The organism is Pseudomonas sp. P1_C12 (assembly GCF_056406435.1).
In genome coordinates, this window is record NZ_JBFUAE010000024.1 from 1 (window position 1) to 56,703 (window position 56,703).

Annotated in this window: 50 protein-coding genes and 4 pseudogenes (1 of these 54 only partly in view); 29 read left to right on the forward strand and 25 right to left on the reverse strand. The window is 58.8% G+C overall.

Features of this window, described 5'->3' with window-relative positions:
- The first annotated feature begins 649 nt into the window (after positions 1-649).
- Positions 650-1,471, forward strand: a complete 822-nt coding sequence (locus AC1D19_RS27575; protein ID WP_477765227.1) for a DeoR/GlpR family DNA-binding transcription regulator — start codon at positions 650-652, stop codon at positions 1,469-1,471.
- A 53-nt stretch (positions 1,472-1,524) separates the two neighbouring features.
- Here the strand turns inward: AC1D19_RS27575 and otnI are convergent, their stop codons facing one another.
- The 6 genes from otnI to AC1D19_RS27605 all read right to left on the reverse strand — a co-directional run bounded on the left by otnI (position 1,525) and on the right by AC1D19_RS27605 (position 7,016).
- Entirely contained in the window at positions 1,525-2,307 is a 783-nt protein-coding gene (gene otnI / locus AC1D19_RS27580; protein ID WP_477765228.1) for a 2-oxo-tetronate isomerase, read from the reverse strand.
- Positions 2,308-2,328: 21 nt separating this feature from the next.
- Positions 2,329-3,789, reverse strand: coding sequence for a GntT/GntP/DsdX family permease (locus AC1D19_RS27585; protein ID WP_477765229.1), 1,461 nt, complete (start codon positions 3,787-3,789; stop codon positions 2,329-2,331).
- Positions 3,790-3,994: 205 nt separating this feature from the next.
- Complete coding sequence (gene otnC / locus AC1D19_RS27590; RefSeq protein WP_477765230.1) at positions 3,995-4,645, reverse strand: 3-oxo-tetronate 4-phosphate decarboxylase; 651 nt, start codon at positions 4,643-4,645, stop codon at positions 3,995-3,997.
- Positions 4,642-5,940 carry a 3-oxo-tetronate kinase gene (otnK, locus tag AC1D19_RS27595; RefSeq protein ID WP_477765231.1) on the reverse strand — a complete coding sequence of 433 codons (1,299 nt, stop codon included), beginning with the start codon at positions 5,938-5,940 and terminating at the stop codon, positions 4,642-4,644. The genes otnC and otnK overlap by 4 nt, the downstream gene beginning before the upstream one ends.
- A gap of 10 nt (positions 5,941-5,950) precedes the next feature.
- Positions 5,951-6,856: an L-threonate dehydrogenase gene (ltnD, locus tag AC1D19_RS27600; RefSeq protein WP_095945035.1), complete on the reverse strand. Its 906-nt coding sequence runs from the start codon at positions 6,854-6,856 to the stop codon at positions 5,951-5,953.
- A complete protein-coding gene (locus AC1D19_RS27605; protein WP_477765232.1) occupies positions 6,849-7,016 on the reverse strand; it encodes a hypothetical protein in 168 nt (55 codons plus the stop codon). Before AC1D19_RS27605 ends, ltnD begins: the two co-directional genes overlap by 8 nt.
- Before the next feature lie 357 nt (positions 7,017-7,373).
- On the opposite strand from AC1D19_RS27605, the gene AC1D19_RS27610 reads away from it, so the two are divergent.
- From AC1D19_RS27610 to AC1D19_RS27620, 3 genes are read left to right on the forward strand one after another with little or no spacing between them, the layout of a single operon-like run.
- Complete coding sequence (locus AC1D19_RS27610; RefSeq protein ID WP_477754346.1) at positions 7,374-8,693, forward strand: MFS transporter; 1,320 nt, start codon at positions 7,374-7,376, stop codon at positions 8,691-8,693.
- 24 nt (positions 8,694-8,717) lie between these two features.
- Entirely contained in the window at positions 8,718-9,470 is a 753-nt protein-coding gene (locus AC1D19_RS27615; protein ID WP_477754345.1) for a maleate cis-trans isomerase family protein, read from the forward strand.
- Between the two features lie 21 nt (positions 9,471-9,491).
- Entirely contained in the window at positions 9,492-10,409 is a 918-nt protein-coding gene (locus AC1D19_RS27620; protein ID WP_477765233.1) for a LysR family transcriptional regulator, read from the forward strand.
- A 37-nt stretch (positions 10,410-10,446) separates the two neighbouring features.
- On the opposite strand, the gene AC1D19_RS27625 is transcribed toward AC1D19_RS27620, so the two are convergent.
- Positions 10,447-11,337, reverse strand: coding sequence for a LysR family transcriptional regulator (locus AC1D19_RS27625; RefSeq protein ID WP_477765234.1), 891 nt, complete (start codon positions 11,335-11,337; stop codon positions 10,447-10,449).
- Between the two features lie 180 nt (positions 11,338-11,517).
- Here AC1D19_RS27625 and AC1D19_RS27630 point away from each other — a divergent pair, with 180 nt between their 5' ends.
- Positions 11,518-12,507, forward strand: a complete 990-nt coding sequence (locus AC1D19_RS27630; RefSeq protein ID WP_477765235.1) for a zinc-dependent alcohol dehydrogenase family protein — start codon at positions 11,518-11,520, stop codon at positions 12,505-12,507.
- Positions 12,508-12,755: 248 nt separating this feature from the next.
- Positions 12,756-13,856 (forward strand): Gfo/Idh/MocA family protein, encoded by a 1,101-nt coding sequence (locus tag AC1D19_RS27635; RefSeq protein ID WP_477765236.1) that lies wholly within the window; start codon positions 12,756-12,758, stop codon positions 13,854-13,856.
- Positions 13,857-13,860: 4 nt separating this feature from the next.
- Here the strand turns inward: AC1D19_RS27635 and AC1D19_RS27640 are convergent, their stop codons facing one another.
- The gene (locus AC1D19_RS27640) at positions 13,861-14,745 is read right to left on the reverse strand and encodes a LysR family transcriptional regulator (RefSeq protein WP_477765237.1); all 885 of its coding nucleotides are present in this window, start codon (positions 14,743-14,745) and stop codon (positions 13,861-13,863) included.
- Between the two features lie 147 nt (positions 14,746-14,892).
- Here AC1D19_RS27640 and AC1D19_RS27645 point away from each other — a divergent pair, with 147 nt between their 5' ends.
- The 5 genes from AC1D19_RS27645 to AC1D19_RS27665 all read left to right on the forward strand — a co-directional run bounded on the left by AC1D19_RS27645 (position 14,893) and on the right by AC1D19_RS27665 (position 19,793).
- Positions 14,893-15,993 carry an alkene reductase gene (locus AC1D19_RS27645; RefSeq protein WP_477765238.1) on the forward strand — a complete coding sequence of 367 codons (1,101 nt, stop codon included), beginning with the start codon at positions 14,893-14,895 and terminating at the stop codon, positions 15,991-15,993.
- Between the two features lie 141 nt (positions 15,994-16,134).
- Positions 16,135-17,046, forward strand: a complete 912-nt coding sequence (locus AC1D19_RS27650; protein WP_477765239.1) for a LysR family transcriptional regulator — start codon at positions 16,135-16,137, stop codon at positions 17,044-17,046.
- Positions 17,047-17,183: 137 nt separating this feature from the next.
- Entirely contained in the window at positions 17,184-17,942 is a 759-nt protein-coding gene (locus tag AC1D19_RS27655) for an SDR family oxidoreductase (protein WP_477765240.1), read from the forward strand.
- Between the two features lie 68 nt (positions 17,943-18,010).
- Positions 18,011-18,412, forward strand: coding sequence for a nuclear transport factor 2 family protein (locus AC1D19_RS27660; protein WP_477765241.1), 402 nt, complete (start codon positions 18,011-18,013; stop codon positions 18,410-18,412).
- 208 nt (positions 18,413-18,620) lie between these two features.
- Positions 18,621-19,793 carry an acetyltransferase domain-containing protein gene (locus tag AC1D19_RS27665; RefSeq protein ID WP_477765242.1) on the forward strand — a complete coding sequence of 391 codons (1,173 nt, stop codon included), beginning with the start codon at positions 18,621-18,623 and terminating at the stop codon, positions 19,791-19,793.
- Between the two features lie 13 nt (positions 19,794-19,806).
- Here the strand turns inward: AC1D19_RS27665 and AC1D19_RS27670 are convergent, their stop codons facing one another.
- Genes AC1D19_RS27670 through AC1D19_RS27680 form a run of 3 tightly spaced genes read right to left on the reverse strand, consistent with a single transcriptional unit; the run spans position 19,807 to position 22,934 of the window.
- A complete protein-coding gene (locus AC1D19_RS27670; protein ID WP_477765243.1) occupies positions 19,807-21,237 on the reverse strand; it encodes an LLM class flavin-dependent oxidoreductase in 1,431 nt (476 codons plus the stop codon).
- Positions 21,238-21,270: 33 nt separating this feature from the next.
- A complete protein-coding gene (locus tag AC1D19_RS27675) occupies positions 21,271-22,116 on the reverse strand; it encodes an amino acid ABC transporter permease (protein WP_477765244.1) in 846 nt (281 codons plus the stop codon).
- A complete protein-coding gene (locus tag AC1D19_RS27680; protein WP_477765245.1) occupies positions 22,113-22,934 on the reverse strand; it encodes an ABC transporter substrate-binding protein in 822 nt (273 codons plus the stop codon). Before AC1D19_RS27680 ends, AC1D19_RS27675 begins: the two co-directional genes overlap by 4 nt.
- Positions 22,935-23,183: 249 nt before the next feature.
- Between AC1D19_RS27680 and AC1D19_RS27685 the strand changes: the two genes are divergently transcribed.
- A complete protein-coding gene (locus tag AC1D19_RS27685) occupies positions 23,184-23,639 on the forward strand; it encodes a glycine zipper 2TM domain-containing protein (RefSeq protein WP_477765246.1) in 456 nt (151 codons plus the stop codon).
- 86 nt (positions 23,640-23,725) lie between these two features.
- Here AC1D19_RS27685 and AC1D19_RS27690 read toward each other — a convergent pair whose 3' ends face one another.
- Positions 23,726-24,643, reverse strand: coding sequence for a pirin family protein (locus tag AC1D19_RS27690; RefSeq protein ID WP_477765272.1), 918 nt, complete (start codon positions 24,641-24,643; stop codon positions 23,726-23,728).
- A 118-nt stretch (positions 24,644-24,761) separates the two neighbouring features.
- Here AC1D19_RS27690 and AC1D19_RS27695 point away from each other — a divergent pair, with 118 nt between their 5' ends.
- From AC1D19_RS27695 to AC1D19_RS27705, 3 genes are all read left to right on the forward strand, one after another.
- Positions 24,762-25,673, forward strand: coding sequence for a LysR family transcriptional regulator (locus AC1D19_RS27695; RefSeq protein ID WP_477754334.1), 912 nt, complete (start codon positions 24,762-24,764; stop codon positions 25,671-25,673).
- A gap of 89 nt (positions 25,674-25,762) precedes the next feature.
- Entirely contained in the window at positions 25,763-26,578 is an 816-nt protein-coding gene (locus AC1D19_RS27700) for an AraC family transcriptional regulator (RefSeq protein WP_477754333.1), read from the forward strand.
- Positions 26,579-26,691: 113 nt separating this feature from the next.
- Positions 26,692-27,762 (forward strand): threonine aldolase family protein, encoded by a 1,071-nt coding sequence (locus AC1D19_RS27705; RefSeq protein WP_477765247.1) that lies wholly within the window; start codon positions 26,692-26,694, stop codon positions 27,760-27,762.
- 621 nt (positions 27,763-28,383) lie between these two features.
- Here AC1D19_RS27705 and AC1D19_RS27710 read toward each other — a convergent pair.
- A complete protein-coding gene (locus AC1D19_RS27710) occupies positions 28,384-28,824 on the reverse strand; it encodes a DoxX family protein (RefSeq protein ID WP_108215679.1) in 441 nt (146 codons plus the stop codon).
- Between the two features lie 195 nt (positions 28,825-29,019).
- Between AC1D19_RS27710 and AC1D19_RS27715 the strand changes: the two genes are divergently transcribed.
- On the forward strand, positions 29,020-29,937 hold the full coding sequence (locus AC1D19_RS27715; RefSeq protein WP_477765248.1) for a LysR family transcriptional regulator: 918 nt from the start codon (positions 29,020-29,022) through the stop codon (positions 29,935-29,937).
- Positions 29,938-29,954: 17 nt separating this feature from the next.
- On the opposite strand, the gene AC1D19_RS27720 is transcribed toward AC1D19_RS27715, so the two are convergent.
- Entirely contained in the window at positions 29,955-30,413 is a 459-nt protein-coding gene (locus tag AC1D19_RS27720) for a winged helix-turn-helix transcriptional regulator (RefSeq protein ID WP_477765249.1), read from the reverse strand.
- Between the two features lie 135 nt (positions 30,414-30,548).
- On the opposite strand from AC1D19_RS27720, the gene AC1D19_RS27725 reads away from it, so the two are divergent.
- From AC1D19_RS27725 to AC1D19_RS27735, 3 genes and pseudogenes are all read left to right on the forward strand, one after another.
- Positions 30,549-31,781, forward strand: a complete 1,233-nt coding sequence (locus tag AC1D19_RS27725; protein WP_477765250.1) for an MFS transporter — start codon at positions 30,549-30,551, stop codon at positions 31,779-31,781.
- Positions 31,778-31,903: pseudogene (locus AC1D19_RS27730) on the forward strand (EamA family transporter); the annotation flags it as partial. The gene AC1D19_RS27725 and the pseudogene AC1D19_RS27730, both read left to right, overlap by 4 nt.
- Positions 31,904-32,297: 394 nt before the next feature.
- Positions 32,298-32,927 (forward strand): LysE family translocator, encoded by a 630-nt coding sequence (locus AC1D19_RS27735; RefSeq protein ID WP_477765251.1) that lies wholly within the window; start codon positions 32,298-32,300, stop codon positions 32,925-32,927.
- Positions 32,928-32,947: 20 nt separating this feature from the next.
- Here the strand turns inward: AC1D19_RS27735 and AC1D19_RS27740 are convergent.
- A pseudogene (locus AC1D19_RS27740) lies at positions 32,948-33,292 on the reverse strand (helix-turn-helix domain-containing protein); the annotation flags it as partial.
- Between the two features lie 468 nt (positions 33,293-33,760).
- Positions 33,761-34,402, reverse strand: coding sequence for a LysE family translocator (locus AC1D19_RS27745; protein ID WP_223458943.1), 642 nt, complete (start codon positions 34,400-34,402; stop codon positions 33,761-33,763).
- A 188-nt stretch (positions 34,403-34,590) separates the two neighbouring features.
- Here AC1D19_RS27745 and AC1D19_RS27750 point away from each other — a divergent pair, with 188 nt between their 5' ends.
- A complete protein-coding gene (locus tag AC1D19_RS27750) occupies positions 34,591-35,331 on the forward strand; it encodes an NAD-dependent epimerase/dehydratase family protein (protein ID WP_477755263.1) in 741 nt (246 codons plus the stop codon).
- A 130-nt stretch (positions 35,332-35,461) separates the two neighbouring features.
- On the opposite strand, the gene AC1D19_RS27755 is transcribed toward AC1D19_RS27750, so the two are convergent.
- Positions 35,462-36,376, reverse strand: coding sequence for a LysR family transcriptional regulator (locus AC1D19_RS27755; protein ID WP_477755262.1), 915 nt, complete (start codon positions 36,374-36,376; stop codon positions 35,462-35,464).
- A 235-nt stretch (positions 36,377-36,611) separates the two neighbouring features.
- On the opposite strand from AC1D19_RS27755, the gene AC1D19_RS27760 reads away from it, so the two are divergent.
- The 3 genes from AC1D19_RS27760 to AC1D19_RS27770 are packed head-to-tail and all read left to right on the forward strand — an operon-like array spanning position 36,612 to position 39,484.
- The gene (locus AC1D19_RS27760; RefSeq protein WP_477765252.1) at positions 36,612-37,787 is read left to right on the forward strand and encodes a M20 aminoacylase family protein; all 1,176 of its coding nucleotides are present in this window, start codon (positions 36,612-36,614) and stop codon (positions 37,785-37,787) included.
- Positions 37,788-37,833: 46 nt separating this feature from the next.
- Entirely contained in the window at positions 37,834-38,613 is a 780-nt protein-coding gene (locus AC1D19_RS27765; RefSeq protein WP_477765253.1) for an ABC transporter substrate-binding protein, read from the forward strand.
- 10 nt (positions 38,614-38,623) lie between these two features.
- Positions 38,624-39,484 (forward strand): phytanoyl-CoA dioxygenase family protein, encoded by an 861-nt coding sequence (locus AC1D19_RS27770; RefSeq protein WP_477755259.1) that lies wholly within the window; start codon positions 38,624-38,626, stop codon positions 39,482-39,484.
- A 626-nt stretch (positions 39,485-40,110) separates the two neighbouring features.
- Here the strand turns inward: AC1D19_RS27770 and AC1D19_RS27775 are convergent.
- The 4 genes and pseudogenes from AC1D19_RS27775 to AC1D19_RS27790 all read right to left on the reverse strand — a co-directional run.
- Positions 40,111-40,811 (reverse strand): annotated as a pseudogene (locus tag AC1D19_RS27775) (MFS transporter); the annotation flags it as partial.
- 121 nt (positions 40,812-40,932) lie between these two features.
- Complete coding sequence (locus AC1D19_RS27780; RefSeq protein ID WP_477765254.1) at positions 40,933-41,511, reverse strand: eCIS core domain-containing protein; 579 nt, start codon at positions 41,509-41,511, stop codon at positions 40,933-40,935.
- Positions 41,512-41,593: 82 nt separating this feature from the next.
- Positions 41,594-42,025 carry a GFA family protein gene (locus tag AC1D19_RS27785; protein WP_477765273.1) on the reverse strand — a complete coding sequence of 144 codons (432 nt, stop codon included), beginning with the start codon at positions 42,023-42,025 and terminating at the stop codon, positions 41,594-41,596.
- 23 nt (positions 42,026-42,048) lie between these two features.
- Positions 42,049-44,985, reverse strand: coding sequence for a sensor domain-containing phosphodiesterase (locus AC1D19_RS27790; protein WP_477765255.1), 2,937 nt, complete (start codon positions 44,983-44,985; stop codon positions 42,049-42,051).
- A gap of 510 nt (positions 44,986-45,495) precedes the next feature.
- On the opposite strand from AC1D19_RS27790, the gene AC1D19_RS27795 reads away from it, so the two are divergent.
- The 3 genes from AC1D19_RS27795 (at position 45,496) to AC1D19_RS27805 (ending at position 48,801) form a co-directional block, all read left to right on the forward strand.
- Positions 45,496-46,368, forward strand: coding sequence for a TauD/TfdA dioxygenase family protein (locus tag AC1D19_RS27795; RefSeq protein ID WP_477765274.1), 873 nt, complete (start codon positions 45,496-45,498; stop codon positions 46,366-46,368).
- Positions 46,369-46,481: 113 nt separating this feature from the next.
- A complete protein-coding gene (locus AC1D19_RS27800) occupies positions 46,482-46,961 on the forward strand; it encodes a 2,4'-dihydroxyacetophenone dioxygenase family protein (protein ID WP_477765256.1) in 480 nt (159 codons plus the stop codon).
- Positions 46,962-47,070: 109 nt separating this feature from the next.
- Complete coding sequence (locus tag AC1D19_RS27805; RefSeq protein WP_477765257.1) at positions 47,071-48,801, forward strand: 3-(methylthio)propionyl-CoA ligase; 1,731 nt, start codon at positions 47,071-47,073, stop codon at positions 48,799-48,801.
- Between the two features lie 80 nt (positions 48,802-48,881).
- On the opposite strand, the gene AC1D19_RS27810 is transcribed toward AC1D19_RS27805, so the two are convergent.
- A complete protein-coding gene (locus AC1D19_RS27810; protein WP_477765258.1) occupies positions 48,882-49,964 on the reverse strand; it encodes an alpha/beta hydrolase in 1,083 nt (360 codons plus the stop codon).
- 359 nt (positions 49,965-50,323) lie between these two features.
- On the opposite strand from AC1D19_RS27810, the gene AC1D19_RS27815 reads away from it, so the two are divergent.
- A complete protein-coding gene (locus tag AC1D19_RS27815; protein WP_477765259.1) occupies positions 50,324-51,367 on the forward strand; it encodes an AraC family transcriptional regulator in 1,044 nt (347 codons plus the stop codon).
- 371 nt (positions 51,368-51,738) lie between these two features.
- Here AC1D19_RS27815 and AC1D19_RS27820 read toward each other — a convergent pair whose 3' ends face one another.
- From AC1D19_RS27820 to AC1D19_RS27830, 3 genes and pseudogenes are all read right to left on the reverse strand, one after another.
- The gene (locus AC1D19_RS27820; RefSeq protein WP_477765260.1) at positions 51,739-52,749 is read right to left on the reverse strand and encodes a YeiH family protein; all 1,011 of its coding nucleotides are present in this window, start codon (positions 52,747-52,749) and stop codon (positions 51,739-51,741) included.
- Positions 52,746-52,868, reverse strand: a pseudogene (locus AC1D19_RS27825) ((2Fe-2S)-binding protein); the annotation flags it as partial. The gene AC1D19_RS27820 and the pseudogene AC1D19_RS27825, both read right to left, overlap by 4 nt.
- A gap of 136 nt (positions 52,869-53,004) precedes the next feature.
- A complete protein-coding gene (locus tag AC1D19_RS27830) occupies positions 53,005-54,336 on the reverse strand; it encodes an MFS transporter (RefSeq protein ID WP_477765261.1) in 1,332 nt (443 codons plus the stop codon).
- A gap of 255 nt (positions 54,337-54,591) precedes the next feature.
- On the opposite strand from AC1D19_RS27830, the gene AC1D19_RS27835 reads away from it, so the two are divergent.
- Together AC1D19_RS27835 and AC1D19_RS27840 are read left to right on the forward strand one after the other, a co-directional pair.
- Positions 54,592-55,629 carry an AraC family transcriptional regulator gene (locus AC1D19_RS27835; protein ID WP_477765262.1) on the forward strand — a complete coding sequence of 346 codons (1,038 nt, stop codon included), beginning with the start codon at positions 54,592-54,594 and terminating at the stop codon, positions 55,627-55,629.
- Positions 55,630-55,980: 351 nt separating this feature from the next.
- On the forward strand, positions 55,981-56,703 hold the 5' portion of the coding sequence (locus AC1D19_RS27840) for a TauD/TfdA dioxygenase family protein (RefSeq protein ID WP_477765263.1). 138 nt of this gene lie beyond the right edge of the window; the window shows 723 of its 861 coding nt (coding positions 1-723); the start codon lies at positions 55,981-55,983; the stop codon falls past the right edge of the window.

Here is a 56,703-nt window from a genome sequence, read left to right on the forward strand (position 1 = left end):
AGCCTCCGGCAGCTCCTACAGGGGAACGCGTGCACCACCAAACAACGAGGTCGAGCGTTAGCTCGCCTCGCGGTGCTGTTGCGGTGCACGCCCCCTCGTGAGGCCGAGCGCAGGTTCTGCGCAGTGGGCAACCCGGCATGGATGCCGGGTTAGCCGCGCACGGCCATGGATGGCCGATCGCGGCGGGCCCACGGAGCAGGACCGGAGCGAGGCACCGAATGTCAGGGGCAAGAGCCCTTGGTTACTTGGGGCTTTTCCAAGTGACCCGCCGTAAGGGCGGAACCAATAGTGGCCGTAACCGCAACAATGGATATGTACACCAGGAAGAAAATGCTCGGCCGTCAGTTGCCATCGCTGGCAAGTCGGATCGCCGCACCGCAGCTTCTACAGGTATCGGTGTTCCCCGGAATTCCGTGAAGAACCTTATTATTACGCTGAAATAGACAGAACGACTTCTGAACCTCTACTCAGTTGCTCTTCATATGCAACTGATAAAGCTCATTGGCAATGGCGATATCCTCCAGCCCCAGTCCGATCGAGCGAAAGAAGAATGTGCTCGACATCTCCTCCCGCTACTGATCCAGCCGCAGATTCGCTACTATGGTTCCCCGCCTTCCTTGTCCGCGGATTTCTTCATTCTGGAGCCCGAATGCCTAGTCAAAAGGACATCGCCGCCGAAAGCGGCGCACCGATGATCCCTGAACAGCGCCGTGAATTGATGCTGCGACAGTTGCGCAAGCATCAGGTGCTGAGCGTTCATCAATTGATGGAAATGTTCGACTGTTCGCACATGACCATACGCCGCGACATTGCATTGCTGGAGCAGGAAGGTCGTGCTTACTCGGTAACGGGTGGGGTGCGGATCGCCAGCCAGCTGCACAGTGAGCCCAGCCATCAGATCAAGGCGGTGGTCGAGTTGCCGCAGAAGCAGGCCATGGCCAGGCTCGCCGCCCGGCTATTGCATGCCGACATGACGATTTACCTGGATGCGGGAACCAGCACGCTGGAAATCGTCCCCTATATCAAGGCGCTGTCCGGCATGACCGTGGTGACTAATGACTTCGGCATTGTCCAGGCACTGATCGAAGCCCCCCATGTCACGGTGATTCATACCGGCGGGCAGCTGGATCACTCCAATCAATCGTGCGTGGGCGGTCTGGCGGTTGCCACATTGCGTCAGGTCGTCACCGACATCGCATTCATATCCACCAGCTCATGGGATTTGCGGCGCGGCCTCACCACCCCTTCGGCGTTGAAGGTTGAGGTCAAGCAAGCCGCGATGCAATCGGCTGCGCAAGTGGTGCTGGTGGCCAGCAGTTCGAAATACGGCACCTTCAGCATGTACAGGATTGCCGGGCTCGAGCAGTTCGACATCATCCTCAGTGACGACGCATTGACCCATGCCGCGGCCGATGGCATCCGCAAGCAGGGTGTCGAACTGTTGCTGCCGGCTGACAATACACCGGCGTGAAACAACGGGCTCCTGCATCCTGCGGAGCCCGTCGCCGCCCTCCTCTATAGTGCTTAACGCGCCTTCCAGTCGCGCAACCACTGCAAGCCGGCAGACGTATTGCCTCGTGGCCGATACTCGCACCCTACCCAGCCGTCATAACCCAACTGGTCGATCAGCTCGAACAGATAGGGATAATTGACTTCCCCCAGGTCCGGTTCATGCCGGTCCGGCACGCCGGCGATCTGGATATGCCCGATACCGTCGAAGTCGCGACGCAGTTTAGTCGCCAGGTCGCCCTCGACGATTTGGCAGTGGTAGCAGTCGAACTGAACCTTCAGGTTACTGGCGCCCACTTCCTTGCAGATGGCTTGGGCCTGATCCTGGCGGTTGAGGAAAAAGCCTGGCATGTCTCGTGTATTGATCGGTTCGAGCAAGACGATGACGCCTGCCTTGGCCGCCTGGGCGGTGGCGTAGGCGAGGTTTTCCAGGTACACGCCGTGATGCCGTGGGCGATCGCTTTCCGACGGCAACAGCCCGGCCATCACATGGATGCGCGAATTGCCCAGCACACCGGCGTACTCCAGGGCACGATCAAAACCGCTACGAAATTCACCCTCCCGACCGGGCAACGACACCGTGCCCCGCTCCCCCGCAGCCCAATCACCGGGCGGCGCGTTGAACAGTGCCTGCACCAGGCCGTTGTCGCTCAAGCGTTGCTTGAGCTCTTCAGCGCGGTAGTCGTAGGGAAACAGATATTCCACCGCTTCGAAACCGTCAGAGGCAGCGGCGGCGAAGCGATCCAGAAACTCATGTTCCGGGTAGAGCATGCTGAGGTTGGCTGCAAAACGAGGCATGGTAGCTCCTGAGATAAAGGGTTAGACAAAGGGCCAGATCAGCAGGGTAATACAGAAACCCAAGGTGCCGAGCAAAGTGGTCATCACCGTCCAGGTGCGCAGACCGTCGGCCACGTTCAGGCCTGACAGCTTGGTGAAGATCCAGTAACCGGCATCATTGATATGGGACATGGCCAACCCGCCACCGCCCATGGCCAGACACAGCAGCGCCATGTGGTTCGGGGTGAGATCGAGGGTCGCAATCAGCGGGCTGATGATGCCGGCAGTGGTCACCAGCGCCACAGTGGTCGAGCCCTGCACCGCGCGCAACAGCATGGTCAGCAAAAAGCCCAGGGCCAGCACCGGCAGACCGGTGGTGCGCAGCATGTCGGAGACCACGGCACCGATTCCGGTATCCACCAGCACCTTGCCGAACACACCGCCGGCACCGGCAATCAGGATCACCATGGCCACACCGGGTAAGGCCGAACCGATCACGTCAGACACCTGAGTGCGGCTCCAGCCCCGACGCGAACCCAGCAGCCAGGCACACAGCAAGGTGTCGATCAGCAGCGCCACCAGCGGCGCACCGAGCACGGTCATGATGCCGCGCAGAGTCGATTCGGCAGGCAGCAACGAGGTGGACAGAGTCCCCAGCAGAATCAGAATGATCGGCAGCAGGATCAGGCTGACGATCAGGCCAAAACCCGGTGCGGGGGCCGGCGGCAGTTTGGAAACGATGCTGCTGGTCGACTCTTCCAGGCCCATGTGTGATACGGCTTCAGCCGCTCGATCAGCGCTGATGTCGTTGCCATTGGACCAGGCAGCCAGATCCTCGTTGGTGACATGCGGGCCATAGACCTCGGCACGAATATCGTCGGTCATCGGGTACGCCCGACGGGTCATGCGCCCGGCCACGCGGTAGCCGACATAGCAAAGGAACGCGGTGATCGGCAAACCGAACATCAGCACGCGGCCCAGGTCCGCGCCCAATTGGCTGGCAGCGGCCACTGCACCCGGGTGCGGCGGCAGAAAGGCGTGTACGGTCAACAACGCAGCACACATCGGCAACGCAAACACCAACAGCGGCTTGCGCGCACGCCGGGCAATACCATAGGCCAGCGGCATGAGGATGATCACGCCAACCTCGAAGAATACCGGCACCCCGACCATGAAGCCGGCAATCGTCAACGCCAGGGGCGTACGCCGGTTGCCGAAACGGGTGATCAGCGTCTTGGCCAGCGCTTCGGCACCGCCGGAAAGCTCGATGATTCGCCCGATCATCGCGCCCAGGGCAATGATGATCGCGATATGACCCAGGGTCTTGCCCATGCCGCCTTCGATGGTCGCGACCAGATCGGCCGGTTTCACCCCGGCCACCAGGGCCACCAGAATGCTCACCAGCATCAAGGCCACGAAGGGCTGGAACTTGTACTTGAGCACCAGGAACAACAACAGCGCGATGCCCACCCCGGCAGTAATCATCAGGATTAACGGGCTCATTTCAGAAGCCCTCCACACCGGGTGAACGAAAGGATTCTTCTGAAAATGCCACAGTGAAGGCGAGTCATGCCTGGAGTTCCTCTTGTTATTGTATTTTTAGGCAAGCCGGGGCCATCGAGAGTCGCTGAGCGTCTCCCGGACAGGGCCTGCGTTATCTATCTGTCGTGTTCTATCGTGTTCTATCGTTTTAAAAGAATTCAGCGCACTACCAGTGCGCACCGAATGTCTCTCGCAGCTCGTCCAGCGCCGCCTGATCCAGCGGTTCAGGCTTGGGATTGCTCATCAGCCAGAGTCGCGCGGTTTCCTCGAGCTCTTCCAGGGCGTAGCTGGCCCTGGAGACCGAACTCTCCCAGACCACCGGCCCAAGCCGCTCGAGCATCACGCCGCGAACGCTGTTAGCCAGCAGCGCGACCTGTTCGGCAACCTTCGGCGAACCGGGTCGCTGGTAGGCAATCAACGGGATATGCCCGACTTTCATGACCTGATACGGCGTCAGCGGCGGCAGAATGTCGTTCGCCTGCCAGACACCTGCGAGCGTCAACGCCACCAGATGGGTGGAGTGGGTATGCACCACGCCGCCGACATTCGGGTTGCGGTCGTAGACCTGGCGATGCAACGCCAGGGTCTTTGAAGGCTTGTCACCGGACACCCATTCGCCGGCCAGATTGACCTTGGCGATGGTTGCCGGATCGAGGCGCCCGAGGCAGACATCCGTCGGCGTGATCAACCAGCCGTCATCCAGGCGCGCGCTGATATTGCCGGCGCTGCCGACGGTATATCCACGCTGGTAAAGGCTGCGGCCAACCTCACAGATCTCTTCGCGCAGGGCGTTCTCGTTATTCTTTGCGCAGCTCATTGTGCACCCCCGGCCTGGGCGAGTTGGTTCAAGGCTTTACTGAAGAAATCCCGGCCACCGAAGTTGCCCGACTTGAGTGCCAGCGCCAATGGTTCGTCAGTACTGCTGACGGTCGCCGGCACACCCGGATCGATCTGCGCGCCGATCTGCAGCAGCTGCACCCCCAGCGCCTGAACCACAGCGCCCGAGGTTTCTCCGCCGGCAATCACGAAACGGCGCACGCCGCTCTGGCGCAGACCCTGTGCAATTTCGCCAAAGGCGTTTTCCACCAGACTGCCAGCCTGCTCGACGCCCAGTTGCAGTTGCACCGACTTGACCTCATCCGGTGAGCTGGTGGCGTAGATCAATACGGTTTGCTCGTTATCACGGGCGAAGGCCAAGGCTTGCGCCACCACCGGTTCCCCCGCCGCCAAGGCCAACGGATCAATCCGCAACGCTGGCCGGCCGGCTTCGAGCCAGGCGGCCACTTGCCCATTGGTGGCGATCGAAGCGCTGCCGGCCAACACCACTTCCCCACCGGAAACCGCCGGAAGTTTCGAGGCGTCGAGGTCGCGCAACTTGCCGGCGCGACGGAAGTTTTCCGGCAGGCCCAAGGCCAGCCCCGAACCACCCGTCAACAACGGCAGATCGGCGCAGGCGGCACCGAGGGTGTACAGATCGCTGTCCGACAAGGCATCAGCAATGGCCATGCCGACACCTTGAGCCCTCAGCTCGGCGATTCGCGCCCGCACCTGCTCTGCGCCACGGGCAATCGTGTCGTAGCGCAACAGACCGACATTCAGGCGGGTCTGCGATTGCAGCACGCGCACCAGGTTGGCATCGGTCATCGGCGTCAACGGGTGGTTCTGCATGCCCGACTCGCTGAGCAGTTGATCCTGCACAAACAGGTGGCCGCGAAAGATCGTCCGGCCATTTTCCGGGAACGCCGGGCACGCCAGGGTAAAGTCGCTACCCAGTGCGGCCAGCAGCGCTTCGCTGACCTGGCCGATATTGCCGGCCGCGGTGGAGTCGAACGTCGAGCAGTACTTGAAAAAGATCTGCTCGCAGCCTTGTTCGCGCAGCCAGGCCAGCGCGGCGAGGGACTGCTCGACTGCTTCGGCGACCGGCGTGGTACGCGACTTCAGGGCAATGACGATCGCATCGGCATCAAGCCCGGCAGCCACTTCCGCGCTCGGGATGCCAATGCTTTGCACGGTGCGCATACCGCCGCGTACCAGCATGTTGGCCAGGTCCGTGGCGCCGGTGAAATCGTCGGCGATGCAGCCCAGCAGCGGGCGGGCGGTGGAGGTAGTCATGGGGTGTTCCTCAAACAGGCTCAGGCTTGGCAGTCGGCAATTCGATGCCCGGGAAAATCTTGATTACCGCCGAGTCGTCCTCACGACCGAAGCCTGCACTGGAGGCCTGCATGAACATCTGGTGAGCGGTGGCCGACAGCGGCAGCGGGAATTTGCTGGCCCGGGCGGTATCCAGCACCAGGCCCAGGTCCTTGACGAAAATATCCACGGCGGACAACGGCGTGTAGTCCGCCTTGAGAATGTGCGGCACGCGGTTTTCGAACATCCAGGAATTACCGGCGCTGTGGGTGATCACCTCATACAGCGCATCGGCATCGACCCCTTCACGCAGGCCCAGCGCCATGGCTTCGGCAGAAGCGGCAATATGGACCCCGGCCAGCAGTTGATTGATGATCTTGACCTTCGAACCCAGGCCATGGACGTCGCCCAGGCGATACACCTTGCCGGCCATGCCAGCCAGGATCGACTCGGCCTTGGCGTAGGCGTCGGCCGGGCCCGAGGTCATCATGGTCATCTCGCCAGCGGCAGCCTTGGCGGCGCCACCGGAAATCGGTGCATCCAGATACAGCAGGCCCAACGCGGCCAGGCGCTGGCCCAGGTCCACCGCGTAAGTCGGGGCGACTGTGGCGCAGCCGATCACCAGGCTGCCCGGCCGCAGAGAGGCCACGGCACCACCCTCACCAAACAATACGGTCTCGGTCTGCTCGGCGTTGACCACCACGGTAATGATCACGTCACACTCAGCGGCCATGTGCGACGGTGACAGGCAAGCCACACCGCCCTCCCCGGCGAACTGCTCTGTTACAGCAGTGCGCACATCACAGGCATGCACATTAAAACCGCTGCGCAACAACGAGCGGGCAATGCCCAGCCCCATCGCGCCCAGACCGACCACACCGACATTCTTGTTATTCATGGGGTACTCCAGAGAAAAGCAGCGATTGCTTCCACGCCTGCAAGGCGCAGACGTTGGCTGCGTTGTGAACAGGGCAGCGGTAGACAGAATCAGCACCGAGCGGATAAGCCAGCTGAGGGGCGCTGTGATTCAGGGCGTGAGTCGGGATCTCATCGAACATCAAGGCAATCCTGTTCTGTCGTGTTATCAGGTTGTCACACCGGCTGATGGAGATCATCTACCAGTGATCAGATTATGTGAAGTATTTTTTATCAATAACATTTTTTAACACCGCTTTCGCCGCGCAGAAAAAACAAGTCGTGTGATGCCCACAACAGCACTGCCGGTGCAAAAGGCAAAGCAGGTGTTCCTGCCCCTCCCCACTGCCATCGCCACCCGCGATGGCAGGCTCGTGAATGGCTGATATACGAACGGCTTTTACCTCTCCTAACATCGGTCGCACATGACCACTCGGGTGCCGATCACCTTTCGGCACACGGGCTCCAAGAATAAAAACGCAAACCCGCGAGGTTGAACCATGAAAACCCTAGCCGTCAGTTCCACGGCGCAAGCTTCTGTCGTCGACGGAGTCGGTCAACTGACCGCCAACCAGCGTTACGTGACGTTGGGGGGCTCCTGGGCCGCCTGGCTGTTTGACGCGCTGGATGCCACCATCTTTGGCTTTGTCCTCCTGGCGGTCGCCAAGACCTTCGCCGTCGGTCTGGGCGATGTGGTCTCCACGGTTGCCTGGTTTCTGCTGGCCACCGGTATCGGTGGTTTCTTCCTCGGCAACATTTCCGACAAGATCGGCCGCAAGAAAACCATGATGCTGTCGGTGTTCGTCTATGGCACCGGCACCTTGCTCTGTGCTTTTGCCGACAGCCTGTGGCAGCTCAACGTGTTTCGCTTCTGCGTGGGGATCGCCGTGGGTGGCTTGTGGTCCGCCGCGGCGGCACTGGTGTCGGAGATCTGGCCTGCGGCCGGGCGCGCCAAGGCCTTTGCGGTGATGCAGACCGGCTGGTCGGGTGGTGGTCTGCTGGCAGCGATTTTCGCCTGGAGTTTCCTCGATGGCGGGAATCCTGAATCCTGGAGAAGCCTGTTCATCTATGCCTCGATCCCGGCGTATTTCACCCTGGTGTTCATCTGGTTGTTCGTCAAGGAATCGCCGGTGTGGCTGGCCAACCGCGAGTTCATGCGCCGTAACGCCGACAAGGGCCGGCTGATGGAAATCTTCCGTCCGCAGTATCTGAAAGTGACCTTGCTGGGCCTGAGCATTTCGGTACTGGGCATGTACGGCTACTGGATCATCACCACCTTCATGCCGGCTTACCTGCAGAGCATTCTGAACGTGCGCATCGATCAGGCTCCGGTGTTTGTCATCTGGATCGGCATCGGCGCCACCATTGGTTACCTGGCCTACGGCTACCTGGCCGAAAGCATCGGTCGTCGCTTGTCGTTCGCGGTGTTTTTTGGCGGCATGGCGATCATGGTGCCGGTGTTTGCCTACTCGGCGACCTTGATGCCATTGACCGACGGCAAGCTGCTGTTCACCACCCAGAACGTCATCGCCCTCGGTTCGCTGGCGGCACTGCTGGGCTTCTTCACCGGTTATTTCAGCGGATTCGGCGCCTGGTACTCGGAGTTGTTCCCGACCAGCATCCGTTCGACCGCGTCGGGTTTCTGTTTCAACTTCGGCCGGGTCGGCGCCATCGCCGGCATCAAGCTGGTCCCGGTGCTGATCCCGCTCATCGGCTTCACCGCCACCATTTCCCTTGCCTCCGTTTCCTACGTCATCGCCGCTGTCATGGTGTTCACGCTGCAGGAAACCAAAGGCGTTCAACTCACCAGCGGCAACTGACCCGACCGTTCAAAGGAAAAATCCATGAAAAATTTTCGCATCGGCCAAATCGTCCCCAGCTCCAACACGACGATGGAAACCGAAATCCCGGCCATGCTGACTTCGCGCTACGAACTGTTTCCCGAAGAGCATTTTACCTTTCACTCCTCACGCATGCGCATGATGCACGTCAGCCCCGAAGAGCTGAAAAAGATGGACATCGACAGCGACCGTTGCGCGCTGGAACTGAGCGATGCACGAGTGGATGTCATGGCCTATGCCTGCCTGGTGGCGATCATGTGCCAAGGCGCGGGCTATCACCAGGTCTCGCAGGATCGCCTGAGTAAAACCGTGGCCTCCAATCAATCGACCGCTCCTGTACTCAGCTCCGCCGGTGCGCTGATCGATAGCCTGCACATGCTCGACTACAAGAAAGTCTCGATCATCACGCCGTACATGAAGCCGCTGACCCGGCAGGTCATCGACTACATCGAAGCGGCCGGAATCGAAGTGGTCGACTCCATCAGCCTGGAGGTTTCCGACAACCTCGAAGTCGGGCGTCTGGACCCGATGAATCTGCTGGCTCACGCCGACAAGCTGAACATAGGCCAAGCCGATGGCGTGGTGTTGTCCTGCTGCGTGCAAATGCCATCGCTACCCGCGATCCAGCTTGTCCAGGATCGCCTCGACAAACCGGTGCTGTCGGCATCGATCGCCACCGTTTACCAAATGTTGAAAACCCTTGGCCTCAAGGCGCAAGTGCCCAACGCCGGCCACCTGTTGTCCGGGGCGTTCTGAGCCGATGCCGGAGGAAGTACTATGCTGGCCATTCAGGCCAAACCGGTACTTCCCATGAAACTCGATCCGGTCTCGTTGCGACTCTTTGTCAGTGTCGTTGAAGAAGGCACCATTGCTGCCGCCGCCAAACGCGAACACATCGCCGCGGCGGCGGTCAGCAAACGGCTGAGCGAGCTTGAAGAACTGCTCGATTCGAAACTGCTCAACCGCACCAACAAAGGCATCACCCCGACCGATGCCGGTCTGTCGCTACTGTTCATGGCGCGCAGCGCCTTGAACAACCTCAATGAAATCGTCGTGCAGATGCGTGACTACTCCCACGGCCGCCGTGGCTCGGTGCATGTCCTGGCCAATATTTCCGCCATCACCCAATTCCTCCCGGGCCTGATCAAGTCGTTCATGGAGCTGTACCCACTGATCAACATCAGCCTCGAAGAAAGGCAAAGCCTGGCCATCACCAAGGCGGTGTCCGAAAATCGCACCGACATTGGCATCTTCACCCGTCTTCCGCACGGAGCCGATATTGAGGTTTTCCCGTTTCGTACCGATCGACTGGTGTTACTGGTTCCCCTTGGGCATCCGCTGGCGACACGCCGTTCCGTCAAATTCAGCGAAACCCTGGATCACGAATACATCGCCTTGCGCAGTGGCACTCATCTCAACTTTCAGTTGATCAAGGCGGCCAACGACCTGGGGCGTTCGCTGAAAATCCGCATGGAAGTCTCCAGCTACGACGCGCTATGCCTGATGGTTCAGGCCGGCCTGGGCATTGGCATCATGCCGGAGGGGAGCGCGGCGATTTACAAAATGGACGGTGCGAAGGCGATCAGGCTGGATGAGCCGTGGGCCTCCCGCGAACTCAGCGTGTGCGTGAGGTCGCGAGAGGCGTTGTCGGTCGCGGCGGGATTGTTCCTCGAGCACTTGCTCGAAAGGGGGTGAGCGATATCAGGTTCAAGGGCTCGAAGGTGCAGGTCGATCATGGATTTGGGCCAAACGCAGCACTGGCAAAGTCCAGAAAGCTTCGCAGCTTGGGAGTCAACCGGCGATCAGGCGCATATAAAAGGTTCATGGGTGAGACCGGCACCTCGTAGTGAGGCAAAAGACTGACCAACGTTCCATCTCTCAGTGCGTCCTTGACCAGTTCCAATGGCTGAAGCATCACACCCAATCCAGCGACGGCGGCTGCGAGTAGCGGATCGCCCTGATTAATCGTCAATCTGCTTGTAATGGGAACGTCCAACCGCCCTTCTTTTCCGTCGAAACTCCAGTGTGAGCGCCCGTCGGAATACGCAAAGCCCAGGCACTCGTGCTGTTGCAGATCCCAGGGTGTAGTGATGAGAGGCCGCCGTGCCAGATAGGACGGCGCAGCACAGAGCACCATCTGGTAGGGTCTCAATGGCAACGCTTTCAAACCGCTGTCCGAAAGCTCACCTACCCGAAACACTGCGTCATAGCCGTCTTCAACGAGGTCTACGATCTCGTTTGATAACGTCAGGTCCACTGAGACCTGCGGATACTTGACCATGTACTCCAGCAGGCGCGGCGACAGCGTACGCATGCCGTATGTGACGGGTGCGTTAATTCTCAGTCGACCGATTGGAACCCCCCGCGTCACAGCCGCCATGCTTTCTGCAGCGTCCATATCGGCAAGGATCATCTTTGCTCGTGGATAGAACGAGCGACCAAATTCGGTGAGGCTTTGTTTGCGAGTCGTTCGGTTAAGCAGGGACACCCCCAAGTGCTGCTCGAGCATTTTCACCTGTTTACCTACCAGTTGCGGGGATAGATTGAGATCTTCCGCCGCCGCACTGAAGGAACCGAGTTGTACCGCTTTGACGAATGTGGCCATCTGGGTGAGACGATCCATTGGAAACCCATTGTTTCTAGTGTTGCGCCATCCTAGACCTTTATCCGAAGAGGGGCCAAAGCCTATATTTGCTTGCCATGACTCAGGCACGCTCATAAAACCGAGCATTGCCTGGGTCCCGGCTTTCACTCAAATCAGGTCGGCATTCACCCCGGCCCCTTGATTACGACAGAGGTAACGATGGCCCGCATTGTCAGAATCCATGAGTACGGTGACGCAAGCGTCTTGAAGCTGGAAGCAGTCGATGTGCCTGCTCCAGGATCGGACGAGGTGCAAATTGAAGTAAAAGCCATAGGGCTGAACCGGGCGGAAGTGATGTTCCGCAGCAATGCCTACCTGCAAGAGGCGGAATTTCCAAGCCGTCTGGGGTATGAAGCCGCCGGCGTTGTTGTCGCGGTCGGTACCGGCGTCACTGACTTCAAGGCAGGCGATGTTGTCAGCGTCATTCCGCCACTGGACATTGCACGCTGGGGCACATATGGCGAATTGGCGAACGTGCCCGCCAACCTCACGGTCAAGCATCCCGAAAACCTGTCTTTTGAACAGGCTGCGGCCTCCTGGATGCAGTACGTTACAGCGTGGGGAGCATTGGTCGAGCAGGCAAAACTGCAAAAAGGTGATTGTGTTCTGGTTACCGCAGCGTCCAGCAGCGTCGGTTTGGCTGCCTTTCAGATTGCCCGAATGGTGGGCGCCACCGCAGTCGCCATTACCCGCACCCGGGCAAAGAAACAGGCGTTGCTGGATGCGGGTGCCGCACACGTCATTGTCAGCGAGGAAGAGGATATTGTTGAAGCGACAATGGCGCTGACCGGCGGATTGGGTGCCCGTGTCGTTTTCGATCCCATAGGCGGCCCCTCCTTCGTACCTCTCACCCAAAGCATGGCCAAGGGCGGTATCCTGCTTGAGTATGGAGCGTTGAGCCCGGAGCCCACGCCATTCCCGTTGTTCACCGTATTGGGTAAAACCCTGACCCTCAAGGGCTACCTCTATTCTGAAATCGTTTCCGACCCGGCGACCTTGTCGCGGGCCAAGGCGTTCATCCTGAATGGACTCGAATCGGGCGCGCTGCGGCCGATCATTGCCAAGACCTTTACACTCGATAACATTCAAGAGGCGCACCGCTTTCTTGAAACCAACCAGCAGATCGGAAAGATCGTGGTGACCGTTTAACGTTTGCATCAGAACCGCGCATGGCCGGTTTGCGTCTCAAAACAGGAGAGATCCTGAAAGCGAAACAACCGGCCTCTCTGCGAGACATAGTGCAGCCCTGATGCGCAGTATTGCGGACACCAGCGTCCGAAGTGTTCGGATCTCTGGCGCATGTTTCCCGACTGCATCTCTTCCTACACTGGGTGACCGGGCTTCTTGTCCCGCCCGACAACGCAACCTTTCCCTTCAAACCAGGCTCAGGAGTTTCCATGACCCTGTCATCAAAAATTCGAGTGGGTCTCATTGGCGTCGGTCATTGGGCCGAGTACGGCCACTTGCCCGCCCTCCAGTTGCTTCCCGACTATGAGCTGACGGCAGTCCACAGTCGCAGCCCGGAAAAAGCCGCCGGGTTGGCACTGCGCCACGGCATCCGCTTTGCGCTCGATTCCGTGGAGGCTCTGGTCAACCATCCGGAAGTGGATCTGGTGCTCGTGCTCAACACGGCACCCCAGCACGAGGCCACCGTACGGGCAGCCATCGCCGCCGGCAAAGATGTGTACTGCGAATGGCCGCTGACGCCCAGCAAGGCCGTGTCGCAGGAACTGATGGCGCTTGCCGAGAAGGCTGGCGTTCGGCATATCGTCGGACTGCAGCGTCGACTGAACCCGGATTATCGCTACGTACGCGATCTGTTAAAGGACGGCTACATCGGGGAACTGCGTTCGGTGCGATTGCATATCAGCGTCGAATATTTCCAGCGCGAACGCATCGCTGCCCTGTACTTCACCATTCCGCCGGAGAACTTCTCCAGCCTGCTTTCCATCTATGGCGGTCACTATTTCGATGCGGTGTTCAGCATGCTGGGCCATCCGCAGAGCATCAGCGCGCTGACTGTCAACCAGTTCCCGGAAGTGACGCTGATCGAGACAGGCGAGGTACTGAAACACACAACGGCCGACCAGATTCTGGTCAACGGTACCTTCTCCAACGGGGCTGTGCTGACGGTCCATATCGAAGCCGGGAAACGCAACAACCATGGCATACAGCTGGACCTGACCGGCACCCAGGGTGATCTCAAGATCTGGAACACCACCAGTTTTGGCGACCAGTTCAATACCATCGAAGCGGCCCAGGGCGACTCGCAACCCATGCATACGCTCACGGTGCCACCGAGCTACAACTGGCTGCCGGAGAATGACCTGGGCGGCAGCCAGCAGGAACTGGCCAATTTGTATGCTGCCTACGCCTGGGATGTGCGCGACGGTACCCAGGTTGCACCTACCATGGCGGATGCCGTGCGCATGCACGAATTGATCGATGCCATCGAAATCTCCAACCGCGACGGCGTGCGCCTGACGCTGCAGGCGTAAGCGATCAGATGCGCAAATGCGCACTCATGTAGTCAATGAACACGCGCAACTTGGGCGAGGCATAACGGTTGGCTGGCCACAGCATCCAGAAGACGACCTGACGGTCAATGCAGTCGTCCAGCACGGTGACCAGCTGGCCGCTTTCCAGCGCTTCGCGCACCAGGAAAGTCGGCAGAAAGGCAATGCCCCGGCCCTGGATTGCGGCGTAGGCAAGAGGCTCGATCGTGTTCGACGTCATCGTGGCGGGCAGCACCAGTTCAGCCTCGGAGGCTTCGAGTCGCAGCGGCCAACGCTCCAGCTTTCCGGTTGCGGGGAACTTGTGCTGCAGGCATGCATGGCGTTCCAGTTCACGCGGATACGCGGGTACGCCATGCCGCTTGAGATAGGTCGGCGACGCCACCAGCACATGTGCGCAGGAACCCAGGCGGCGCGCAGTCAAGCGAGAGTCGGTTTGCTCGCCGGTGCGAATCACCGCGTCGAACCCCTCCTCGATCACATCGACCATGCGGTCGCAAAAATCGATATCCAGTTCGACTTCCGGATACCGCTCCATGAACCCGTCAAAGGCCGGCATCATCAGGTCGCCCAGTAGCGGCGTGCCCACCCGAAGTCGCCCCCGCGGACTGCCAGCCAGGCCTGACAGCTCGGACTCGGCAGCGGTGACCTCGCTGAGGATGCGGCGGCAGCGCTCAAGGAACAGGGTCCCCTCGGCCGTCAGCGTGATGCTGCGTGTGCTGCGATGAAACAGCCGCACATGCAAGCGCTCCTCCATCCGCGCAATGGTTTTACCCACGGTCGAGGATGACACCCCCAGCTGGCGGGCGGACTCGGTAAAGCTGCGCGTTTCGGCAACCTGCACGAACATCGAGATGCCATTCAGACTTTCCATCACTTTTCCTGCCTGCTCCGGTAGCCCCCCGCCAACAAGGCGGGATTACGGAAAAAACATCCGAAATGTTCGGCATCGCGGGATATTTTTCTCCGTGAATTTTACGCCTACATTGCGCCCATCCCACCACTGATAGGTATCGTTGTCATGTCCAAACTGCATACCAGCATCCAAATAGGTCCACACCAGATTTCCCATCGCGTCGTTCTGGCGCCACTTACCCGTATGCGTGCCGAGCCGGGTGCCATTCCTGGCCAGTTGATGGCCGAGTACTACGCCCAGCGTACCACCGCCGGTGGCCTGCTGATCGGCGAAGCCACTATCGCCGCTGCCAATGGTAACGGCTACCTCGGTGCTCCCGGTCTGTATGACGACAGCCAGATCGCCGGCTGGAAGCTCGTGACCGACGCGGTTCATGCCAAGGGCGGCAAAATCTTTCTGCAGCTCTATCATGCGGGGCGCCAGTCCAATAGCCTCCTGCAGCCGGGCGGCGCCCAGCCGGTAGCCCCTTCCGTCGTGGACCACGGCGGCCTCGCCTTCACCGAGACTGGCTGGACCCCCGGCAGCCCCCCGCGCGAACTGACCATCGCGGAAATCCGCGACCTGGTAGAAAGCTTCCGCGCCGCAGCCGAACGCGGTATCGCAGCCGGATTCGACGGCGTGGAGTTGCACTCGGCCAACGGCTACCTGTTCGATCAATTCCTCCAGGACGGCAGCAACAAACGTACGGACATCTACGGTGGCTCGTTCGAGAACCGCAGCCGGTTCCTGCTGGAAGCGGTAGAGGCGGTGATCTCCGTCTGGGGCAGCAATCGGGTGGCGGTGCGTCTGGGGCCGAGCGGCAATTTCGGCGATATGTCCGACAGCGACCCCATTGGCCTGTTCACCTATGTCGCACGCGAGCTGAACAAGCTGGACCTCGCCTATCTACACCTGATCGAGCCGCGCATCCTGGGTGTCGCCGAAGACGAGCGCCGGGACCAGAACCCGGTGGCGTCCCAACTCATCCGCCAGCACTACAAGGGCACCCTGATCGCGGCGGGCGGTTTCTCCGGTGAATCGGCCAACGCGATCCTTGAGGCCGGCGATGCGGACCTGGTCGCGTTCGGCCGCCACTTCATCGCCAACCCTGACTTGCCAGAGCGCCTGCGTAACGGCTGGCCGCTGAACCCGTACGACCGCGAGTCGTTCTTCGGCGGCACGCAAGTGGGTTACACGGACTATCCTTTCCATACCGAAGTTGCGTGATCATTTGCACCACTGGTAACTGGGGTCATAGTGCCCCAGCTACCTCCCCGCCAAAACATCACTCACCCAAACTGCCGCGTTTCACGGTCGCCTCTGCCAACGGGGTCAAGGTGCGTACCGGCTGAAGGAAGGTGCCAACGCATGAAAGACCTTTTCTCCTACAGGCTTTTCACAAGGGTGGCGCGACTGGGCAGCTTTTCCGCTGCGGCACGCGAAGTGGGTCTTTCTCAATCCCAGGTCTCCAGGATCGTGGCCGAGCTCGAAGCCGATCTCGGCACCCTGCTGCTGGCGAGATCGACACGTGCCGTCGTACCGACCGAGGCCGGGGCGGACTTTCTCTCGCGCATGGAACCCATCCTCGTCGCTGTGGAAGAGGCAGAGCAGAGCGTTCGCGGGGGCGCAGAGCTGCGTGGGGTCGTGCGGATGAGCATGCCAACGAGCATCGGCGTACGGGAAATCATTCCACGCCTGGCGCCGTTCGCAGCGATACACCCCAACCTGCATATCCAGGTGCTGCTTGCCGATCATTGGCAGGATCTGGTGCGCGAAAATATCGATGTTGCGATAAGGCTGGGACGGCTGGTGGATTCCAGTGCAACAAGCCGTCAGATCATGACGATCTCCAGATACATTCTCGCCTCACCGTCCTACTTGCGCGCCGCTGGGGAGCCGACTACGCCGGAGGACCTGCAATCACATCGAATCATCGCCGGTCCAGCCTCAACGGTGCCGAGCGGGTGGATGTTCAAACGCGATGGCGAGACCAGGACCATTCAGCTCGAGGCGCACTTCTCGACCGACGAAAACGAAGGCGCTGTCGCAGCGGCAACGGCTGGCTTAGGGATCACATCGACAACGGCCTGGGCCTGCCGGCGGGAGCTTGAAAGCGGTGAGCTCGTCGCGCTGCTCACCGATTGGGAGACCGAATCCGTACCTGTGCATGCCTACTTCCCCCACGGCTCGCGAACCCGCAGAGCCGGCCGCGCCCTGATCGAACATCTTGTCGCCAGCCTGCTTGACGATGCCGGCGGTGCTTATGCATCCGGCGCATAGAAGATAGCCGGCCACAGCGTCTACTCCGATCCGGCCGAAGCTGCCAATTTAGCGCCATACCCCGCGACGCAGCGGTCGAGCTGATCGACCTGGCAGCGTGGCGGACGCCCTGACTTTTTCGTTCAAGGAAATCCCTCATGCGCATGACTGGCAACACGATCTTCATCACTGGCGGCGGCTCCGGCATCGGCCAAGGCCTGGCGGAAGCCTTCCACAAGCTGGGCAATCAAGTGATCATCTCGGGACGGCGCAAGGAGCGACTGCAGCAGACGCTCGATGCCAACCCCGGCATGGCAGCCATCGAGCTCGACATCAACGACACGGCCAGCATCCAGGCCGCAGCGCAACACCTCATCGCCCATTACCCTGAGCTCAACGTGCTGATCAACAATGCCGGCATCATGCTGCTCGATCATGCAGAAGGTCCGGTGGACGATGAGCTTGCCCTGTCGACCGTCACCACCAACCTGCTGGGTCCGATCCGCATGACCTCGGCGCTGGTCGAGCATCTGAAGGCCAAGCCGGATGCCGTCATCGTCAACGTCTCCTCGGTACTCGGCTTCGTACCCATGGCCGTGACGGCGGTCTACTCGGCGACCAAGGCAGCGTTGCACTCCTACACCTTGTCGCAGCGCTACCTGCTGCGCGAACACGGCGTCCAACTGGTCGAGATCGCACCGCCGTGGGTACGCACCGAGTTGCTCGACAGCCGCGAGGAGGAGCGCGCCATTCCCCTCGACCAGTTCATTGCCGGCGCCATGGCGCAATTCGAGAGCGGCGTGGACGAAATCCTGGTCGCGCCCGCTGAAGCCATGCGCGCCAATCCTGGCCCGAACGAGCATGCCTGGGTCAACGGGTTCAACGACATGATTGCCAACGGACCGGCTTTCGGCTGAGTCCACAAGGCGATATTGGGCGGCCCTTCAACCGCCCTCCCCTTTACTTTGTTAGCAGGAAACCGACCATGACTTCACTCACCCCCGTCGAGAACAAGGCCATCGTCCTCGAAGGCTTCGCAACCCTGTTCAATCGCAAGGATCTGGCTGCGGCCGAACGCTACTGGTCGCCCTCCTATATCCAGCACAGTGCCCATGTGCCCCCGGGTCGCGAGGGTCTGTTCGAACTGGTCGCCGCAGGAGCGCCCGATTTGCTTTACGAATGCCAGCTGGCAGTCGCTGAAGGCGACTTCGTCATGTTGCACGGTCGCTTCACTGGCATCGGCCAGCCGGCGAACTGGGTCGTGGTCGATATCCTGCGCCTCGAGGACGGCGTGATGGTCGAACACTGGGATGTGATTCAGGACGAGGCGACGCGCGAAGGTTCCGCCGGCGGGTATCCTATGTTTGGGGATCAGTTCCCAGGCTGATGCTCCATTAAACAGTTCAAGGAGTTCAGGCCGAACTCAGGCGACGCTCGATTGCGGGACGCATTCCTTGAGTTGAAGGCGTCTAGGTAGACAGCTATCAACGCAATCAGGCGGTCGCCCTTGGTTTAATTGTTATGTTATAACTAATGCAGGCGTGCACTGTCAGTCGCCACTGGCAGAGCCATCCATTCCCTGCTTGCGACATTCGATGACAACCTCTACTCACATCCCACCTATCACACCCTTGAAACAACGCCTGCTGTCCATTGATGCCCTGAGGGGATTGGTAATCCTCCTTATGTTGTTGGATCACGTGCGCGAAACGTTCTTTTTGCACCGTCAGGTAGCAGACCCGATGGACATTGAGTCCACTGAGCCGGCGCTATTTTTCAGCCGCACACTTGCCCATTTGTGTGCCCCGGTTTTCATACTGCTCACTGGACTTTCCGCTTGCCTGTATGGCCAAAAGCACCAGGGCAAGGGCGATGTGTCAGCCTTTTTATTCAAGCGCGGTCTGTTTCTGGTACTGCTGGAGTTCACCCTGGTGAATTTCGCCTGGACATTTCAGTTCCCACCTGCGGCAATTTACATGCAAGTGATCTGGGCCATTGGCATCTGCATGATTGCCCTGGCCGGGCTGGTCTGGTTACCCAGGCCCATTCTGTGCTGCCTGGGTCTGGTGATCGTGGCCGGGCACAACCTGCTGGATAGTGTGCACTTCGCGGCAGGCTCGCCAATGCATATACCTTGGGCGATTCTGCATGATCGCGGCTGGATCGAATTCTCCGACGGTTTGCGTCTGCGCACCTCTTATCCTGTACTGCCGTGGATCGGTGTGATCGCCCTTGGATACAGTATCGGCCCTTGGTTCGCTGGCCAGGTTTTGGCCGCGGAGCGTCAACGTAATCTGCTGCTGGCAGGGGTCGGGACATTGATCGGATTTGTCGCACTGCGAGCAGTCAATGGTTATGGCGAGTTGCATTGGGTCGCCCATGAAGGCATCACGCAAACCCTCATGAGCTTCTTCAACATTACAAAATACCCACCTTCCCTGCTGTTCCTTTCGCTGACGCTGGGAGTGGGCCTGTTACTGCTTCGTGCCTTGGAACGGGCTCAACAACGCAAGTGGGTCAATGCATTGGCAGTCTTTGGCGCGGCGCCGATGTTCTTCTACTTGCTCCACCTTTACGTACTCAAGGCGCTGTATCTGATCAGCGTGGCGTTGTTCGGATTGAACCAAGGCAATTTTTTCGGTTTCGACAGCATTTGGGCTGTGTGGCTGACAGCGGTGCTCCTGGCTTTATCCCTGTATTTACCCGTGCGCTGGTTCGCGGCATTGAAGGCACGCCGTCGCGATATCAGATGGCTCAAATACTTTTGATCAGGACATTTGCTCAATAAAGGGGCCCCTGGAGAGCCCCTTTTTTTCTAGACTGCCCCGTCCTGAAACCTTTATCAAAGCGGAATGAGGCGCCGTAAGCCGAATCCGGTAAATGGCTAGCGCCATCGTCCCGTAACCGCGAACGGAAAGTACCGCTCTGTGGCTGGGTACGATACAAGCCACGCTTTTGCAGTTCAGGAATGATCAGTTCAACGAAGTCCTCAAGGCTGCCCGGGCTGATCAGCGGATTTAGCATGTAGCCGCTGGTGCCGGAAATACGGGCGTGCTCTTCGATCCGATCGGCCACTTGTTGCGGCGTTCCCACCAGAATCAGATCACTGCCACGGGTAACGTTGGCAAAGCGCTGTTTGACATCACCGGCGGTCAAGGGCTTGCCACTGCCATCGGGACGCATCACATAGGAGGTCATGCCTTCGGTGTGAGTCGACAACGCATCGCTGTCCGCGTAGCGGCTGATGTCGATACCGGTATCACCGGCATAACTCACCAGTTGCGCCTGCAAGTGATAGTTGCTTTGCAGTTCGTCATATTTGCGTTGGGCTTCGATCTCGGTCCTGGCCGTGACGATGCGCAGGACCGTCAGTGATTTAACATCTTCAGCGTGACGCCCCCGTGCCCTGGCCTGCGTCCATATATCTTCCAGGCCCTGGCGAATCTCCAGCGGGTTGGACTTGGCGATGAAAATCAGTTCGGCGTGCTTGGCCGCAAACTCGCGACCACGGCCTGACCAACCGGCCTGGATCAGCAACGGTGTGCGTTGCGGTGACGGGGACGTCAAATGCGGCCCGGCCACCCGGTAATGCTCGCCAACATGATTGATCGGTCGCACGCGATCGCCCTTGGCAAAGACCCGACGAGACTTGTCGGCCACCACGGCATCGTTTGCCCAGCTGCCTTCCCAGAGCTTGTAAACCACATCGAGAAATTCATCGGCGCGTTCATAGCGATCATCGTGCTTGATCATCTGCTCCAGGCCGAAGTTGCGAGCGGCACTGGTCAGGTAGGAGGTGACAATGTTCCACCCGACCCGGCCATTGGTCAGGTGGTCCAGCGTGCTGAAGCGCCGGGCGTGGGTGAAAGGATGTTCATAACTGGTGGTGACAGTGACGCCGAAGGCGAGGTTTTCCGTCACCGCAGCCAATGCCGGAATGATCATCAACGGATCGTTGGCCGGTGCTTCCACCGCCCACTTCATCGCCGCGTCGGCATTACCGCCAAACACATCGTAGAAACCCAGCACATCACCAAAAAACAGCATGTCGAGATGAGCCTGGTCGGCGATGCGTGCCAGGTTCGACCAGTAGCCCAGGGAGTTGATGGTCAGTCGTTCGTCTGCCGGGTGCGTCCAGAGGCTTGGCGCGCCGCCACAGCCAACACTGGCTTGCTCGTATAACGCAAACAACAGAGGTTTTGGATCGGACATCGTAGTACCTGTAAAAGTCATTAAGCGGATGGGTCAGCGCTGATGCTTGAAACCTTTGCCGTAGTGGCGTTCAAGACGGTTCTGTATCAACTCCAGGCCAATGGACAGGAGCCAATAGATAACGGCTGCGGTGGTGAGCATTTCGATGTAGCGGTAAGAGGATCGACCGTACGACTGCGCCAGGAACATCACTTCCCAAACGCCCATCACCGATATCAACGATGAGTCCTTGAGCATTGAAATGAACTGACTGGTTGTCGGGGGAATGATCGTGCGCATGGCCTGCGGCAGGACGATGTGCAGGAACGTTGCCGCAGGCCCCAGCCCCAGAGCCATCGCCGCTTCGCGCTGTCCAGGTGCAACAGCCATGATGCCGGCACGAAAAATCTCGCTGAGGTAGGCACCATAGTTGAGCGAGAGCGCAATGATCCCCGCGCTGATGGCGCCAGGAACCACACCCAACTGCGGCAGCCCCAGGTAGATCAGCAGGATCTGGATCAGCAGCGGAGTACCGCGGAAAAAGGACGCATAGAAACTGGCAATGCCGAAAGCCACTGCACTGCGAGACAGGCGCGCCAGCGCCGTCACGAAACCAAGGAGCAACGAAAGCCAGATCGAGCAGAAGCACAAGAACAGCGTCAGCGCGGCGCCCTGCAAGAAACCGTCAGGCCCCAAATGCAGGCCGACCAGGTTGGGCAACTTCTGCACAATGATCGAGAACTTCAGATCGAAGCTCATGAAAAACATGACGCACAGGCCGAACAGCACTGCCCAGGTCAAATACAGGCGAGTGCGAAAACCAACTAGCTGGCTGAAACGACGCGCCTCGGTTTCGGGGGCGACAGTCGCCTTGGCCGGGTGTGGATTGAGGGCTGTCATTGGCTGATATCGGCACCGATCCACTTCTGTGAAATCTTGCTTAATGTGCCGTCGGCCTTGAGCTGGGTGACGACCTCAGTGACTTTGGCATTCCATTGCGGATCGCCCTTTTCGATCGCGACCACGTTGGGCTCTGCATACAGCGTATCGCCGGCAATTTTGAAGCGTGGATCCTGGGCGATGCGTTCGCGAGCCGTGATGAGGTTGGTGACCATGGCATCCAGGCGCACGCCCGTGCCCAAGGCCAGATCCTGGAAGGCCACGGTTTCGTTGTCGTATGGCGCGACCTGGACACTTTCGAATGGATAACTCAACGGCTTGTCCTCGGCGCCCTCGATCACCAGATCCTTGTTCAGATAGGCTTCATAGGTCGACGCACTGATCACACCGACTTTTTTACCTGACAGATCCTTGCCCGTGACAATGTTCTGGTCTTTGGCATTCACCACGATCACGGCCGGTGACTGGTAATACTCCACCGGGAAGTCGAACACTTCGGCCCGTGCCTTGCTCGGGGTCATCGAGCAGACGCAGATGTCATATCGTCCGTTCCAGTGTCCGGCAGCGATGACATCCCAGGACGGTGTCTGCAGCTTCAGCTTCACCCCTAGCCGTTGCGCAACAGCCTTGGCGACATCCACGTCAAACCCGTCCAGTTGGTTCTGTTCATTGAGAAAGGAGAATGGCGGATAGCTTTCCATCAGAACGCCGGTCAGCTCCCCGCTGCTGGTTACGCGATCCAGTATGGGGCCCGCGAAAGCCGTCGAGCAGGTAGCCAGTAATGCCAAGCCAAAAGGTAAAAGCGCCTTAGTGTTCACAGACAAGAGCTCCAATCGATTCAAAATACTGAATAGATTAAAACGCACTATAAAAATAGTTTGTACTTCCTTTATGGAATATGTGACTGCGTTCAAGCTATATTGGATCGAGCCGTTCAGGCGCTTGCACCACTGCCCCTTCGTGGCAAGCGCTTTGCACAGCCAAACAACCGAGCGAATCAGGCATTTTCGTCTAACTTGAATGGATGCGTTTGCATGATCCACTTCCTCTGAAAATGGAGTTTGACGATGAAAACTATCGCTTCCTGGCTGACGATTTCGCTTTTTGGTCTTGTGCTTGGCGGCTGTGCCGCGGTTGGCGCCGGGAGCGGAGGCGCTGGCGAGATGGAGATTCGTTCGGGGAAAATCGAGCAGATTACACAGACCCAGATGCAGACCAATCACGATAGCGGTGTCGGCGCCATAATGGGGGGTATTGGCGGTCTGGCCCTGGGAAGCCTGATCGGCCACGGTACCGGCCGGGATGTGGCGATGGTCGCCGGTGCCCTGGCTGGCGCGGCGGGCGGCAACTACGCCGAAAAGAAAAAATATGATCAGCCCGTGGACGCACAGCAGATCATCGTTCGCACCCACAGCGGCGTACTGGTTCAGGTGACCCAGCCGATCAACCCGGGGCTGAAAAATGGCATGAACGTTTATGTCGAGGGTGCCGGGAACGAAGCGCGGGTGGTGCCACAAAGTTAGGGGCGGCGACTGGACGTTGCACAGCCGCCCCATGATCCATGACTGCGCGCAATCCTGACTCGAATGGCGCGCCGCCATGGATCAGGTTACTTGAATACCGGTACGCTGGCTGACGCGTTGGGCTTTTTCAGGTACTCACGCAACCGAACGCCAATCTCGGCAATTTTCACCTCTCCCGCACGCAAGGCTTGCGGGTTGGTGTGCACCGAGTAATTTCCCAGCGCCAGATCATAGGGATGAGGTACGGCTGAACCGATCACGAAGACCGTATCTTTTTGCAGCGCCTTGAGCGTCACGGCGCCGTTGCCAGGTTCGAAGATGGCCATCTCTCCTGCGTTGACCAGGCCTGGTGCAGACAAAGCGCCGCGGCTGACACTCAACCACAACGACTCATGTTCGCCAGGTGGAACATAAGTCCAGGATTCCCCGGCACGTAGCGTGACCAGCAGATAATTCATTCCGGCGGGGGCACGGACCGGGCTCTGGACACCCTGGTACGTGCCGAGAATCAACCGCGCCGGCCCGACTTCAGGCATCACGCCTGACTCCAGGTATTGACTGTCGACACTGGCGTTTTCCAACTCAGGCGGTAGTGCAACCCACAGTTGAAAACCCTGAATCCGTTTCGATGTGCCCACCGACATTTCCTTGCCGTGCCAGACCCCGCCTCCGGCACGCATCCATTCGACACCGCCGTAGTCGATCATCCCCTTGCCCGAATCCGCATCCTCGAAGCGCAAATTACCTTCGGTGATGACGGTGACGGTGGCGATTCCCGAGTGCGGGTGAATTGGCATGCCGTTGATGAATGAGCTCTCACCTTCAAACAGATCCAGGAAAACGAACGGCTTGATCAAATGGCCCAGATCCGAAGGACTCATCAGCCGGACAATGGCGCCATGCCCGCCGCCTGTGGTGCGATAGCTGATTGCGCGGTGAGTTACGGTTTCGCGTGCAGAGCCAGGGTCCATTGCGATGTGAGGTGGTTGCTGAAGGTTCATCATGATCACTCGAAGTGGGAAGCTCGCGGCCCGATACCTCAAACAATAGAGCGGGACCGATTGCTTGATTAGTCGATACAATTGGATTGCACTCGTCCACCAATACCAGGAATGACCGGCCATGCTCGACCTCAATGACATCGCGATGTTTGTGCAGGTAGTCCGCTGCGGCAGCTTTGCCGAGGCGGCACGACGCCTGGGCATGCCGCCCAATACCGTGAGTCGCCGCATCCAGCAGCTCGAAGCACACCTCGGCACTCGGCTGCTGCAACGCTCCACTCGCAAGCTCACACTCACCAGTACAGGCCAGGACTTCCATGAGCGTTGTGCAGGTGCTGTCGACGGCTTGCTCGAAGCCGGACAGGAGTTGATAACGGGTAGTAACGAGCCCAATGGCCTGGTGCGTGTGGCGGCTCCAGCCGACTTCTTCGACTTCTTCCAGATGGACTGGGTGACCGGGTTTCTCGCCGCGTATCCACGCGTGAGGCTCGACTTCATACTCAGCGATGCGAAGGCCGACTTGATCGCAGAGCAGATCGATGTCGCGTTTCGCGGCGGCGCCTTGCGCGATTCCGGTTTTGTCGGGCGTCAGATCCTTGACCCGCGCAGCGTCGGAATGGTCGCAAGCCCCGCCTACATTGCCGCGCACGGCTCACCCCGCACGCTGCAGGACCTGGTAAATCACGATTGTGTGATCTCGGCGCAACCCGGCGGCCACGCCACATGGCGCTTGATCGGCCCGCAGGGTGAGGAGGAAGTGCAGGTCAGTGGGCGCTTCAGTGGCAATACCGCACAGGCATTGCGCAGGGCCGCCGTGGCCGGCCTCGGCATCGCGCTACTGCCACCGGTGATGGCCAGGCTCGATGTTCAGGCCGGCGTGCTCGTCCCGGTGCTGGCGCAATACCAACCCAAAGGCTATGGCCTGAACGTGCTGTATCCAAGCCGACGACAGTTGCCGCTTGCGGTATCGGCCTTCATCGACCTGGTGATCGAGAAGTTGAATGCCTCGGACGCACCAGAGGTGCACCCGTAGCGAGCGGCAGTCGATGCCCATGGATCTATTCCGCTGGTGGCCCTAGACTTCGTAGTCCCCGCCCTCCTCGCCGATTGTTAACGGGTTTCATGACTGAGCATGCCAAGTACCATCACGTATCCGACGTACCAGGCTTGGTGCTGGGGTCCGCTCGCTTTGTGGACACCGGTTTCGATCGCCATTACCACCTCGATTTCCACGTTGGTTTGGTCACCGAAGGCATCCAGCGTCATCGATCCAAAGGCGAGTCGTATCTTTTAGGTCCGGGAAGGATTGCCCTGATGCCGCCGGGTGAAATCCACGATGGTGTGCCCGAGGGCGGCGACGCTTATACGCTCAAGACATTCCGTCTGTCCCAGGCGCTGGTCGCGAGTCTGACCGAGGAGATCAGCGGTCAACCGAGAGAACTTGAATTGACCGGTGTGTTGCTGGAAGACGCAGGGCTTGCCGGTAACCTGCGCGGGTTGCATGACGCGATGCAGCAGGCCGTTGGGCCAGGTAGTCTGGCGGTACAGACGCAATGGATCACCCTCCTTGAACACCTGTTGAGCCAGTCACGGGCGACCAGGCCCGAAACGATTACGGGCACACTATCTCCCCTGCAATGGTCTCGCGTCAGGGACTATTGTTTCAGCCACATCGATCAGCGAATCACCCTCGATGATCTCGCTGGCCTGTGCGGGTTGGGCCGGTTCCCGTTCCTTAAACAGTTCAAGCGGACCATTGGCATGACGCCGCACGCATGGCTGCTTCGCCTGCGTCTTGAACGGGCTTGTGGCCTGCTATCGCGCAGCGGGCAACCGATCATCGAGGTCGCCCACGCTGTCGGCTTTTACGATCAAAGCCATTTCAACCGCGCCTTTCGACAGGCATTCGGCGTCGCACCCTCGCGCTACAGGACATAGGGCGTCGGCCATCAGGCGGCCGTCAATTTTTTACAAGCGCGACAACCTTCCCTCTCCATAGGATGCGCCAATACGGGCGAAACACCTTCGCCTGCGCAGCCGAGAACTGGATGATGAACGGTGAGACAAACAGACCGCCCGCGCTGGGGTTTTCAAGTGACAACATCGCTGGCGCATCGCCGGAGGTGGCACAAGCCATCGTGAAACACAGCACGGGCCAGGCGAGCCCCTATGGAACAGACGCGTTGACGGCGCAGGTCCAGCGCAAGTTCTGCGAGATCTTCGAGCGTGACGTGGAGGTCTTTCTGGTGCCCACCGGCACCGCCGCCAACGGCTTGTGCCTGAGCACCATGACGCCGCCCTGGGGCAACATCTATTGCCACCCGGCCAGTCATATCAACAACGATGAATGCGGCGCGCCGGAGTTCTTTTCCAACGGTGCGAAGCTGATGACCGTCGACGGCCCGGCGGCCAAGCTGGACATCGTCCGACTGCGCGAGCGGACTCGCGAAAAAGTCGGCGATGTACACACGACCCAGCCCGCCTGCGTCAGCATCACTCAGGCCACCGAAGTCGGCAGCATCTACACCCTGGACGAAATCGCAGCCATCGGTGACGTCTGCAAGTCATCTTCCCTTGGAATGCATATGGATGGCTCGCGATTTGCCAACGCCCTGGTGTCGCTTGGTTGCTCCCCGGCCGAGATGACGTGGAAGGCAGGCGTGGATGCCCTGTCGTTTGGAGCCACGAAGAATGGTGCACTGGCGGCGGAAGCCATCGTCCTGTTCAACACCTCGCTCGCAGCCGAAATGAATTACCGGCGCAAGCGCGCAGGCCATCTCTTTTCCAAGATGCGTTTCCTTTCGGCGCAGATCGACGCGTACCTGACCGACGACCTCTGGCTGCGCAATGCACGCCAGGCCAACGCTGCGGCCCAGCGCCTGGCGCAGGGACTTGCCGGCCTGAGCGGCGTTGAAATGCTCGGTGGCACTGAGGCGAACATCCTGTTCTGTCGCCTGGACTCGGCGATCATCGAAGCACTGCTCAAGGCCGGGTTCGGCTTCTACCATGATCGCTGGGGACCCAACATCGTTCGCTTTGTCACCTCGTTCGCCACCACTGCCGAGGATGTCGATCACCTATTGAATCAGGTGCGGCGAGCGCTTGATCGTGTACACGAGTAACGGGCAGCAAAGCTACGCATTTCCCAGACGTAAAACTTCAGGTTCTTCACGCAATCCCGGGAAGAACCAAAAAAACGTGGGCACGCTCCCTTGTAGGAGCTGCGGTGCGGCGATGGTCGATAACGATAACGCGTGTGGACCGGATAAACGCGGCGTACTTGAGTCCATCGCCGGCAAGCCGGCTCCTACAGTTCCCCGGGAAGTCACTTCATTTTCGACCAGGACGCGGTCTGTTGTAGGAGCTGGCTTGCCAGCGAAGGTCGTTAACGATAACGCGAGTAAACTGGATAAACGCGGTGCACTTGAGTCCATCGCCGGCAAGCCGGCTCCTACAGCTCCCCGGGAAGTCACTTCATTTTCGACCAGGACGCGGTTTGTTGTAGGAGCTGGCTTGCCAGCGAAGGTCGTTAACGATAACGCGTATTTTCTGTCTAAACGCGGCGGTCTTGAGTCCATCGCGAGCAAGCTCGCTCCTACAGTTTCCCGGAATTCCGTGAAGAACCAAACTTCAGGACTGCCGTATTTGTACAAACATATGGCATTCATGGAGGTCTCGACTTTTGAAAAGGAAGGGAGAAAAGCATTGCGCTGCGAGGGACCAGCCTTCGCAGCGCGGGGGGATCAACGACGGCGCGCGTCGAGGCTGAAGCGACCGGCACCAAAGGCCACGACCTGCAGCAGGCCACCGGCCATCGCGATGTTCTTGAAGAAGTGGATGAACTGGTTCTGATCGCCCAGTGCGTTATGGAACGCCAGTGCGGTAAACACGCTGAACACTGCCAGGACGGCGGCAACGGTGCGGGTGCGATAACCGGCGATCAATGCCAGGCCACCGCCGATCTCGACAATGATCGCCAGCGCCAATGCCAATTGTGGAAGCGGAAGCCCGACCGAGCTGATGTAACCGACCATCATGGCCGGAGCTGCCAGTTTCGAAAAACCGGAAAGGATGAAGATTGCGCTGAGCAGTACGCGGCCGATCAACGAGGCCGAGGCCTGGGTCACGTCGGAACGGCTCTGTTCAGGGGCGGTTGTTTGAGCGATGTTTGCCGAAGTCGTCATGGGGTATTTCCTTGAATTGGGTGCGATTCGACAAGAACCGCCCGGGTGAGGAAATATTGCTCTTCGTCAGCTAATCTGAATAGCCGACTAATTTAGATCATTAGATTCGATAAATTAGAAAAGCAGACCTACGTAACCGGCAAAGGAGTTCAATCGTGCAACTTGCCAAGCGACGTCTGATTCAAGGAAACAGACATGATCTCTGACCCGGGCACACCGACACTGGACCAACTGCGCGTGTTCCTGACGGTCGTGGAAGTCGGCAGTTTTGCGGCGGCCGCCAGAAAACTGCACCGCGCCACTTCGGTCATCAGCTACTCGATCGCCAACCTTGAAATGCAGCTCGGTGTGTCGCTATTCGACCGCCAGACAACCCGCAAACCCCAGCTCACCGATGCCGGTCGCACCGTGTTGGCCGAAGCCAGGACCATCGCCAACGGCATCCATGGACTACGCGCCAAGGTCAAAGGCTTGCTTCAGGGGCTCGAAGCCGAAGTCCACGTGGTGCTCGATGTCATGCTGCCCCCCGAGCGCGTGGTGGATGCACTCAAATCCTTTCGCGAAGAGTTCCCTACGGTTGCCCTGCACTTGCATATGGAAGCGCTCGGCGCCGTCACCGCCCTGGTGATCAACGGTGGCGCGATCATCGGCGTCAGTGGCCCGATGAACGAGGGCATCGACGGTATCGAAAGAATTGGCGTCGGCAGCGTCGAATTGATTCCGGTGGCGGCGCCGAATCATCCACTGGCATCAAGCGACAGCAATGTTCCGGGCGCCGGGCGAGAGTTCACGCAACTGGTGCTGTCCGACCGCTCGCTGCTGACCAAGGACAAGGATTTCGCCGTCCTCAGTAACCGCACCTGGCGCCTGGCGGACCTGGGCGCCAAGCACATGCTGCTGCGTGAAGGTATTGGCTGGGGGAACATGCCCCGTCCGATGGTCGAGGAAGACCTGCAGGCCGGTCGGCTGGTACGTCTGAACTTGCCGGAATACCAGAGCGGGATTTATGCCTTTGACGTCATTTACCGCACGGATCTGCCACCGGGACCGGCCGCGAGATGGCTGATTGAGCGATTCATTCGACAAAGCTCAGCGCAGGAGGCATCCGCTTGAGGGTGTCACTTGTCGATTCACGACTCGTCGGCGACCACTCTCACTCTGTGGCAGTCAGACGGCCCAAGTTTTTGACCGTTCGAGGAGCGAACTTCAATCGGCATCAGGGACTGGCCGAACGTATTGTCCAACAACACAGAACGCGTCTCTTCCCGCGTGAACAGGAAGCGTTCGCCCCACTGCCTCATGCTGACCACAACCGGAAAGATCTCCCGTCCTTTCTCCGTCAGGACGTACTCCTTGTAGGCACTGCCATCCGAAGCAGGTTGAACGTCGAATACACCGACCTCAACCAGGGTTTTCAGGCGCGATGCCAGGATGTTTTTGGCCACCCCCAGGCTTTTCTGGAATTCGCTGAATCGGCGAATGCCGTCAAACGCATCGCGAATGATCATGAGCGACCATCGATCCCCAATGGCTTCCAGTGTTCGTGCTACCGGACATTCGCTGCTGTGCGATGAAGCGTCTTCGACCATCGTGTTTACCTTTTGGATAAGGACTGCCAAGCCTGTCGTTCAATCTTGAGCAATGTGGTTGCAATTTGAAACCTGATCCAGCAACAATGGAATCCGGTTTTTAATTGAAACCAGCTTAACGCCACGGAGGCTCATGTGACAGCAGATGCCGACTCAGCCACCCAGCCTTTCGTCACGCAGGCTTCGGGGCTTTCTCCGTCACTCACGTTTTTATTTTCGGTCACCTGCGCGCTGGCAGTCGCCAACGTTTATTTCGCACAACCCTTACTCGACTCAATGGCTCAGAGCCTGGGTGTGGCCTCATCCATGATCGGCTTTGTAGTGACGGCTACCCAGGTCGGTTACGCGCTGGGGTTGCTGTTCATCGTCCCGCTGGGTGACTTGTTAAACCGTAAAGGGCTGATTCTGACTCAAGTGCTGCTGTCTGCGATTGCGCTGGCGGGGGTCGGCGCAGCACAGCAATGGTTAACCCTGTTGGGGGCCATGATCGTTGTGGGTTTGCTGGCAGTGATGGTTCAAGTGCTGGTGGCCTATGCCGCCGTGCTGGCAACGCCGTCACAACGTGGCCAGGCCGTGGGAACCGTCACCAGTGGCATTGTCCTGGGCATACTTCTGGCGCGATTCACCTCCGGGCTGATCGCCGATCTGGCGGGCTGGCGCGCCGTGTATTTCGTTTCCTCGGGATTGATGCTGACCCTCGCGGCAGTGTTCTGGAAAGTCTTGCCTTGCGCAGTGACGCCACGCAGTCGATACACCTACCCGGCACTCATCCGGTCGCTCTTCACGCTGTTCATGACCGAACCGGTCTTGCGCATCAGGGGCCTGCTGGCCTTGCTGATCTTTGCCGCTTTTTCCGTGCTCTGGACATCCATGGTGCTGCCGTTGAGCGCCCCACCGCTGTCGCTTTCACACACGGTCATCGGCCTGTTTGGCCTGGCTGGCGTCGCCGGTGCCCTGGCTGCCAGAAGATCCGGTCGCTGGGCCGATCAAGGTATGGGACAACGCGTTACGGGCATTTCGCTGGCGATCCTGACGCTGTCCTGGTTGCCCATCGCCTTTGCACAGTCGTCACTGATCGCCCTGGTTTGCGGGGTGCTTTTGCTCGACTTCGCGGTGCAAGCCGTACACGTCACCAACCAGAGCCTGATTTTCGCGGCACGACCCGACGCGCAAAGTCGCATGGTCGGTGCCTACATGTGCTTTTACTCGGTGGGCAGTGCACTGGGCGCTGCCGCTGCGACGCAGGTTTATGCGCTATGGGGCTGGATAGCCGTCAGCCTGCTGGGCGCCTCGATCAGCGCGACAGCCCTGGTGCTGTGGTTTTTTACGTTGCAATTGTCAACGATCCATCAAGGAAGATCCGTATGAAAACCCGACACCTATTGCTCGCCATTTCGATGACGGCCATATGGGGCGTGAATTTCTCGGCGATCAAACTGGGACTCGCCACTGTCGACCCGCTCAAGCTTTCGCCATTAGCTCACACGATTTGGATGACGGTCAGCTATGTGGCGGTTGCAGCGCTTCTCGTCAGGCAGAAATCGGCCGATTCTGTTGAAAAAGTCGCTCTGCCCAAACTGCCTGATCATTGACGGGTGATAACGCCTTTTTTGCACGCTGCTACGTGAAATCCGAGTCCGGTAGCCTCTGCCAAAAGTAAAGATTTCAACCTCGGACGCGTACTTTTCAGATACGCAAACCATGGCCGACTTTTTCAACAGAATCGGCCAGAAGCGGCCATTCGCACCTGCTTTACCGTGCCGTCCAGCAGATTACTTTTCCTTCTCCAAACCAGACTGTTGCGGCCAAATCCATCCGCACTGTATCTGCTCCTGCCTATCTACTACTGGTTAGCATGACTCCTCACTCACGGACTTATGCCCTATGCCGGATACCACTGACCTTTATCTGTTCATTGTTGCCGCCTTGCTGTTGTTGATCGTTCCTGGCCCTAACATGGCCATCGTCAGCAGCCATGCTGTTGCTCATGGATGGCGCGCCGGCCTCGCCGCTGCGCTAGGAATAACCCTGGCTGACGTGCTGATGACCATCATGGTTAGCGCAGGCCTCGGTGCGTTAGTGATGAGTTGGGCGCCGGCGTTTGACTTGCTGCGCTGGGCCGGCGCTGGTTATCTGATGTGGCTGGCGTGGCAGGCATTGAAGACTCCTTCTACGGATACTCAGTCTCAAGCTACACAGGCCTCGATGAGAAAGATCTTTGCCCAAGCCACGATCAACAGCTTGTTAAACCCCAAGGCGCTGTTGTTTTTCATGGTGTTTCTGCCGCAGTTCGTCACCGCAGGTACCGGTACTGTCACCTCGCAATTGATGTTCTTGGGGTTATTGCTTGCACTTATCGCATTGATCTTTCATGCCCTACTCGGATTTTGTGCCGGACAGCTGCATATGCGCCTTCGCGAAGGCATGATCTCCAAACGCCTGGGAGCCTATAGCTTCGCTGCGGTTATGACAGCGCTGGCGGCACGTTTGCTTCTACTTAATCGACCACTTTAAAAGGAGCGAGACATATCGGCTTAACGCAATTGCCGGAATGTTGCGTTAAGCATTTTTTTCATCAATCGCCGCAAAGATGTGGCATCCCGGTATCCGACGCGTTCGGCAATGGTATCGACCGAGTATTTACTGTTTGCCAGCAGCTCCCGGGCTTTATTGGCCTGGACACTCTGGATCAGCCGCAACGGGCTGTAGCCGGTAGCCTTGTGTATGTGTCGAGACAACGTTCGCTCTGACAAGCCAAAGTCGAATGCGAGTGTACTGACGTTGATGGTCGCCGGTAGTGAGGCTTCGATATGAGCCGTCAGCTTTGCGATCAATTCATTTCCCTGAGCCATCATTGCCGGAACCATGAAGGGCGATTGTCGATCATCCTTGATGAAGTCAACGACGGCTTATGGGGAGCCAACGGAGCAATCTGGTATTTGGCCGATTTCACTCAGGCGGCCGGGTACCGACATCTGCAGGGGCTGACGGGGAAGTAAGGCAGCAAAGATCCGTTGGCTTGTACGACATGCAGAGCGCTAGCTCGAGTGGCAGCGTTGGGGCACTTTCTGACGGTCGTCGTGACAGGCAGCACAGCCAAAAGCGGTCACTCGTGAATGCTCCAGGACGCGAATCTAATCAGTGGCGAGTAAACCGCTCGCCACTGAACGGAATGGCTACTCCGTAATTTCAACCTTATCCAACACCCGATTCACCGATACTTTCCGGTAAAGGGCTTCCCCCATGATGCGCCGTTTAATCTTCCTTGAAGCGCTTACTGGGTAGGTTCGTACAGAGTTTCACAGTCCCCGGCCTTCCTGTTACCGGAGTTACAAGCCCGACTCCCCTTACGCCGCCTGCCGCCGCATGGTCAGAATGGCAGCACCGAAACCGATGAATGTCGACCCCACCACCCGGCTAACCCAACGGGACAGCGCAGGCCGGGTCAGCACACCCTTGGCCCGCGAGGCGAGCGCGGCATAGAGGCTCAGGGACGACACCGACAATGCCATGAAGATCGAGGTGAGGATCAGAAATTGCGGCAGCAATGCCGTGCTCTGATCGATGAACTGCGGAAACAGCGCGGTGAAGAACATCGTCGCCTTGGGGTTGGTCACCGCCGTCAGGAAGGCCGATTTGTACAGCTTGGAGCGAGTCGGCCGGCTTTTCTTCAAGTTATCCTGAATCCCGTCCGGGAGCATCGGGCCCTTTTTGAACAATTGTCTGATGCCCAGGTAGAACAAATAACCGGCACCGATGAATTTCACCGCGTTGAACAACCATTCGGAACTGGCGAGCAGCGCCCCCAGCCCCAGCATGGCAGCGGACGACAGGCAGAACAGGCCACTGGCGTTGCCGAGCGATGACCATATGGCGCTGCGCTGCCCATGGGCCAGGCTATTGTTGATCGCCATCAAGGTCGCAGGCCCTGGGCTGGCGATAGCAATCGCGGCGACCAAGGTAAAAGTCAGAATCGAGTGAGAATCCATTTTCAAAGCTCGTGGTGGTGAGGGCTGGCATATTACAGGAGCGAGCGGGACAACGAGTTAAGTGGTGCTCGGTTTCCCAGGCGGTAATTGGATTGAAAGCGCTCCTTGCCCACCGACAGCTATTGTGGATTCAGCCCCTTCGTAACGCTGGGAAGCTACAGTGACGTTTACCATAAGGACATGCTGAAATGAACGCGCGAAAAATTTTAGTCACAGGTGCTGCGGGCCGAATCGGCAGCGCTTTTTGGAAAGCGCACTACGATAAATCAGATTTGCGTTTAGCCGACATGGACGTATCAACACTTCCGCAATCGGCACAACGTTTCGCTCTCGACATCAGCGTTCAAGCCAGTTGCCTTGAAGCTTGCGAAGGCATACATACAGTGATTCATCTAGCTGCTGACCCTCGCCCAGACGCCGATTTCATGACCTCCCTGCTCCCTGTGAATATTGTGGGCACCTACAACATGCTATTCGCCGCAAAGGCTCAAGGCTGCGAGCGCTTTATATTTGCGAGCAGCGCTCAGGCTATCGAAGGTTATCCAGAGGATGTCCAGATACATGAATGTATGGCACCTAAGCCAGGCAATCTATACGGGGTCAGCAAAGCGTTCGGGGAAGCGCTGGCTTCGATGTATGCAAACGATGGTCAAATGACAACAATCGCAGTCCGTATTGCAAACGTAGCTATATTTCACCAAGGGGAAAACCACAGTCACAGGGATGTAGCTGCTTTTATTAGTATCAGGGATGTTGTCGCACTACTTAGAAATTGCGTCGAGGCCGAGCTGAGCGGATTTCATGTTATCCACGGGGTCTCAGATAACAGATATAAGCGACTTTCTATCGAGAAGACCAGAAAAGTTGTGGGGTACGCCCCCCTTGATGATGGATTTGAGATTCTGGAAGGACACGCTCAACCTGACTGAGCACCAGTAACTTCCTCTTCAACTGACTACGTCAAGAACGGCCAACTGATCTGGCAGGAGTTGGCCAGGAACAGGCAGTGACGTATGACCATGCAACCAGTGACGTTCCACTCAGTTTCGATAACAGCTCTCAGACCAACAAATCGACGGTCTGCAACATGCGCCGATAAGGAGATTGCGCATGCCCCATCTCCAGGTGAATGGTTTCGATCAGACACTCCAGAAACCGCTCGGCCGCCGGCCGCAGGGGCTGCCCGCTTCGGCTGATGGCGCCAACCGAGGCACTGCCGACCGGCTCGCGCAGAGGCAAGGCGCACAAGCCTTCGCGCTGTGCACATATCTCCACCAGCGGCCAGGGAAAGATGCTTAACATGTCGGTTTCACGCAGCAAGCTCAAGATGATCGAGAGCGAATGGGCGAAATGCACATGCCCCTGCGTCGAAATCGTTCCATCTTGTTGCGAGGCCAGTATCCAGTCAGCCGACGCCAGATCCTCCATGGTCCTGCTGTTCGACAACGGGTGTTGCTGACGGGCCACCACCGCACAATCAGCCGTGAACAGCGGCAGATAGGTCAGGTCGGTGCTGGAAAACCGGGTATCAAGCCGTCCGATAAACAGATCGACGCTCGCATCCCGCAGCAGCGGACACGCGACCGATGAAAGCCCCTCATACAATTCAAGTTGTACCTTTGGAAACAGCTGGCGAAAACGCACGACGGATTTTGGCATGAGCGTCATCGCCAACCAGGGTGTCACGGCAACCGACAAGCACCCCTCCAGTTCCCCCTTGCAATCAGGCAATACCTGACGGGCGCTGACCATCTGTGCCACCAGCAGACGTGCCTGAATCAACAACTTTTTGCCGAGCTCGGTAAACACAATCCCTGAGGTATTACGGATCAGCAATTGTGTGGCGGTGTCTGCCTCCAGCTTCTGGATGGCCTTGGTGACCGCTGCCGGCGAAGTGTCGAGCCTTTTTGCAGCGCCGCGGATGCTGCCCGCGTCGGCCACCGCCACGAGTGCATTGAGTTGATAGAACTTCATAGTGTCCGCCGGTGTTAACCCTGGGTTGCCTTGTTCACTTTCGATTGCCTGTCAGCTGCTGCCTTGGCCCACTACTCTCGGACCAGCACCACCTGGGCTTCGAACCTCACCAAAAGACCGTACCAGAAAAAGCCCCGGCACTTTGATGAAACGCATGATGCCGTAAGCCATCGTCGATTGTGGCCCTTGCGACAGATTGGTTTCTCCTCTTGGTCACCAAGGAAAAACACTGCCAATGACACAGTCCATCACGCTGTTAAAAGAGATTGAGCAGGAAATGCGCGAACTGCGCCACCAGATCCATGCCAACCCTGAACTCGGTTTTCAGGAGGTCGAGACTAGTGAGCTGGTAGCCGAACGATTGATCAAATGGGGTTATGACGTGACGCGCGGCTTCGCCGAAACCGCGGTCATCGCCACGCTGAAAAAAGGCACCAGTTCGCGTGTGATCGGCATACGGGCTGACATGGACGCACTGCCTATTCTGGAAAAAACCGGGCTCCCCTACGCAAGCCGGATACCGGGCAAGATGCACGCGTGTGGCCATGACGGGCATACGGTCATGCTCCTCGCCGCCGCCTACGCCCTCGCCCATGGCCATCCGTTCGATGGCACCGTCCGCCTGATTTTCCAGCCGGCCGAAGAAGGTCTGGCCGGCGCCCGACGAATGATTCAGGAAGGCGTGCTGCAACAGTTCCCCTGCGATGCAGTGTTCGCCGCACACAACATGCCAGGCTACCCTGTCGGAAAACTCGGGTTCCGAGCCGGCCCCTTCATGGCCTCCGCCGACCAGGTCAATGTCACGATTCACGGAAAAGGCGGTCATGGCGCGATGCCGCATCTGAGCGTCGACCCCGTGGTGGTCTGCGCAAGCATCATCATGGCCTTGCAGACAATCGTCTCGCGCAACACTTCACCTCAGGAAATGAGCGTTATCACCGTCGGGGCCATTAACGCAGGCAAGGCGTCCAACGTGATCCCGGACAGCGCGCACATGCTGATTTCCGTCCGCTCACTGAACAACGCCGTCCGGGACCGCCTGGAGCGCCAGATAAAACACCTCATTCACGCCCAGGCGCAGGCATTCGGCGCGACCGCCGACATCGACTACAGTGCCGACTACCCGTTGCTGGTGAATGACGAAGAAATGACCCGGTTTGCCAGTCAGGTGGCCATCGACTGGCTCGGTGAGGACGAGGTGATGAACGACATCGTGCCCTTCAATGGCAGCGAGGATTTCGCCTACTTCCTGCAGCAATGCCCTGGCAGCTATCTGATCATCGGCAATGGCGACGGTGAAAAGAGCTGCATGGCTCACGACCCTCGCTACGACTTCAATGACGACATCCTGATTCGGGGCGCTGGCTATTGGGTCAAGTTGACTGAGGCCTTCTTGCCACTCAACGCTTGAGCAAAGACCTGCCAAAACGTGAAAACCAATAAAAAATGAGGTCATCATGCAACTACGCAAACTTCAATACATCACTCTGCTGTTCGGGCTGATCATCACCCCGCTATCGCAGGCAGAACCGGTGATCAGATTCGGCGTCGACCCTAGCTACCCACCTTTCGAGCAAAAGCAGCCAGATGGCTCATTGAGTGGTTTTGATATCGATCTGGGCAATGCCCTTTGTGCCGAGTTGCGGGTCAAGTGTATTTGGGTCGAGCAGACCTTCGACAGCATGATCCCGGCGTTAAAGGCGAAAAAATTTGACGCCATTCTGTCTGCATTCAGCGCCACCGAGCCACGTCGCCAGCAGGTCGATTTCAGCCACAAAATCTACACCGCGCCGTCTTCTCTCGTTGCCAGAAAAGACTCCGGATTGCTGCCGACGGCAGAATCATTGAAGGGCAAGTCGGTTGGGGTGGTTCAAGGCTCGCTGCATGAAAGCTATGCCAAGTCGCAATGGGGCCACCAAGGCGTCAATATCCTTACCTACCAAACCCAGGACCAGGTGTTTTCAGACCTCATCACCGGACGCCTGGATGCATCGTTCCAGGCCTCGGTACAAGCCGACATCGGATTACTGCAAAAGCCTCAGGGCCAGGGCTTTGCCTTCGCCGGTGAGCCCATCACCGACAAAAGCATCATTGGCGATGGCGTCGCTATCGGTGTCCGAAAAAACGAGCCTGATCTCAGAGAGCAGCTGAACACGGCCATTGCCAGCATTCGCCAATCAGGCCAATACGACCAGATCGCGAAGCAGTACTTCAACTTCGATATTTACGGCGAATGAGGCAATCCCCATGAACGAAATGACGCAACGCGGTGAATCTCGTTTTGCCATCCCCGTCAGCGACGAGACTGTACGTGCCTTTCAAACCGATGGTGCAGTGTGCATCCGTAATGCGTTTACTGCGCAGCAAATCAGCGAACTAACGCTAGGCATCGAGCGCAACCTTGCCCATCCCAGCCCTCGCGCAAAAGTGGCGAGCTGCCCTACGGACCCGGGATGGTTCTTCGAGGACTTTTGTAACTGGCAAGAGAATGCACACTATCGCGACTTCATCTTCAACTCCGCCATCGCCCCCATCGCGGCCGCCCTGCTGAACAGCCAACGGGTGCGCCTGCACCATGATCACTTGCTGGTGAAAGAGCCCAATACGCGCCAACGCACACCTTGGCACCAGGACCAGCCCTACTACAACATCACGGGGTCGGACACCGTGAGTTTCTGGATTCCAGTTGACCCCGTGCCCAGGGAATCGACCCTCGAGTTCATCGCCGGCTCACACAAAGGCCCCTGGTTGATGCCTCGGTCCTTCATGGACAGCCAGGCCAAATGGTTTTCCGAGGGAACATTGGGCGAGCTACCGGATATTGAAAGCCATCGCGAGGACTTTCCCATTCTCGGATGGACGTTGTCGCCGGGGGACATGGTGTGTTTCAACATGTTGACCTTGCATGCCTCTGCTGGCGTGGGCGGGCATAACCGTCGCCGCGCGTTTTCAGTGAGGGTCATAGGCGATGACGTGCGGCATGCGCCGAGACCTTGGGCCACCTCCCCCGACTTTCCTGGGCTTAAAGATGCTCTGGCATCAGATGTACCTATGGAGCACGAGCTTTTTCCGACACTCTGGCATCGAGAAAGCAGAATGTCCGAGTGATACGTCGAGATGGCGACCTTACGGCCGACCATTTTCTTCCTGGTGTACATATTCATTGCTGCGGTAACGGCCACTTAGGGTTCCGCCCTTACGGCGGGTCACTTGGAAGAGCGGAACGCCGCCCGGCCCCAAGTAACCAAGGGCTCTTGCCCCTGACGTTCGGTGCCTCGCCTAGGCTCGGCATCCCCTCGCTCCGGTCCTGCTCCGTGGGCCCGCCGCCATCGGCCATCCATGGCCGGCGGCGGCTAACCCGGCATCCATGCCGGGTTGCCCACTGCGCAGAACCTACGCTCGGCCTCTCGAGGGGGCGTGCACCACAACAGCACCGCGAGGCGAGCTAACGCTCGACCTCGTTGTTTGGTGGTGCACGCGTTCCCCTGTAGGAGCTGCCGRAGGYTCGGGCCGCGTTCGGACGATCTTTTGATCTTGCTTTTGCGATCTGGAKATTRCTGAAGATCAAGATCAAAAAGATCGCAGCCTGCAGCAGCCCCTACAGATATTTCGTTATATGTGTTCCCCGGGATTCCGTGAAGTACCCAAAAAAAGCAGATGATGGCCAGTGTAAGCCTGAGGTGTTCACCTTCACGAAAGGGCCAACACCTTTGCTCGCTGGCTGGTAGCCCCCCTCAATCCTCAGCCTGCGACAAAGGCCTGGCCACCTGCTCCAACGCTCGACGCTCCGCAGCCACCCCCCAAATCGCCTGCACCACCGCCGCCACACACATTAGTGCAGCGCCTGTCAGATAACCAATCAACAGACTGCTGCGCTGCTGGGACTGGATCAGTTGGCCAAACAACATCGGCCCGATGATGCCGCCCAAGCCGGTGCCAAAGGCGTAAAACACGGCGATGGCCAAGGCGCGGATTTCCAGTGGGAAGGTTTCCGCCACGGTCAGGTAGGCCGAGCTGGCCGCTGCCGAGGCGAAAAAAAAGATCACCATCCACGCCGCGGCTTGCTGGGTGACATCCAGCCAACCCTGCTGGAAGGCATAGCCATTGAGCGCCAGCAACACCCCCGACATCGCGTAGGTGAAGCTGATCATCACGCGTCGGCCGATCACGTCGAACAGGCGCCCCAACAGCAGCGGCCCGCAGAAATTGCCCAGTGCCAAGGGCAATCCATACCAACCTACATGCTCGACAGGCATCTGGTAAAAATCGGTGAGCACCAGCGGATCGCGTTGTAAATGAAGGCCTGTGCGGTCAACAGGGTCATCCCCTCCAGCGCGCTGCGCCTGAATCTGATGAACAGGGTATGGAAGACCTCGGCCAGCGGCGTATGGTCCCGCGCGTGCAGACGCAGTGGTTTGCTGGTCACCACCACAAGGCCACAGATGACTTTGTCAAAGGCCCGACAAGTATGCGTATCGTGGAAAAACTTCCTGTCACGCGGAGCGAGTACTCCCAAAAGGGTCGTACATGAAAATAACGAGAAAGTATGCTGCCCTTCAGTAAGTCCCTGCCCTCACCGAGCGCCTGACCTCAGCCTGTATGGCATAAGCCGGCGCCTCCACCGCATTGAAATCCTGTGTATAGCGTTGGGCAAATCCCAGCACCCCCCACTCCTGATACTGCTGCACATGTTTGAGTTCGTGAGCCCAGAGCGCGATGTCCTGTTCTGCCGATTGCGCGTCCCGGAACAGGATGATGTCGATCAGCGTCACGGCACCGACATCGGGGTTTTGCAGCATGGCGGTGGCGGCGTTGAATTGGCCGTTGTCGCTGATTTTGTAGCGCGCGGTATCGAGGACGCTGGGGGCGTACCAGTGCAGTAGCTGCTCGCGGATGTGCGGTGGAATGGGTTGGATGCCGGCGTTGGCTGCTTCAGCACGCGCTTGGGTCAGCCACAGCGCCAGCCCAGGCGCCGCGATCTGGTAGATGTCATCAGGCACCACGTCTGGCAGGCAGATGCAGTCGTCCAGGCACACTTGCTTCTCGCCAGCCGGGCAGCCGTTGGTTTGGGCTGGCACTTCAAGTGTCAGGCAAAGAACAAGCAGCGCCACCAGGCGCGTGGTGATGGGCGGCATTGGGCGCTCCGGGCAGCGGACAGTGGTGAACCAATTATGGGCCAGGCTACCCGTTCGTCCCTATGCCGGTCAGGCACCCGAGTCAATCATTGACCTGCAGTTCATGCAGAAGAAGCTCCAGTGAATCCGGGGCTGCGCAATGACTTTTTTCCGAGCGTTGTTCATCCCATGGCATAGCGTCATCGGTGCAGAAATCCCCAATACACTCCATGCTCAGCCCGGCATCGAGAAGTCCAAGCGGAATCCAGAAATAGGGCGTTTCGCGAAGAATATTAGGCACGGTCGAGCCACATCGCGAGCAAAAGTCATTTCTGTACCCGCTGGTTTTGCGCCAACCCGTGATCGCCTCTTGCCCTTCATCCCATCGAAAGTCGCGAGCGTTGACCAGCGTGGCGAGATTATGGCCGACCCCGGTTTGCTTGCGGCACAGGGTGCAATGGCAGCGATAAAAAAATCGTGGTTCAACCGCCAGGGAAAAGCGTACAGCCCCGCAAAGACATTGCCCTGATGCCATGAGTCTCTCCCTTGAAATATGATTCATCCGTGTTTGCTCCTGCCATGAAATGTCCTCGATCCCTGGCGATCGAGCAGTGAACTCGCCAATAGCGCCTCCAACCCCATCGGCTTGGCGAAATGATAACCCTGGGCCTGTCCTGCGCCCATTTCGCGCAGCAGGTCCAGCGTCGCTTCATCCTCGACACCTTCGGCCACCACACTCAGATCAAGGGATTCGGCCATCCGCACAATCGCCCGGACGATCGCGCGACTGCGGGTACTGGTGGTCAGTTCGAGGATGAACGACTTGTCGATTTTCAATCCGCTGAAACGGTATTGATGCACATAGCTCAGGGATGAAAACCCTGCACCGAAGTCATCGAGCACCACCGACATGCCGTTGTCCGCCAGTTGCTGCATGGTTTGTCGGGCAATCGCCGGCTCGGCTACCAGCGCCCCTTCGGTCAGTTCCAGGCAGATCCGTGACGGCGAGACCCGGTGTTGCGCCAACAGTGCCAGCACCTCACTGGCGAAGTCGGGACGCGTCATGCTGTAGCTGGAGCAGTTGACGTGCACCGGCGGCCAATTGGCGTGCCCGGGCTGTGCGAGGATCGCTGCAATGCTGGCAAGCATGTACAGGTCCAGTCGACCGATCAGGCGCAAACCCTCGACATCCGGCAAGAACTCGCCCGGCGCAATCACCCGGCCGCCCGGCTGATGCCAGCGGATCAACGCTTCAAGGGCCAACAGCTCGCCGGTTTCGACGCTGACGATCGGCTGGAAATACGGCAGCAGTTCGTCAGTACGCTTGAGCGCGTTGCGCAAGGCCCCTTCTCGCTCGACCTGGTCCGAGACTTCACGGCGCACTTCCTGGTTGAACACCGCGTAGCTGTCGCGTCCGGCACTCTTGACCCGATACATCGCCGCATCGGCATCGCGCAGCAAGTCGGCGGGCTCGTGATGGAACTGACTGTCGGCGCTGACGATACCGATACTGCAGGACGAGAAAACTTCATGGCCATTGATGAAAAACGGCAGGTCGAACGCCACCAGGATCCGTTCGGCAATTTCGATCATCACGTCCAGCGACGCCTCGGGAGCCAGCACCGAAAACTCGTCGCCCCCCAGGCGCGCGAGCATGTCGGTGTCGCGCAGGCAACCACGTAAACGGTGGGCCGCCTGCATCAACAGCAGGTCGCCAAAATGGTGGCCGAGGCTGTCGTTCACCATCTTGAAGCGGTCGAGATCGATGAACATCACCGACAGGTGCCCGCCTTCGCTGCCGAACCGCGACCAGGACAGATTGAGGCGCTGTTGCAGGTAGGTGCGATTCGGTAGTCCGGTCAGCGCATCGTGGGAGTTCTCGTGCTGCAACTTGGCATTGGCGTGATCGAGCTCGCGGGTGCGGCTCTGCACCCGGGCTTCCAGCTGGAGGTTGGCGGCATGGATCGCTTCGGCGGCTGTGCGTCGCGACAACGCTGTGTCGATGTGCCGCGACACGAAGGTCAGCAGCTCCTGGTCACGCTGGGTATAGCTCACCTGCGAGGTATAGCTTTGCACCGCCAGCACGCCTCGCACCACGTCGTCTTCGAACAATGGAATGCCCAGCCAGGAGTAGGAGCGCACAGACTCATGGGCAATTTCGATTTCACCGTGCGCGGACAATCGCTCAGCCTCGCCGGCGTCAATCAGGCAGGCTCGACGCTGACGGATCACGTACTCGGTCAAGCCCCGGCGCCCTCGCCGTGCCGCCGGGCGGGTCGTCTGCCGTTCATCCACATAATAGGGAAACGTCACTTCACCGGTCGCGCCGTCGAACAGGGCAATGTAGAAGTTCTGCGCGAACAGCAGTTCACCGACGATGCCATGCAAGGTCTGGAACAACTCGGCCATGTCGCCAGGCCGGCTCGACAGTTCGGCAATCTGGAACAGCGCGCTCTGCAGATGTTCGGCGCGCTCTCGGTCTGCCACTTCCTGCCTCAAGGCGTCGTTGAGTGCCGAAAGCTCCAGGGTACGACGCATCACCGTTTCTTCCAGGTCCTCCCGGTGCAGAATCCGGTCCAGCGCCATGGCCACGTGACGGGCGACCACCAGAAACAGCGCGCGGTCTTCGGTGCTGTAGATGCGAGAAACGTCGTAGACCTGCATCGCCAGCATGCCAAACACCTCATCCGAGGCATTTTTCAACGGTGCGCCCATCCAGAACTCGGGACGATCACCCACGCAATAAAAACGGTTTTCGGCCTGAGCCGCGAGAATGCCGGCAGAGTCGATCAACAACGGCTGGCCAGAGGTCAGCACCTGACCGGTCAATGACAGGTGCGACGGGTCAAGGTATTCGTAGTTCTCGGCCTCCAGGGCATCAGCGTCGATGATGTCGACGTAATACGGGTAGTCGATCTTGCCGGTGTGCGGGTTATACAGCGCGAGATAGAAGTTCTCGGCGTCGATCAGGCTGGCCAGCAGCCGGTGTACCCCCACCAGAAACACTGAGCGGTCACGGGTCGAACTGGCCAGATAGGTAATTTCATACAGCACACGCTGAGTGATCTGCGCACGGGCCAGGGTATTGGTCTGTAGCTCAATGCCCAGGCGCTGGGCAAGTTCAGCGAGCGCCGGTTGCGCAGCATCGTCGAGTGGCGCGAGTAGCCAACCCAGCACACCTTCGCCTCTGCCGGTCGGCCAGCGGTGCAAGTTCGAGGTCAGGCAAAAGGCTTCAAACTCTTCATTCGCAATGCTTGAAGGCCACTGTACCCGTGGGTCGCCCTGGCCGACCCGATGCATCTGTTCACCGGCGCGGTAAAACACCCAGGCGCTGGTATGGGCCCCGTTGCGCGCTGAATCCAGCAATTGTCCGATCGTGTCGTCGCCGCCAGCGCAGGCCATGCCGACAGTATCCGGGTTCTCTATGGGTTCAAGTGCGGCAACTTCGCACGTGCGCGATTGCCATGGGGAGCCGGTCAATGTACGAAAACTCATCAGCGCTCCCTGAGCCCAAAACTGCCGACACTCACTTACTGATTGTTAGCAATGTGCCGTAAAGCTTCCCGTTTAAAGCTTATACCGGTTTTTTTCAATGATTTTATGCACTTTGGTGCCAGGGGCCACAAATTATCCGCGCTTGTTGTCTGACGGGGCAGCGTGTGTTGCGGATTCAACCGGACGATGCAACTCACTGGATTCTGTGTAAGTGGGAGGAGCGTGGCCATTATTCGCCTTCGAGACATGCCTTCGACTCATCCGTCCCAATATGCGAAGAAACTGTCCTGCCAAGCCAATAACATCGAACCCGGGATACCTACTATAGGAACGGCACCTCTACCTGATAGGCAGGGGACAGTTACCTATACCGGATGCACATATTGCGCACCGCCGCACAAGCACGGACTGGACACAACAATGACAAAAATCGCCGAAATCCAAGACACCCCTTCACCAGCGTCTCCCTCGGCACCGGCCATCATCCGGTCGTCGGTGCGCCAGCATTCGATCAAGGTAGAGCTTTGCACACCCGCCATCGGCGCCGAGCTCAGCAACGTTAGCCTGGTCGACGCTGCCCAGGATCCAGAATTGATCGCGCAAATCAGGGCCCTGTGGCTCAAGCACAAAGTGTTGTTCTTTCGCGACCAGAACATCACTCCAATGGAGCAACAGCACTTCGCCGCGCAATTCAGCGAACTGGAAGCCCATCCCCTGGCGCCGAGCCATCCGGAGGCGGACAAGCTGCTGATGTTGTACCGCAATCTCGATCCGAGCAAGCCCAAGAGCTATGTCGAAAAGGCCAGCCGCGAAAACCTCTGGCATGCCGATGTCACCTACAAGAGGGCGCCTCCCCGCGGAGCGGTATTGCGCTGCGAAATGGGTCCGGAGACCGGCGGCGACACCCTGTTTTCCAACATGGTGATGGCCTACGAAAATTTGCCCGAAAGCATCAAGCAACGGATCGATGGCTTGTATGCAAAGCACGGTGCCGAGCAGACCTTTGGCGCCCAGTTGCCACGCGAAGAACGTCACGCGATGGCCCTGAAGACCCCCGGCGCTGAACACCCGGTGGTGCTTATCCATCCTGAGACGGGTGAAAAGGTGTTGTTCGTCAACTCGGCGTTCACTACCCATTTCTCGAATTTCTTCAACTTCGAGGACGTACGTTACGGCCAGGACTTCATGCCCGAGGCTCATCATTTGATGAACTACCTGATCTCCCAAGCCGCCATTCCGGAATATCAGGTACGCCTGAAGTGGCGCACCAACACGGTTGCCATGTGGGACAACCTGCAAGTTCAGCACTACGCGGTAGCTGACTACGGCAATGCGCCAAGAAAAATGCTGCGCGCCACCCTCGTGGGTACCCCGCTCGTCTGATCCAAACGGTTCCCTCCGGGGAAATTCAGGACACCCGACCGACCATCTGAGTCAGTCGGGTAATCCTGGCCGCTCACAATTGTTCGATCTCAAACAAAACAATGGAGATACCTATGCTCTACGAACACGTCGACACCGCAGTCATCGATGGCGAATCGCTGCCGTGGGTGCCGTTTACCCCCTACGCGGAAAACGTCCTGCTGAAGTACTTCAAGCTCGACCCGATCCGTGGCGAATGGATCGTCATGATGAAGGCGCCGATCGACATGCAACTGCCCAAGCACCACCACACGGGTACGGTGATGGTCTACACCTTCGAAGGCCAGTGGAAGTACAAGGAGCATGACTGGGTCGCCGGCCCGGGCAGCATCGTGTACGAGACCGCCGGATCGACTCACACCCCAGAAGTCGTCAGCACCGGAAATGGCGACGGCTATGTGCTCACGCTGGTTCAGGTCAATGGCGATCTCGCGTTTCTCGATGACAACGACAACATCGTCGCGCTCGAAAACTGGAAGTCCGGGCTCAAGCGTTATCTCGACTATTGCGAGCAGCATGACATCGCGCCGAAAGACCTCACGGCATTCAACTGATCTGAGTTCCAGGAGAACTCCCGGCATCCTTCGATTCAAGGGGGAGCCGGGAAAGTAACCTGATCGCAAAAATCCAGGGGAGGAAAACAGGCTGTCCCGGTTCGCGGTCTTGACGTGGAATCTGACAGAAGGCCCTGACCGCCTGTCCACTCCCCGATCACGGACTTATGAACGGAGCGATGCCATGCATGGTTTGATGATGCAAAAGCAGCTGTTGATTTCCTCGCTCATTGAGCATGCCGACCGCCATCATGGCGATACGCAGATCGTGTCCCGCAGGGTGGAGGGCGATATCCATCGCTACACCTTCCGGGACTGCCACCGTCGCGCGCGCCAGATGGCCAGCGCGCTGACCAGCCTGGGTGTCCAGCCCGCCGACCGGATCGGTACGCTGGCCTGGAATGGCTATCGTCACCTGGAGTTGTACTATGGCGTGTCCGGTATGGGTGCCATTGTGCATACCATCAACCCTCGTCTGCATGAAGACCAGGTCGCCTACATCGTCAATCACGCCGAAGACCAGTACATTTTTTTCGACCTGACGTTCCTGCCGTTGATCAAGGTCATCGCTGGCCGCTGCAATACGGTCAAGGCGTTTATCGCCATGACCGATCACACCCACATGCCGAAAGACGCCGGCATCGACAATTTGCTTTGTTATGAAGATCTGCTTCAACAGGGATCTGCCGACTACGTCTGGCCGATTCTCGACGAGGATGCAGCCAGTACGCTCTGCTACACCTCCGGCACGACGGGAAACCCGAAAGGAGTCTTGTACAGTCATCGCTCATCGCTGCTGCACACCTATGCCGCCGCGCTGCCTGATGCCCTGAACTGTTCGGCGCGCGACGTGATCCTGCCGGTTGTGCCAATGTTTCATGTCAATGCCTGGGGACTTCCGTACATCGCGTGCATGGTCGGGGCCAAGCTGGTGCTTCCCGGGCCTGCGCTGGACGGCAAATCGCTGTTCGATTTGCTCGAAGCCGAGCAGGTGACTCTTTCCGCCGGCGTACCTACGGTCTGGCAAGGCCTTCTGGGGCATCTGGAAGAAACAGGCCAGCATTTCTCCAGCATGAAGCGCACCATCATTGGGGGCGCAGCCTGTCCCACGGCGATGCTGCACAAGTTTCAGGAAATCTACGGCGTAGCGGTATTGCACGTCTGGGGGATGACTGAACTGAGCCCGATCGGAACCATTGGCACCCTGAAGGCCAGGCACCTTGATATGTCCCCGGCAGAGCGTAATGCCGTGCAATCCAAACAAGGCCGGACAGTGTTTGGCGTCGACATGAAGATCGTTGGCGCGGATGGACTGGAATTGCCTTGGGACGGTGCGACATCGGGTGACCTGATGGTGCGTGGCCCCTGGGTGGTACGCGACTATTTCAGAAACGAAGGTGACTGTTCGCCGCTGCTCGAGCACGCAGGCCAGACCTGGTTCCCGACTGGCGATGTGGCAACCATCGATGTCGATGGTTTCATGCAGATCACCGACCGCAGCAAGGATGTGATCAAGTCGGGTGGGGAATGGATCGGTTCCATCGACCTGGAAAACATTGCGATGACCCATCCGTCAGTCTCCCAGGCTGCATGCATCGCCGCGAAACACGCGAAGTGGGATGAACGCCCGTTGCTGATCGTCGTCAGGAAAGCGCAGGCAGCCCTGACACGGGAAGAACTGCTGGCCTTTTATGAAGGCAAGATCGCGAAGTGGTGGACGCCGGATGATGTGGTCTTCGTCGACACGATTCCACTGGGCGCTACGGGCAAGGTCCTGAAGAACCGTCTGCGCGAGCAGTTCGGCGATCATCTGCTGGTCAAGGCTGTCGGCTTAGCGTAGTGGGGAAACAATTCAGCCCTGTCCATGTGCAATGGCAGGGCTGACGTTGCGGCAGACGCCGGTACCGTGCACCGACGGTATCAAGGGGCTAAGCGTGCCTCTTGCTCACACGCCCTGTCGCTGGACACCAACTGCTCGAGAAACTCCAGAAGCAATTCGTTGACCTGAGCGGGGCTTTCTTCTGCGGCGCTATGACCCACACCGGGTAGCAGGACCTTTTTACGCAGTGCGGGTAGATAGGCGTCCATCTGGTCGTAGAGACCACGGATTTCGACCGGTTCCAGGGAGGGGTCGGCAGCACCACCGATGAATAGGCTCGGCTGGCTTACCTTCGCGCCGTCGAGAAACGCGGTGATCTCCCAGTTCCGGTCACGACAGCGGTAGTAATTCAGGGCACCGGTAAACCCCGTGCGCGTGTACTCGGCGATGTAGTAATCAAGCGACTGCGGGCTCAACCAGGACGGAAACTCCCCCTTGGGCTCGGTGAAGGCATTGAGAATGGGTTCACCGGCTTCGACGAACAGACGCCAGCGTTCGGCACCGACGGCGCTGCCGGAGATCGAGTAATAAACGCTGCTCAAGGTCTTGCGCGGATCACTGGCCAACTCGCGATCCGGCTTGTCGAGCTGCTGGAAATACAGGTGGTGGTAGACCCTTCCTTTCGCCATGGCCTGCAGACCCACGGTTGGTTTGACCTTGCCGCGCGGCGGTACCGGTGTATTGAGCATCACCAGGCCGTGGAACAAATCCGGTCGCAGCATGGCCGCCGCCTGGGCCACCCAGGCGCCCAGGTCATGTCCAATGATTACCGCGGACGTTTCGCCCAGGGCCGCCATCAAACCCACCATGTCGCCGACGGCCTGGCTCATGTCATAGGCTTCGATGGCATCGGGTCGGTCCGATTGCCCGAAGCCCCTTTGATCCGGGACGACGACTCGATAGCCGGCCTCGGCCAACGCCACGATCTGGCGGCGCCACATGTACCAAAGGTAAGGGAAACCGTGCAGAAGGATGACGAGCGGGCCCTCTCCCTCGTCGATGTAATGCATGCGGATGCCGTTGAGTTCGGCAAAGCAATGGTTGAATACATCAGGATCGTCGGCATCCACCTGCGCCATTGCAGCGAGCGGCTGACCGATACGCATTGAAGTGCGCGTATCCATTATCTACCTCCATCTTATCAGTTGTGGGCCTGAAGGTAGCTCTGACAGGGTGCCCCGCACTAAGCTTCACAGGACACAATCTTGTGAAATTGGGACAGATCAAAAGCCAGTAGTACTGTTTCTGCCGCCGCCAGCCATGGCCCGCCGGCAGTGTCCCAATATGCTAAGAAATTATCCCGCCATGCCCATGCCGCCGCGCTGGTGCTCCCTAAGATGGGACCGCGCTTGCTGCTCTGCAATGCGCCAGACCAGGTTGAAGATCGCTAGCGTTATCAGTACTTCCACACGCGCCGTCTTCTCGCTCAATACATCTTCGATGAAAAAAAAAACGCCGCCATCGGCCGAGGGAGATCCTACTCATGCCCAAGCTTGTTCGCGCCGCCGTCTTGACCAAATACCTGGAAGTCACCCAGGACCTGGGATTCAACCCGCGCGACGTCCTGGCAGTTGCCGGCCTGATCAAGGCTCAGCTGCAAGCCCCCGAATACCGCATTCCGATCGACGCCGCCGTGCGCCTGCTGGAAGATTCGGCCGCCGCCAGCGGTTGCCAGACCTTCGGCTTGAGCATGGCCGAGTCGCGCCAGCTTTCGGACCTCGGCGTGGTCAGCCTGTTGCTCAGCCAACAGCGCACCCTGCGCGAAGCCTTGCAGGTGATGGAGCGCTACCGTCATCTGATGAACGATTCCCTGGGAATTTTCGTTGAAGAGGCCGGCAGGACGGTGATCATTCGTGCAGAGATGGTTACCGAATCCCTGCTGCCCATTCGCCAGGCCACGGAGTTGGTCATTGGCGTGCTGTTTCGCCTGTGCTCGACACTGCTCGGCTCCCAGTGGCGCCCCTACAGCGTCAACTTCATGCACCAGCCACCCGACAGTCTGAACCTGCATCGGCGCCTGTTCGGCTGCAATCTGGAGTTCGGCAGCGAGTTCAACGGCATCGTTTGCTCCGACGCCAGTCTCGATATGATCAATCCCAATGCCGACCCGGCCATGGCCCGTTATGCCCAAGACTACATCGACTCTCTACAGCGTGATGAAAGCACTTCGATGCTGTTCGAGGCGCGCAAGGCCATCTACCTGTTGTTGCCCATGGGGCGCGCCACCATCGAGCAAATCGCCCTGTCACAGGGCATGAACGTGCGCACCTTTCAGCGTCGTCTGCAGGACGACGGCTGTGCCTTCAACGACCTGATCAACGACGTGCGCCGTGACCTGGCGCTGCGTTATCTGGAAAACCCGAACCACTCGTTGAGCCGCATCGCCGACATGTTCGGTTTCTCCATGGCCAGCTCCTTTACCCGCTGGTTCATCAACCAGTTCGGCATGCCACCGGCGGCGTGGCGTAGCGCGCAGAAACAGTCTGGTCTTTGCGCAGTGAGTGCCGCCGCCCCCAAACCTTTCTGAGCCCAGGGCAACAAAAGGTTCTTTACCCAATCCCGGGAAACACAGAAACACCAACGCCGATTTGCCTGATGATGTTCGTGCGAACAAACACATCTGACAAATCGGCGTTTTTTTTGCGTGGTATGAATACTGCGAATTGTTTTTCATGAAAGCCAGCGCGCATTTCCCGATCATTGGTGATGAACCAAAAAAAACGGCGACTGCTGGTACAGACGCCGCAAAAGCGCGAGGTTGGAACACAATCCCTGTAGGAGCGAGCTTGCTCGCGATGGCGGTGTGTCAGCCGCCATGAGTGTTGAATGTGAAACCGCTATCGTCGGAACGCCGCCCGGAGCAAACTCGCTCCCACAGGTTTTGTGTCTGGCTGAAGACTAGAGCCCCCAGCGCAGCAACAACAGCACCAGCACAACCAGGAACACCGTCTCCCCCACCATCAGCAGAATCGGCTTGATCCCGACCGCCGCCAGTTCCTTGAGCCGGGTTTTCATGCCCAGGGCACTGATGGAAATCACCAGGCACCAGCGCGACAGTTCGTTGACCGATCCTTGCACCGCAGGCGCTATCCAGCCGGTGCTGTTGATGCAGGCCAGAATCAGAAAGCCGACGGCGAACCACGGCAACAGCGGCGGGCGCTTGCCGGTCGGGTCGGCGCCTTGCATGCGGGTGATCATCGCGGCGGTGACGATCACCGGCAGCAGCATGGCGACGCGCATCAGCTTGACCACCGTGGCCGTGTCGCCGGTCTCGGTCGACATGCCGTAGCCGGCACCGACCACTTGGGCGACGTCATGGATGGTGGCCCCGAGGAATACCCCGGCCACTTGCGGTGAAAGCGATAACCAGTTGGCAATCATTGGATAGACGATCATTGCCAGGGTCGACAACGCTGACACGCCGATCACCGTGAACAAGGTCGCGCGTTCTTTCTGCGGATGGTTCGGCAACGCCGCCGCCAGCGCCAGTGCCGCCGAAGCGCCGCAGATCGCCGTGGCACCGCCGGTGAGCATGCCGAACAGCCGTGAGAAACCCAGAAACTTCGCGGCGATCACCGAGACAACGATGGTCACCACCACCAGGATCACCACCAGTGCCATCGGCTTCCAGCCCAGCGCCGCCATTTGTTCCAGGGTAATGCGCATGCCCAGCAGGGCGACGCCGATGCGCAGTACCGTGCGGGCGGTGAACTCGACGCCGACTTTGCAGGGGCCGTCGTCGGCCAGAAAATTCAAGGCCATGCCCAGCAACAAGGCGAACAACATGACCGGTGCGCCGTAGTGCTCGGACAAAAACGACGCGGCGGCGGCCACGATCAGGCTGACAATAAAGCCCGGAGCCAATTCGCGCGTGCGGGTCTGGATACGGGTGAGAGCAATGGCACTCATGGCGCGGATTCCTCAGAAAGGGTGGCAATGAACGCCTGGCCGTCGATGATCTCGACCGGGTAGTTATTGACGTTGAGTTGGCTGGGAGTGAGCAGATAGCCGCTCTGTATAGGGCCCCGGCCTGCGGTTTTTTGCCGGCAGGCACTGGAGTGCGTCGGGGCATGCCGGTTGCCGCTCGCGATCACTTTCACTCGCCGGTGAGGCAATCGGCCACGGCTGCTGAGTCGATGCTGCAGGAGCGACGTAAACGACGACTCACAACTTCACCTCTAACGCGGCGCCACCAATGGGGCTGGTGACGTTCTCACCCTGTAGCCGGGCAATATCTTTTTGGTAATGACACTTGGCATAAAAGAACACCGCCGCCGCCGCGAGGCTGACCAGGGGTACCAATTGAAACGCCGCATGCAGGCCGATCAGGTCGGACACCCGACCGGTAAGGAACGGTCCCGGTGCCAGGCCCAGCATGTTGTTGGCCAGGGTCAGCGTGGCGAACGCCGTGCCGTGCACCGAGTAATGGGTCAGGTTGGCCACCATCGCTCCGCTAGGGCCGGTGGTACCCGTGGCAATCAGCATGCCCAGGCAGATCAGCAGCAGTTGCACAGGACCTGCCTGTAACGAGAACGCTGCCGACAGCAACAGGCAACTGCCCAGGCAAAACGCGATGGCCAGGCTGACCTTGCGCTCCGGCGAATGCCGACACAGCCGATCACTGAGCATGCCGCACAGAATCATCCCCACACCGCTGCACAACACGATGAGCGCCGCCATACCGCCGGCCTTGTCCGTCGGCATGTCGTAGTAGCGGTTGAGGTAGCTGGGAATCCACACCATGACCGTACCGCCGACAAACAGCTGCAAACCACTACCGACATAGGTAGCCACCACCGAGCGGCTGGACCACAGCGTGCGCAGCGGGCGCTTGACCGCGGCAGCCGTCTTGTTCGCAATCTGCTCGGCACGTTGTGGTGCAATCCGTGCTTCCTTGACGATGAGCGGATAGAACACGGCAAGCACCAGACCAAACAATGCCATGCCGGCGAACGACCAGCGCCAGCCCAGCTTGGCGGCAATCGCGCCGCCCAGGGCCATGCCCAGCACAGCGCCGAACAAGCCGCCGGCCATGAAAGCACTGGCGAGGGTGGCGCGCATGTGTTTAGGAAACACCGAAATCACCACCGCAATGCCCACGCTGCCGTAGGCGGCTTCGCCGACGCCGACCATGAACCGGGCGATAAACATCTGCTGGTAGTCCTGCGCCAGGGCGCAGCCCAGGGTGGCCACGCTCCACAGCAGCGCCATCGATGCCAGGCTCTTGACCCGGCCGAAGCGGTCAGCCATCAACGACAGCGGAAACGTCAGCAGGCCGACCATCAGGGCGACGATGCCACTGAGCAGACCGAGCTGGCCGTCGCTCAGCGACCATTCACTCTTGAGCAGCGGGAACACCGCGTTCAGTACCTGACGCGACATGTAATCGGAAATCAACAGGCCGAACGTCAGCGCGAAGACAATCCAGGCATATTTACGCGCAACGCCGACGCAAACTGCGTCGTCATCGTCGGCGGCGATTGGGTGAAAGGCCATGCAGCCTCCTCAATGTCTTTGTTTTATTGTTGTTATCAAGCGTGTAGCCGCTACGGCTTACGAAAGTGACTTCAATGCCCACACGCGTGAGCATCCCCATGACTGAGGGCCGTGCTGTTGAACCGCAGTAGGTTCGAGCGCGTATCCATTACCTTCCGCTCTCTATTTTCAGAAGCCTGAAGGTAGCTCTGACGACGCATCCTGCACTAAGCTTCGCGGGACACAATCTTGCGAAATTGGGACAGGAGGGAAAGCATGTATACCCTGACACGCAGTGCCAGCCTTACCAACTATGAACAGGTTGCCCGTTCAGTGGGGCTCGATCCTTTTCGTATGCTGCGGATGGCCAAGCTGCCGGCCAGTGCCCTCGACGATCCGAATATCATGATCAGTAGCGACTCGGTCGGGTGGCTGCTGGAAGAGTCAGCCCGATTGTCCGGTCAGGAGGCTTTCGGTCTGCTGCTCGCCGAAAAGAGACACCTTTCCAACTTTGGCATGCTGGCGCTGCTTATCCGCGAAGAGCCAACACTGCGCGCCGCCTTGCAATCTTGCTTTCGCTATACGCGACTGCATAACGCCGGTGTGCAATTGTGGCTTGAGGATGTGGGCGATCTGACCCTGCTGCATGTGGGTGTGAACATGCAGGGCCATCATGGCGTCTGGCGCCAGGCGATTGAACAAGCAACCGGAATTATCCTGCGCACGTTGTGCATTCTGAGCGGCTATACCTTCCGGCCTGTAAGGGTCAGTTTTACTCACGAGCCCCCCTCCAGCCTTGAAGTACACCACCGTGTGTTGGGAACCGCGATCGAGTTCTCTCAGGAATTCAATGCCATCGTTTGCCGCTGGCGCGATTTGGATATGGCCATACCTGAGGCGGACCCGGCGCTGCATCGCGAAGTGAAGCGATCGCTGGACATGCAGTTGGCTAACCTGCGCGACGAGCCGACGCAGCGGGTACGTCAGATCGTCAAGATGCTGCTGCCAAGCGGACTGTGTTCTGTCGATGCGGTTGCCCAGCATCTTGGCATGCATCGACGCACCCTTAACCGCCACCTGGCAACTGAGGGTGAGAGTGTCACAACGATCATCAATGCCGTACGCGCTGAACTCGCCGAGGAGTATCTGGCCAACAGCAAACGCCGATTGTATGAGGTCGCCGAACTGCTAGGCTTTTCCTCTGCCGGCGACTTTTCCCGCTGGTTCCGCAGCCAGTTTGGCAAGACACCTTCGGCTTGGGCCGCCTCCTACAGAGAGAGCAAGGCGACACCCGAGCCCCTATCGCCTGAATAAATAGAACGAGAGGTTCGGGTGGCCGACTCACTAGCCTGCTGGCCGGGCACCTTGCCTGAACCTGGCACATCTTCGACGTATCTGACGTTACCCATTGCACCGCAACTCACTTGCAGCGTCCCAACACGCCAACAAATTGTCCTGCAATGCACAGGTTATCGCTCTCGGTCCAATTAATATCGACTGCGGCCCCCGCTCTGCTTATAGGGCTAGAAAGACCTGCGGATACACGAATCCCCCCTGCGCACCCGAACAGTTTGGATCAACAATAACAAGCGCCGCCGTACATCAAGGCACGATGTCACCTGCCCCGCCCACGGTCCGGCCAAGAACCATCGAAATGGAGACGCCATGCGAGTCGAACAACTGACCTGTGCCATCGGCGCGGAACTGCACAATGTGAATCTTGGCGACGCAGTGCGCGATGACGGTTTGTTCAACGAAGTTTATGCAGCGCTATTGAAATACAAGGTGCTATTCCTGCGCGACCAGGATCTGGACAAGCTCTCACGCAAGGACCACGAAGCATTTGCCATGCGTCTCGGCCAGCTTGAAACCCATCCGATGCTGCCCAGCCACCCGGAAGCCCCCGGTCTCGTACAAATCTACAAGACTCCAGAGAATCCGGCGGATCGCTACGAGAATGCCTGGCACTGCGATGCCACCTGGCGTGAATCGCCTCCGATGGGCGCGGTCCTGCGTTGCATCGAATGCCCACCTACCGGTGGCGACACCATGTGGGCCAACATGGTGCTGGCTTATGACAGCCTGCCAACAGACGTGAAGCAGGAAATCGACAGCCTGATTGCCAACCACAGCTTCAATTCATCCTTCGCCGCCGCCATGCCGAAGGAAAAACGCCTGGCGATGAAGGCGCAATACCCGGATGCCGAGCATCCGGTCGTGCGTACCCATCCCGAAACTGGCGAGAAGGTGCTATTCGTCAATGCCTACGCTACGCATTTTGTGAACTACCACAGCCAGGGACGTGTCCGTGTTGGCCAGGACTACAACCAAAAAGGCGTCGACCTGCTGAAGTACCTGATCAGCCAGGCCTACAACCCCGAGTACCAG

Excerpts from the sequence above, each read along its gene's own strand:
- AC1D19_RS27640 (WP_477765237.1), bottom strand. The coding sequence starts at position 14,745 with ATGGAAAGTCTGAATGGCATCTCGATGTTCGTGCAGGTTGCCGAAACG.
- AC1D19_RS27615 (WP_477754345.1), top strand. The coding sequence starts at position 8,718 with ATGAAAAATTTTCGCATCGGCCAAATCGTCCCCAGCTCCAACACGACG.
- AC1D19_RS27575 (WP_477765227.1), top strand. The coding sequence starts at position 650 with ATGCCTAGTCAAAAGGACATCGCCGCCGAAAGCGGCGCACCGATGATC.
- AC1D19_RS27745 (WP_223458943.1), bottom strand. The coding sequence starts at position 34,402 with ATGGATTCTCACTCGATTCTGACTTTTACCTTGGTCGCCGCGATTGCT.
- AC1D19_RS27705 (WP_477765247.1), top strand. The coding sequence starts at position 26,692 with ATGAACGGTGAGACAAACAGACCGCCCGCGCTGGGGTTTTCAAGTGAC.
- AC1D19_RS27760 (WP_477765252.1), top strand. The coding sequence starts at position 36,612 with ATGACACAGTCCATCACGCTGTTAAAAGAGATTGAGCAGGAAATGCGC.
- AC1D19_RS27610 (WP_477754346.1), top strand. The coding sequence starts at position 7,374 with ATGAAAACCCTAGCCGTCAGTTCCACGGCGCAAGCTTCTGTCGTCGAC.
- AC1D19_RS27635 (WP_477765236.1), top strand. The coding sequence starts at position 12,756 with ATGACCCTGTCATCAAAAATTCGAGTGGGTCTCATTGGCGTCGGTCAT.
- AC1D19_RS27605 (WP_477765232.1), bottom strand. The coding sequence starts at position 7,016 with ATGTTCGATGAGATCCCGACTCACGCCCTGAATCACAGCGCCCCTCAG.
- AC1D19_RS27650 (WP_477765239.1), top strand. The coding sequence starts at position 16,135 with ATGAAAGACCTTTTCTCCTACAGGCTTTTCACAAGGGTGGCGCGACTG.
- AC1D19_RS27700 (WP_477754333.1), top strand. The coding sequence starts at position 25,763 with ATGACTGAGCATGCCAAGTACCATCACGTATCCGACGTACCAGGCTTG.
- AC1D19_RS27755 (WP_477755262.1), bottom strand. The coding sequence starts at position 36,376 with ATGAAGTTCTATCAACTCAATGCACTCGTGGCGGTGGCCGACGCGGGC.
- AC1D19_RS27645 (WP_477765238.1), top strand. The coding sequence starts at position 14,893 with ATGTCCAAACTGCATACCAGCATCCAAATAGGTCCACACCAGATTTCC.
- AC1D19_RS27690 (WP_477765272.1), bottom strand. The coding sequence starts at position 24,643 with ATGATGAACCTTCAGCAACCACCTCACATCGCAATGGACCCTGGCTCT.
- AC1D19_RS27655 (WP_477765240.1), top strand. The coding sequence starts at position 17,184 with ATGCGCATGACTGGCAACACGATCTTCATCACTGGCGGCGGCTCCGGC.
- AC1D19_RS27830 (WP_477765261.1), bottom strand. The coding sequence starts at position 54,336 with ATGGCCTTTCACCCAATCGCCGCCGACGATGACGACGCAGTTTGCGTC.
- AC1D19_RS27765 (WP_477765253.1), top strand. The coding sequence starts at position 37,834 with ATGCAACTACGCAAACTTCAATACATCACTCTGCTGTTCGGGCTGATC.
- AC1D19_RS27835 (WP_477765262.1), top strand. The coding sequence starts at position 54,592 with ATGTATACCCTGACACGCAGTGCCAGCCTTACCAACTATGAACAGGTT.
- AC1D19_RS27625 (WP_477765234.1), bottom strand. The coding sequence starts at position 11,337 with ATGGATCGTCTCACCCAGATGGCCACATTCGTCAAAGCGGTACAACTC.
- AC1D19_RS27585 (WP_477765229.1), bottom strand. The coding sequence starts at position 3,789 with ATGAGCCCGTTAATCCTGATGATTACTGCCGGGGTGGGCATCGCGCTG.
- AC1D19_RS27675 (WP_477765244.1), bottom strand. The coding sequence starts at position 22,116 with ATGACAGCCCTCAATCCACACCCGGCCAAGGCGACTGTCGCCCCCGAA.
- AC1D19_RS27695 (WP_477754334.1), top strand. The coding sequence starts at position 24,762 with ATGCTCGACCTCAATGACATCGCGATGTTTGTGCAGGTAGTCCGCTGC.
- otnC (WP_477765230.1), bottom strand. The coding sequence starts at position 4,645 with ATGAGCTGCGCAAAGAATAACGAGAACGCCCTGCGCGAAGAGATCTGT.
- AC1D19_RS27685 (WP_477765246.1), top strand. The coding sequence starts at position 23,184 with ATGAAAACTATCGCTTCCTGGCTGACGATTTCGCTTTTTGGTCTTGTG.
- AC1D19_RS27750 (WP_477755263.1), top strand. The coding sequence starts at position 34,591 with ATGAACGCGCGAAAAATTTTAGTCACAGGTGCTGCGGGCCGAATCGGC.
- AC1D19_RS27720 (WP_477765249.1), bottom strand. The coding sequence starts at position 30,413 with ATGGTCGAAGACGCTTCATCGCACAGCAGCGAATGTCCGGTAGCACGA.
- AC1D19_RS27735 (WP_477765251.1), top strand. The coding sequence starts at position 32,298 with ATGCCGGATACCACTGACCTTTATCTGTTCATTGTTGCCGCCTTGCTG.
- AC1D19_RS27660 (WP_477765241.1), top strand. The coding sequence starts at position 18,011 with ATGACTTCACTCACCCCCGTCGAGAACAAGGCCATCGTCCTCGAAGGC.
- AC1D19_RS27810 (WP_477765258.1), bottom strand. The coding sequence starts at position 49,964 with ATGGATACGCGCACTTCAATGCGTATCGGTCAGCCGCTCGCTGCAATG.
- AC1D19_RS27620 (WP_477765233.1), top strand. The coding sequence starts at position 9,492 with ATGCTGGCCATTCAGGCCAAACCGGTACTTCCCATGAAACTCGATCCG.
- otnK (WP_477765231.1), bottom strand. The coding sequence starts at position 5,940 with ATGACTACCTCCACCGCCCGCCCGCTGCTGGGCTGCATCGCCGACGAT.
- AC1D19_RS27715 (WP_477765248.1), top strand. The coding sequence starts at position 29,020 with ATGATCTCTGACCCGGGCACACCGACACTGGACCAACTGCGCGTGTTC.
- AC1D19_RS27770 (WP_477755259.1), top strand. The coding sequence starts at position 38,624 with ATGAACGAAATGACGCAACGCGGTGAATCTCGTTTTGCCATCCCCGTC.
- otnI (WP_477765228.1), bottom strand. The coding sequence starts at position 2,307 with ATGCCTCGTTTTGCAGCCAACCTCAGCATGCTCTACCCGGAACATGAG.
- AC1D19_RS27670 (WP_477765243.1), bottom strand. The coding sequence starts at position 21,237 with ATGTCCGATCCAAAACCTCTGTTGTTTGCGTTATACGAGCAAGCCAGT.
- AC1D19_RS27665 (WP_477765242.1), top strand. The coding sequence starts at position 18,621 with ATGACAACCTCTACTCACATCCCACCTATCACACCCTTGAAACAACGC.
- AC1D19_RS27710 (WP_108215679.1), bottom strand. The coding sequence starts at position 28,824 with ATGACGACTTCGGCAAACATCGCTCAAACAACCGCCCCTGAACAGAGC.
- AC1D19_RS27815 (WP_477765259.1), top strand. The coding sequence starts at position 50,324 with ATGCCCAAGCTTGTTCGCGCCGCCGTCTTGACCAAATACCTGGAAGTC.
- AC1D19_RS27630 (WP_477765235.1), top strand. The coding sequence starts at position 11,518 with ATGGCCCGCATTGTCAGAATCCATGAGTACGGTGACGCAAGCGTCTTG.
- AC1D19_RS27790 (WP_477765255.1), bottom strand. The coding sequence starts at position 44,985 with ATGAGTTTTCGTACATTGACCGGCTCCCCATGGCAATCGCGCACGTGC.
- AC1D19_RS27800 (WP_477765256.1), top strand. The coding sequence starts at position 46,482 with ATGCTCTACGAACACGTCGACACCGCAGTCATCGATGGCGAATCGCTG.
- AC1D19_RS27820 (WP_477765260.1), bottom strand. The coding sequence starts at position 52,749 with ATGAGTGCCATTGCTCTCACCCGTATCCAGACCCGCACGCGCGAATTG.
- AC1D19_RS27780 (WP_477765254.1), bottom strand. The coding sequence starts at position 41,511 with ATGCCGCCCATCACCACGCGCCTGGTGGCGCTGCTTGTTCTTTGCCTG.
- AC1D19_RS27785 (WP_477765273.1), bottom strand. The coding sequence starts at position 42,025 with ATGGCATCAGGGCAATGTCTTTGCGGGGCTGTACGCTTTTCCCTGGCG.
- ltnD (WP_095945035.1), bottom strand. The coding sequence starts at position 6,856 with ATGAATAACAAGAATGTCGGTGTGGTCGGTCTGGGCGCGATGGGGCTG.